The organism is Streptomyces sp. NPDC030183 (assembly GCF_055573455.1).
Genome location: NZ_JBVIBK010000003.1, coordinates 211,044 through 267,774, shown reverse-complemented (window position 1 = coordinate 267,774; position 56,731 = coordinate 211,044). Strand labels below are relative to the sequence as shown.

The window sequence follows — 56,731 nt, the reverse complement described above, 5'->3', positions numbered from 1 at the left end:
CCGAGTTCAGGGGGAAGAGCGGCAGCCGGACGGTGGTCACGAGCCCAGAGCCTAGTCGCCGTCGGGGCGCGCGCGTTCGCTCGTACTGGTTTGTGACCTTGCCGCGGGCCTTCCGGCACGCTTCCCCGACCGTGTCAGCAGCGGCATCGAGGACGCCACCTCCAGCCGTACGCCGTCCCGCAGTTGGAGGAACTGCCCCAGCGGATCACCGGAGACCCGGTCCCACGGGAAGGAGGTGGCGTACGGGCCGATCCGGCGCAGCTGCTCCAGGGCGTCCGGCCAGCGTTCGAGGCGGACGAGGACATAGGCGAGGAGGTTGCGGACCTCGGCGGGCCAGGGGTCGCCGGGCGCGTACGCGGCGGAGAGGGCGATCGCGCGGTCCGCCGCCTCGTCCAGCCGGGCGCGAGCGACCCCGGGGCCGCCGCCGTCGACGAGCTGGGCGAAGGCCGCCCGGACCGGCAGAGCCTGGACCAGGGAGCCGGGCAGGGCGTCCTCGGCGGCCCGTTCGGCGAAGTCGAAGCACTCGCGGTGCGAGCCGTACCAGGCGGCGGAGAGGTACTTCAGGGCCGAGACATGACAGCCGTAGTGGTGCGGGGAGCGGCGGACCGCCTCCGCCCACAGCCGCTCGAAGCCGGTGCGGCCGAGGCCCGTCCCCCGGGCGTGGTCGAGGGCGATCCGCCAGGGCACCGGGTCGCGCGGCTCGCGCTCGGCCGCCGTCGTGATCAACGCGCCCGCCTCGTGCAGCAGTTCCGCCCTGGCGGGGGAGTGCCAGCCGTGGGAGACCGCCAGTTCGGCCCTGATCAGCAGGGCGTCGGGGTCGTGCGGGGCGGCGCGCCGCCAGTCGCGCAGCCACTCGCCCCGCGCGCGGGCGAAGGCGGCGAGCCGCAGCGCGTACCGGTCGCGGTTCTCCCACTCCGCCGCCTCCCGGGTCATCGCGAGAAGCCCGGCGGCGGGGGCGTACGCGCCCCGGCCGGCCGCGACCAGCGCGGGCCCGAGCCGCGCGTCGGGGACGTCGAGCAGCACCTCGTCGTCGGCCGGGAGACCGTCGGCGAGGCCCGAGGTGTGCCGCATCATCCGGGCCGTGCGCACGAGCGCACGCAGCAGGTCCATGTGGCGCGCCCCCTCTGCGCCCGGCCGGTCCGCTCGGCGGGACCGGTGCTCACCATCTCGGTACAACGCCTCGACGGTGGTGTAGTGGTCGGTCGTTCGAGGGGAAGACGGAGCGCGGGCGACTCGGGTTGTGCCCCTTCACAACCTTTTCAGTTCCTGCTCAGCAGCCGTGTGGCGCCCGCGGCGACCGTCGTCGCGAGGATCCAGCCCAGCAGGATCACCACCACCGCGAGCCACTGCCAGCCGCCGCGCAGCTGCCAGTAGCCGACCTGGCCGAGGTCGATCACCGGGAGCAGCAGGTCCAGGGCGAACAGGGACGGGCTCCAGTGCGGGTGCTCGCCGCTCTTGAGCGGCGGATGGTCCGCGTGGGAGAAGGCGTACGAGGCCAGCGCCCACAGCAGCGCCATCCACACGACGGCCCGCCCCGGCCGGTACCCGTACGCCACCGTCCAGTCCTGCGCGTAGCCCCAGAGCTTCGCCGCCAGCGGCAGGTTCTCCCGCCGGTGGCGCTGCTTGGCGAGGAGCACGTCGCGGGCGCCCTCGTCGTCGCCGCTGGCCCGCAGCACCGTCGCGAGCCGCTCGTACGGCTCCGGCTGGTACTCGGGGGTCGCCGCCGCCACCCACTCCAGGCGTCCGGCCAGCGGGAACCGGTCGCGCGGTACGAGGTTCTCGTACTGGAAGCCGCCCATCTGGAGGTTGCCCGGTCCCGGCCAGCTGTCCGCCCGGTCGATGAGGACGCCGACCCGGGCGCCCGACAGCACGACCTTGCCGCGCTCGGGCCGCTCGCCGAGGAAGCGCAGCTCGGGCACCTGCACCCGGCGCAGGGACAGCTCCTGTTCGTCCGTGAAGGTGAACCGGGCCCGCTCCAGGTCGACGGCGTCCCCGAAGCGCCCGTCGTCCAGCCGTATCCCGCCCTGGCACTCGAACCGCTGGACGCGGGTGCCGCGCGCGGGCGTGCTGCCGCTGGTGTAGAGCGGGTTGCCGACGCCGGCGGGGGTCAGATAGAGGGTGCGCTCGACGGTCAGCTGGGGCGCGTTCAGGGCGAGGCGGCCGTAGGGGTTGGCGAGCCGGCTGCCGCGCAGGCTGAGCGAGGCGCCGACGGTCGCGCCGCGCAGACTCAGCTCGCCGTGCGACTCCAGCATCTCCGCCTGTACGTCCTGGGCGACGCTGAGGCCGTCGGCGGACAGGGAGCGGCCGTGCCGGTCGCGGTAGACGACCGCCTGGTTGAGCAGCAGATCGGTGCCGATGTGCGCGTCGGCGAGCCGCACCCCGTTGTGGAAGCGGCAGCGCGGCAGATGCAGGTCGCCCTCGGTGTGCAGCCGGGCCGCCTCCAGCCGCGGCACCGAGCAGTCCACCAGCCGTACGGTGGTGAACCGGGCCTCGGGCAGCAGGATCTCCTTCTCGAACCGGCAGCCCTTCATCTCCACGTACGGCACCACCTGGCCGCCCGCCAGCTCCAGGACGCCCCTGACCTGCACGCCCACCAGCTTGAGCGCGGAGACCCGGCCGGCCAGCGCGGGCGGCCCGTCCAGCAGCAGCCAGGCCACGATCCGCGCCCGTACCGTCCGCTCCGGCCCCCAGGGGTGGCCGCCGTGCGGATCGTCCTCGGCGGTGTCGCCGCTGCGGAGGTCGTAGACGCTGCCGTTGCGGAACGCCTGCCACATACCGGCCTCGGCGGCGGTGAGGTCGTCCGGGATGTCCCCGTCGTCCCGGATGGCGGCACCCTCGCTCACGGCTGATCCTTCCTCCGGCTCCGTCACTCGCGTGTATCGCACAACTGTTCATGCGGGTGATGCCCGCTGAGTGACGCCCCGAACGCTAGACGTGAAGAGGATCTTCCGAGTTCTCGCGCCGACGCGTATCAGCCATTGGAACGTGCGGACAGCCGCCGACCGGGGTCTGAGAGAATTGGGCGTGTGATCTCCCGAATCGATCTGCGCGGCGACGCCCTCCCGAAGGGCCCCGCCCTGCGCGACCTGCTGCCCCGAGCCGACTTCGACGTCTCGGCCGCCCTGGAGAAGGTGCGTCCGATCTGCGAGGCCGTGCATCATCGTGGGGACGCGGCGCTGATCGACTTCGCCGAGAAGTTCGACGGCGTCCGCCTCACCTCCGTGCGGGTCCCGGCCGAGGCCCTCACGGACGCGCTGGACCGGCTCGACCCGGCCGTCCGCGCGGCCCTGGAGGAGTCCGTCCGCCGCGCCCGTCTCGTCCACCGCGAGCAGCGCCGCACCACGCACACCACCCAGGTCGTGCCCGGCGGCACCGTCACCGAGAAGTGGGTGCCGGTCGAGCGCGTCGGCCTCTACGCCCCCGGTGGCCGCTCGGTGTACCCCTCCTCCGTGATCATGAACGTGGTCCCGGCGCAGGAGGCGGGCGTCCCCTCGATCGCGCTGGCCTCCCCGGCGCAGGCGGAGTTCGGCGGCCTGCCGCACCCCACGATCCTCGCCGCGTGCGCCCTGCTCGGCGTCGACGAGGTGTACGCGGCCGGCGGCGCCACCGCCGTCGCGATGTTCGCGTACGGCACCGAGTCCTGCCCGCCGGCCAACATGGTCACCGGGCCGGGCAACATCTGGGTGGCCGCCGCCAAGCGGTACTTCACCGGCGTCATCGGCATCGACTCCGAGGCCGGCCCCACCGAGATCGCGGTCCTCGCCGACGACACCGCCGACCCGGCGCACGTCGCCGCCGACCTGATCAGCCAGGCCGAGCACGACCCGCTCGCCGCCGCCGTGCTCGTCACCGACTCCGTCGCGCTCGCCGACGCCGTCGAGAAGGAGCTGGGCCCGCAGGTCGAGGCCACCAAGCACATCGAGGACCGCATCCGCCCCGCCCTCGCGGGCCGCCAGTCCGCGATCGTCCTGGTCGACGGCGTCGACGAGGGCCTGCGGGTCGTCAACGCCTACGGCGCCGAACACCTGGAGATCCAGACCGCGGACGCCGCGGCGGTCGCCGAGCGCGTCGTCAACGCGGGCGCGATCTTCATCGGACCGTGGGCGCCGGTCTCGCTCGGCGACTACGCGGCGGGCTCCAACCACGTGCTCCCGACCGGCGGCTGCGCCTGCCACTCCTCCGGTCTGTCCGTCCAGTCCTTCCTGCGCGGCATCCACATCGTCGACTACACGCGGGACGCGCTGGCCGAGGTCGCGCACCACGTGGTCACGCTGGCGGAGGCGGAGGACCTGCCCGCGCACGGCGCGGCGATCAAGGCAAGGTTCGGCTGGAAGGTACCTGGTCAGTGAGCTTCGGAATCGACGACCTCCCCGTCCGGGACGAACTGCGCGGCAAGAGCCCCTACGGCGCGCCCCAGCTCGACGTCCCCGTACGGCTGAACACCAACGAGAACCCCTACCCCCTGCCCGAGCCGCTGGTGGAGCGGATCGCCGAGCGCGTGCGCGAGGCGGCGCGGAACCTCAACCGCTACCCCGACCGGGACGCGGTCGAGCTGCGGACCCGGCTCGCGGAGTACCTGACGCGGACCTCCGGGTACGCCGTGGACGTCACCAACGTCTGGGCGGCCAACGGCTCCAACGAGGTCATCCAGCAGCTGTTGCAGACCTTCGGCGGACCCGGCCGCACGGCCATCGGTTTCGAGCCGTCGTACTCGATGCACGGACTCATCGCCCGCGGCACCGGCACCGGCTGGATCTCCGGCCCCCGTCACGACGACTTCACCATCGACCTCGCGGCGGCCGAGCGGGCCGTCGCCGAGCACCGCCCCGACGTCGTCTTCGTCACCACCCCCAACAACCCCACGGGCAACGCGGTCCCCCGCGAGACGGTCCTCGCCCTGTACGAGGCCGCCCAGGCGGCCAAGCCGTCCATGGTCGTCGTCGACGAGGCGTACATCGAGTTCAGCCACGGCGACTCCCTGCTGCCGCTGCTCGAAGGACGGCCGAATCTCGTCGTCTCGCGCACCATGTCCAAGGCGTTCGGCGCCGCCGGACTGCGCCTCGGCTACCTCGCCGCGCACCCGGCGGTCGTGGACGCGGTCCAGCTCGTCCGGCTGCCCTACCACCTGTCCGCCGTCACCCAGGCGACCGCCCTGGCCGCCCTGGAGCACACCGACACCCTCCTCGGCTATGTCGAGCAGCTGAAGGCGGAGCGGGACCGGCTGGTCGCCGAGCTGCGCGCCATCGGCTACGACGTCACCGAGTCCGACGCCAACTTCGTGCAGTTCGGGACGTTCGACGACGCGCACGAGGTGTGGCGGAAGATCCTCGACCGGGGCGTCCTGGTCCGGGACAACGGCGTCCCGGGGTGGCTGCGGGTGACCGCCGGAACCCCCGCCGAGAACGACGCGTTCCTCGACGCGGTACGTGAATTGAAGAAGGAGCAGAGCGCATGAACCGCGTTGGACGCGTGGAGCGGGTCACGAAGGAGACGTCGGTCGTCGTCGAGATCAACCTCGACGGCACCGGCCGAACCGAGATCTCCACCGGGGTCGGCTTCTACGACCACATGCTCGACCAGCTCGGCCGCCACGGACTGTTCGACCTCACCGTGAAGACCGACGGCGACCTGCACATCGACTCCCACCACACCATCGAGGACACCGCCCTCGCGCTGGGCGCCGCCTTCAAGCAGGCCCTCGGCGACAAGGTGGGCATCTACCGCTTCGGCAACTGCACGGTCCCGCTGGACGAGTCCCTCGCCCAGGTCACCGTCGACCTCTCCGGCCGCCCCTACCTCGTGCACACCGAGCCCGAGAAGATGGCGCCGATGATCGGCGAGTACGACACCACGATGACCCGGCACATCCTGGAGTCCTTCGTCGCCCAGGCCCAGATCGCGCTGCACGTGCACGTGCCGTACGGGCGCAACGCCCACCACATCGTCGAGTGCCAGTTCAAGGCGCTGGCCCGCGCCCTGCGCTACGCCTCCGAGCGCGACCCGCGCGCGGCCGGGATCCTGCCCTCCACGAAGGGCGCGCTGTGAACGGCCTCTCGACCCTCCTGATCGTCGTCGGTCTGTTCCTGGTCGGCGGGATCATCTCCTTCGTCAAGCAGCAGATGCCGAAGGGCCTGATCGTGCTGCTCTCCATCGGCGCCGCGATGTGCCTGGTCGCGGGCGTCATGAGGCTGGAGGTGTGGAATTGAGCACCGAGAACGCGGGGGCGAGGACCACCCCCGCCAAGCGGGTCGTCGTCTTCGACTACGGCTTCGGCAACGTCCGCTCCGCCGAGCGCGCCCTCGCGCGTGCGGGAGCCGAGGTCGAGATAACGCGTGACTTCGACAAGGCCATGAACGCGGACGGACTGCTGGTGCCCGGCGTCGGTGCCTTCGCCGCCTGCATGCAGGGGCTGAAGGAGGCGCGCGGCGACTGGATCATCGACCGCAGGCTCGCCGGCGGACGCCCGGTCATGGGCATCTGCGTCGGCATGCAGATCCTGTTCGCGCGCGGCATCGAGCACGGCGTGGAGACCGAGGGCCTCGACGAGTGGCCCGGCGCGGTCGAGCCGCTCCAGGCCGAGATCGTGCCGCACATGGGCTGGAACACCGTCGACGCCCCGGCCGGCTCCGAGCTGTTCGCCGGCCTCGACGCCGACGCCCGCTTCTACTTCGTGCACTCCTACGCCGTCCACGACTGGTCCCTGGAGACGCACAACCCGAACATCACCGCGCCCAAGGTCACGTGGTCGACGCACGGCAAGCCCTTCGTGGCGGCCGTCGAGAACGGCGCCCTGTGGGCCACGCAGTTCCACCCCGAGAAGTCCGGCGACGCCGGAGCCCAGCTGCTGACCAACTGGATCGGAACCCTGTAGACCATGGCGAAGCTCGAACTCCTCCCCGCCGTCGACGTCCGCGACGGCCAGGCCGTCCGCCTCGTGCACGGCGAGTCCGGCACGGAGACCTCCTACGGCTCCCCGCTGGAGGCCGCCCTCTCCTGGCAGCGGGCGGGCGCCGAGTGGCTGCACCTGGTCGACCTGGACGCCGCGTTCGGCACCGGCGACAACCGCGAACTGGTCGCCGAGGTCACCAGGGCCATGGACATCAAGGTCGAACTGTCCGGGGGCATCCGGGACGACGCCTCCCTGGAGAAGGCCCTCGCCACCGGCTGCACCCGCGTCAACCTCGGCACCGCCGCCCTGGAGAGCCCCGAGTGGGTCGCCAAGGTCATCGCCGAGCACGGCGACCGGATCGCGGTCGGCCTCGACGTACGCGGCACGACCCTGAAGGGCCGCGGCTGGACCCGCGACGGCGGCGACCTCTACGAGACACTGGCGCGCCTCGACAAGGAGGGCTGCGCCCGGTACGTCGTCACCGACATCGCCAAGGACGGCACGCTCCAGGGCCCCAACCTGGAACTGCTGCGCAACGTCTGCGCGGTCACCGACCGTCCGGTCGTGGCCTCCGGCGGTGTGTCGTCCCTCGACGACCTGCGCGCCATCGCCGAACTGGTACCCCTCGGTGTCGAGGGCTCCATCGTCGGGAAGGCCCTCTACGCGAAGGCGTTCACCCTGGAAGAGGCCCTGGAGGCTGTGTCGTCATGACGTCCGATGACGTGCGGCGGGTGCGGAGCGGGAGTCCCTGGGAGGAGTCCTTCGGCTCCGCGCGTGCCGTCGCGGCGGGCGACCGCGTGCTGGTGGCGGGCACCACGTCCTTCAAGGGCGATGTCCTGTACGGGGAGGGCGACCCGTACGAGCAGGCCAAGGTGGCCTTCACCAGCGCGATCGAGGCGCTCGGCGAGTTCGGGCTCGGTGCCGAGTCCGTGATCCGGACGAGGATGTACCTGGCGCACCTGCGGGACGTCGACGCGGTCGGGCGGGCCCACCGGGAGCTGTTCGAGCCCGTGCGTCCCGCCGCGACCCTGCTGGTCGTGGACGGTTTCTTCGACCCGCGCATCCTCGTCGAAGTAGAAGTCGAAGCATTCAAGGGCCAGAGGCCCTCCTGAAGGAGCCGTGGATTCATGACCCTGGCGGTCCGAGTCATCCCCTGCCTGGACGTGGACAACGGCCGGGTCGTCAAGGGAGTCAACTTCCAGAACCTGCGTGACGCGGGCGACCCGGTCGAGATGGCCAAGGTGTACGACACCGAGGGCGCCGACGAGCTGACGTTCCTCGACATCACCGCGTCCTCCGGCAACCGCGAGACCACCTACGACGTGGTGCGCCGCACCGCCGAGCAGGTCTTCATCCCGCTGACCGTCGGCGGCGGCGTCCGCACCGCCGAGGACGTCGACAAGCTGCTGCGGGCCGGCGCGGACAAGGTCGGCGTGAACACCGCGGCGATCGCCCGCCCCGACCTGATCCGTGAGATCGCCGAGCGCTTCGGCCGCCAGGTCCTGGTCCTGTCGGTGGACGCCCGGCGCACGGAGTCCGGGTCCTTCGAGGTCACCACCCACGGCGGCCGCAAGGGCACGGGCATCGACGCCGTCGAGTGGGCCCACCGGGCCGCCGAACTGGGCGCCGGCGAGATCCTGCTCAACTCCATGGACGCCGACGGCACGAAGGACGGCTACGACCTGGAGATGATCACCGCCGTCCGCAAGCACGTCACGGTCCCCGTCATCGCCTCCGGCGGCGCGGGCCGGCTCACTGACTTCCCTCCGGCCATCGAGGCCGGCGCCGACGCCGTCCTCGCCGCCTCCGTCTTCCACTTCGGCGACCTCCGCATCGGCGAGGTCAAGAGCGCGCTCCGGGAGGCGGGTCACCCGGTCCGGTGACGCCGACGATTCCCCGGGCAGACCCCGGTCACCAGGTGACCGGGGCTCACGCGTGGGTTCGGGCGCGGGAACCGGCGGGCCGGGGCGGCCGGGGTCAGATGCCCAGTTGCTTCGTCTCGTGGAGTCTGGCGATGGCCTCCTTCTCGCCGTCCAGTTCCACGTCGGCGACCTGCTGGCGGCCGTAGAGGAACAGGAGCAGCTCCGAGGGCTCACCGGTGACCGTGACGACCGGGGTCCCGCGGTGGGCCACCGCCGTCCGGCCGTCCGGGCGGCGCAGCACCAGGCCGGTGGGGGAGCCGCGGCCCATGAGGCGGGCGGTGCGCTCCAGCCGGGACCACAGGGCGTCCTGGAAGACATGGTCGAGTTCGCGCGGCGACCAGTCGGGCTGGGCGCGGCGGATGTCCTCGGTGTGGACGTAGAACTCGATCGTGTTGGACGCCTCGTCGATCTGCTTCAGGGAGAAGGGCGAGAAGCGCGGCGGGCCGGTGCGGACGAGCTGGACCAGCTCCTCGTACGGCTTCGCGGCGAACTCCGCCATCACCCGGTCCAGGCGGGAGGCGAGCTGCTTGATGAGGATGCCCCCGGCGGCGTCGGGGCGACGCTCGCGCACCACCACATGCGCGGCCAGATCCCGGGTCGTCCAGCCCTCGCACAGGGTGGGGGCGTCGGGGCCCGCGGTGTCCAACAGGTCGGCGAAGAGGAGCCGTTCACGCTTGGCATGGGTCGACATGCCGCCAGCCTACGACCGGCGCCCCCGGCCGCCCAGGGCAGGCCCCGCCGACGCGCGGCCCTGGCGGGTTGTTCGTACGACGATACGGTCCGGCCTGTGGACAACGGGCGGGGCGGATCGCCGCGGCGCGGCACAATGGCACGCATGACCAGCACGCCGTCCCCCAGCAGCCCCAGCGGTCCCGGCGCCCCGAGCGGCCCCGGCACGCCCAGCGCGCTGGACCCCGAGATCGCCGCGCGCCTCAAGCGCAGCGCCGACGGGCTCCTGCCCGCCATCGCCCAGCAGTACGACACCGGCGAGGTGCTCATGCTCGGCTGGATGGACGACGAGGCGCTCCACCGCACCCTCACCACCGGACGCTGCACCTACTGGTCGCGCAGCCGCCGCGAGTACTGGGTGAAGGGTGACACCTCCGGCCACTTCCAGTGGGTGAAGTCGGTCGCCCTGGACTGCGACGCCGACACCGTCCTCGTCAAGGTCGACCAGGTCGGCGCCGCCTGCCACACCGGCGCCCGCACCTGCTTCGACGAGGACGTCCTCAAGACCGTCGAGGGCGGCGCCGATTCCGGCGTACCGCCACTGGATCAGTAAGGTCAGCCGCCATGGACCTCGAGACCTTCCGCAAGCTGGCCTCCGACCGCCGGGTCATCCCCGTCAGCCGCAAGCTCCTCGCCGACGGCGACACCCCGGTCGCCCTCTACCGCAAGCTCGCCGCCGAGCGCACCGGCACCTTCCTCCTGGAGTCGGCGGAGAACGGCCGCTCGTGGTCCCGCTACTCCTTCGTCGGCGTCCGCAGCCAGGCCACCCTCACCGCGCGGAACGGCCAGGCGCACTGGCTCGGCACCCCACCAGTCGGCGTCCCGGCCGACGGCGACCCCCTCGCCGCCCTGCGCGCCACCATCGAGGCGCTCCACACCCCGCACCAGGAGGGCATGCCCCCCTTCACCGGCGGCATGGTGGGCTACCTGGGCTACGACATCGTGCGCCGCCTGGAGAAGATCGGCCCCGGCGAGCAGGACGACCTGCGGCTGCCCGAGCTGACCATGCTGCTGACGAGCGACCTGGCGGTCATGGACCACTGGGAGGGTTCGGTCCTGCTGATCGCCAACGCCATCAACCACAACGACCTGGACACGGGCGTCGACGAGGCCTACGCCGACGCGGTCGCCCGCCTCGACGCCATGCAGGCCGACCTCACCCGGCCCGTCGCCCAGCCCCCGGCGGTCCTCCCGCCCTCCGAGCTGCCCGAGTACACCGCGCGCTGGGGCGGCCCCGACTTCCAGGAGGCCGTCGAGGACATCAAGGAGCGCATCCGCGCGGGCGAGGCGTTCCAGGTCGTCCCCTCCCAGCGCTTCGAGACCCCGTGCACGGCGAGCGCGCTCGACGTCTACCGCGTCCTCAGGGCCACCAACCCCTCCCCGTACATGTACCTGTTCCGGTTCGACGGCTTCGACGTCGTCGGCTCCTCGCCCGAGGCCCTGGTCAAGGTCGAGGACGGACAGGCCATGGTCCACCCCATCGCCGGCACCCGGCACCGGGGCGCCACCCCGCAGGAGGACCAGGCCCTCGCCGACGAACTCCTCGCCGACCCCAAGGAACGCGCCGAGCACCTGATGCTCGTGGACCTCGGGCGCAACGACCTGGGCCGGGTCTGCGAACCGGGCTCGGTCGAGGTCGTCGACTTCATGTCCATCGAGCGGTACTCCCACGTCATGCACATCGTGTCCACCGTCACCGGCCGCGTCGCCCCCGGCCGCACCGCGTTCGACGTGCTGACCGCCTGCTTCCCCGCCGGCACCCTCTCCGGCGCGCCCAAGCCGCGCGCCATGCAGATCATCGACGAGCTGGAGCCCTCCCGCCGCGGCCTGTACGGCGGCTGCGTCGGCTATCTCGACTTCGCGGGCGACTCGGACACCGCCATCGCCATCCGCACCGCCCTGCTGCGCGACGGCACGGCGTACGTCCAGGCCGGCGCCGGCATCGTCGCCGACTCCGACCCCGTCGCCGAGGACACCGAGTGCCGCAACAAGGCGGCGGCCGTGCTGCGCGCCGTGCACACGGCGAACCGGCTCGGACAATAGGGCGCTTCTCACGTCAGCCCCGGGTGACGATCCACCCGGGGCTCAGGCGATAGTGGAGTACGTGACCGCAGTACCTCACCCCCGTTCCGAGCCCGCGTCCGTCCGCTCCGGCCGGCGCAGCCTCGCCCTGGCGCTGCTGAGCGGCGCGCTCGGCGCCGCCGTCGCGCTGCTCGCCACCCGCCAGCGCTGGTCCGAGGGCACGGCGTCGGTGGCCGGCGGCGCCTTCCCGCTGACCGCCAAGGGCAGCGACGTCACGGGCGTGCCCGCGGCCCTCGCCATCGTGGGCCTCGCCGCGCTCGTCGCCGTCTTCGCCGTCCGCCGCTCCGGGCGCGTCCTGGTCGCCGTGCTGCTCGCCCTCTCCGGCGCGGGCACCATCGCCGCCGCGCTGTTCGGCGCCCACGACAGCTCGGCGCTCGACGACAAGGCCGCCGAGGCGTCCGGTGACACCTCCGCCACCGTCGACGCGCTCAGCCACACCGGCTGGCCGTACGTCGCGGCGGTCGGCGGCGCCCTGATCCTGCTGGCCGGGCTGCTCGCCCTGCGGTACGGACGGCTGTGGCCCGGGATGTCCGGCCGCTACGAGCGCGACGGCACCCCCCGGCAGCGCAAGGCCAAGCCGGTGGACCCCGAGCGGCCCGAGGACATGTGGAAGGCCCTGGACCGCGGCGAGGACCCGACGGGACGCGACCCCGTCTAGCCGGGCGGGGGCGGACCCCCGCTCAAGGCACTCGGGGGCGTACGGGACAATGGACGACGAGCGTCCGACTCACCACCGGCATCGAGCGACGGGCATCGAGCGACACGCATCAAGCGGCACGCTTCGAGCACTCGCACAGAGCAACTGAGCAACGAGGAGCAAAGTCATGGCGGGCAGCAGCCACGGCCACACCCCGGCCGCCTGGACCGGCGTCACCATCGCCTTCATCGGTTTCTGCGTCTCGGGCGCCTACATGGTGATGGCCGAACCGCTGGGATTCTGGGCGGGCATGGTCATCGTGCTCCTCGGCGGTGTGGTGGGTCTGATCATGAGGGCGATGGGCCTCGGCCAGACCAAGTCGGCGCACGGCGACGACTGGTCGGGCGCGGCGAAGGAAGAGGCCAAGGCCATCGCCGGCGAGCCCGTCCCCGCCAAGAGCTGACGTTCCGCGCCAGGGCGGTCCGGTCGCCGCAGGGCACCCGGCCGCCCTTCCCGCGCGCGTGCGACGCCCGCCGGGCACAATGCGGGGTGTGAACGCCGCCGAGCCCCAGCCAGGCCCGCCCGTCGCGCCTCACCCGCACGCCTCCCAGGCCCCCCGGGCCGTCCCGGCCCCGGGCGGAGCGCTGCGGCGGGTCGGGCTGCCCGCCGTCGCGCTCACGGCCGTCGGCGGGGCCTTCGCGTACGTCGCGGCCGTCGACCCGAACGAACCCGGCCACTACCCCGTCTGCCCGCTCTGGCGCCTCACCGGCCTGTACTGCCCCGGCTGCGGCGGACTGCGCAGCGCCCACGCCTTCGCCCACGGCGACCTCGCCACCGCCCTCACGGACAACGCGCTGGCCGTGGCCGCCTTCCTGGCCTTCGCCGTGCTGTGGACCGTATGGGTGGTCCGGGCGGCACGCGGACAGCCCTTCCGGCTCGAACTGCGGCCCGTGGCCCTGTGGGCGCTCGGCGCGTCGGTGCTGGTCTTCACGGTTGTCCGGAACCTGCCGTTCGGGGGAGGGCTTCATCCTTGATCGGACGGGGAAGGTCCAGGATGGAGGCACCTCCCGCCCGAGCCGGGCGAAGCTGGTCCGACGGTGGGGGAGGGACCGCCGTCAACCGGATGCGAGAGCTGTGCCCCGGTCCGGCTACCATCGCAGTGAACTGCCAGGACCCTGGGAAGCGCTCGACAGCCGGAACGCGACTGTCGAAAGCTGTCACCGAACGCAACCGTCTGAAAGGGGGCCGCTCGCGTGAGTGTGCTCGACGAGATCATCGACGGAGTCCGTGCCGACCTTTCGGAGCGGCAGGCCAGCGTCAGCCTCGAAGAGCTCAAGGAGCGCGCGGCGAAGGCTCCGGCGGCCAAGGACGGCGCGGCCGCCCTGCGCGGTGACGGCGTCAAGGTGATCTGCGAGGTCAAGCGTTCCAGCCCCTCCAAGGGCGCGCTGGCCGCGATCGCCGACCCGGCCGGCCTCGCCGCCGACTACGAGGCGGGCGGCGCGGCGGTCATCTCCGTCCTCACCGAACAGCGCCGCTTCGGCGGTTCGCTGGCCGACCTGGAGGCCGTGCGGGCCCGCGTGGACATCCCCGTCCTGCGCAAGGACTTCATCGTCACCTCCTACCAGCTGTGGGAGGCCCGGGCCTACGGCGCCGATCTGGCCCTGCTGATCGTCGCGGCCCTCGACCAGCCCGCCCTGGAGTCCCTGATCGAGCGGGCCGAGTCCATCGGGCTCACCCCGCTCGTCGAGGTGCACGACGAGGACGAGGTCGAGCGGGCCGTCGACGCGGGTGCCCGGGTGATCGGCGTCAACGCGCGCAACCTCAAGACCCTCGAAGTGGACCGCACCACCTTCGAGCGTGTCGCCCCCGAGATCCCCGACCACATCGTCAAGGTCGCCGAGTCCGGCGTCCGCGGCCCCCACGACCTCATCGCCTACGCCAACGCCGGCGCGGACGCGGTCCTCGTGGGCGAGTCCCTCGTCACCGGCAAGGACCCGAAGACCGCCGTCGCCGACCTCGTCGCCGCCGGCGAGCACCCGGCGCTGCGCCACGGCCGGAGCTGACGGGCGCCATGACCGACCGCACCACCGCCGCCCACCGGACCGGGCACGTCCCGGCCGGGGCGGCGGGGTGCGTACGGGCGGCCACGACGGCCTCGCCCATGACCGGTACGACCGAGCCCGATATCCCTCACACGGGTGAGATCGGGCCGGTAGGCTGTGCCCCGATGTTCTCGCTCACCATGACCGCCAGGGACCCTTACGCCCGCCTCGCGCGCGGGTGCCGTCCCCGTGGCTGCCGGGCGCCAGCGCGCCGGGTCCACGGGCGCCGGGTCCGCTATGTCATCGGTGACGAGCCGGGCCAGGTGAACGGCATGCGATGGCCCCGGCCCGTGTCACCCGCGGTGAGCTGAGCCGGTTTCCGCTCCGCACACCGGGTGACGCCTGTCCACCGGACGACGAGTACGGCTCCGGCCGGTTCCGCGGCACCGCACGAGCGGCCGCCCGCGGACGCCTCGCAACGCCCCCGTCCCCGTCTCCGGTGATGTCCCTCTACGGGCCTCTCATCGTCCGATCGACATCGGGGCTCACGCCCCTGTGAGGTAATCGCATGTCCAGCGAGTTCTTCATCCCCGACCCCGAGGGTCAGGTCCCCAGCGCCGCGGGGTATTTCGGCGCCTACGGCGGCAAGTTCATCCCTGAGGCGCTGGTCGCCGCCGTGGACGAGGTCGCCGTCGAGTACGACAAGGCGAAGGCCGACCCCGAGTTCGCGCGCGAGCTCGACGACCTGCTCGTCCACTACACCGGTCGGCCCAGCGCGCTGACCGAGGTGCCCCGGTTCGCCGAGCACGCCGGTGGCGCCCGGGTGTTCCTCAAGCGTGAGGACCTCAACCACACCGGCTCCCACAAGATCAACAATGTGCTGGGGCAGGCCCTGCTCACCAAGCGCATGGGCAAGACCCGGGTCATCGCCGAGACCGGCGCGGGCCAGCACGGCGTCGCCACCGCCACCGCCTGCGCGCTCTTCGGCCTCGACTGCACCATCTACATGGGCGAGATCGACACCCAGCGCCAGGCCCTGAACGTGGCCCGCATGCGCATGCTGGGCGCCGAGGTCGTCGCCGTGAAGTCCGGTTCCCGCACGCTCAAGGACGCCATCAACGAGGCGTTCCGCGACTGGGTGGCCAACGTCGACCGCACCCACTACCTCTTCGGCACGGTCGCCGGCCCGCACCCCTTCCCCGCCATGGTCCGCGACTTCCACCGGGTCATCGGCGTCGAGGCCCGGCGCCAGCTCCTGGAGCGCGCCGGGCGGCTGCCCGACGCCGCCGTCGCCTGTGTGGGCGGCGGCTCCAACGCCATCGGCCTCTTCCACGCCTTCATCCCGGACGCCTCCGTACGCCTCATCGGCTGCGAGCCCGCGGGCCACGGCGTCGAGACCGGCGAGCACGCGGCGACGCTGACCGCCGGTGAGCCGGGCATCCTGCACGGCTCACGGTCGTACGTCCTCCAGGACGAGGAAGGGCAGATCACCGAGCCGTACTCGATCTCGGCCGGTCTGGACTACCCGGGCATCGGCCCCGAGCACGCGTACCTCAAGGACAGCGGCCGCGGCGAGTACCGCGCGGTCACCGACGACGCGGCGATGCAGGCGCTGCGGCTGCTGTCGCGCACCGAGGGCATCATCCCGGCGATCGAGAGCGCCCACGCGCTCGCCGGTGCCCTGGAGGTCGGCAGGGAGCTGGGTGAGGACGGGCTGATCGTGGTCAACCTGTCCGGGCGCGGCGACAAGGACATGGACACCGCGGCCCGCTACTTCGGTCTCTACGACGAGGGGACCGACGCCGAGGTCGCCGCCAACGCCGCCGACACCGCCGAGATCGAGGGGGACGCCAAGTGAGCGGGAACATCCAGCTGTTGAGTGACACCCTCGCCGCCGCCAAGGCGGAGGGGCGGTCCGCGCTCATCGCCTATCTGCCGGCCGGGTTTCCGACCGTCGACGGCGGTATCGCCGCGATCAAGGCGGTCTTCGAGGGCGGCGCCGACGTCGTCGAGGTCGGTCTGCCGCACAGCGACCCGGTCCTCGACGGCCCGGTCATCCAGACGGCCGACGACATCGCCCTGCGCGGCGGCCTCAAGATCGCGGACGTGATGCGCACGGTGCGGGAGGCGTTCGAGGCCACCGGCAAGCCCGTCCTCGTCATGACGTACTGGAACCCCATCGACCGCTACGGCGTCGAGCGCTTCACCGCCGAGCTCGCGGAGGCCGGCGGGGCGGGCTGCATCCTGCCCGACCTGCCCGTGCAGGAGTCGGCGCTGTGGAGGGAGCACGCCGAGAAGCACGGCCTCGGCACGGTCTTCGTGGTCGCGCCCAGCAGCAAGGACGCCCGCCTCGCCGAGATCACCGCGGCGGGCAGAGGCTTCGTCTACGCCGCCTCGCTGATGGGCGTCACAGGAACCCGGGAGTCGGTCGGCGCGCAGGCGCAGGACCTGGTGCAGCGCACCCGGGCCACGGGCTCCGGCCTGCCGGTCTGCGTCGGCCTCGGCGTCTCCAACGCCGAGCAGGCCGCCGAGGTCGCCGGGTTCGCCGACGGGGTGATCGTCGGCTCCGCGTTCGTGAAGCGGATGCTGGACGCCCCCGACGAGGCGGCCGGCCTGGACGCCGTACGGGAACTGGCCGGGGACCTCGCCAAGGGCGTGCGCCGGAGTGTGTGACGGGCGCGTCCGCCCCGGCGGATGAGGGGCGCGTGACGTTCACCCGTTTGTCGTACGGGGCGGGCCGGACGTAACGGGTCATCCGCTCACTCGAAGGGGTGGAAGTGGGATCGGGGAGGCGCGGTGCGCCTCCCCGGTTCGTTCTGCGGGATGTGAGCGAGAAGAACCGTGAGGGAAAGCGCACCGCCCGTGAGCGGCTGGCGGAGGAGCGCGAGAAGCAGAAGGCCGCCGAGAAGCGCCGGCGGGCGTTGATCGTGGGTGCCTCGGTGGTGTGCGTCCTGGGACTGGCCGCCGTGATCGGCGTCGTCGCGGCGAACGCGGGCAAGGACGACGGCGGCGACGCCGCGGGCCCGGTCGTGGCGCCTTCCGGGGCCAACGGCGAGAACAGCCTCGCGATCCCCGTCGGGGACGCCGGTGCCAGGTCCACCCTCACGGTCTGGGAGGACTTCCGCTGCCCGGCCTGCAAGTCCTTCGAGGACGCGTACCGCTCGACGATCCACGAACTGACCGAGGCCGGTCAGCTGAAGGTGGAGTACCGCCTCGTCACCCTGATCGACGGGAACATGGGCGGCAGCGGCTCCCGCAAGGCCGCCAACGCCGCCGCGTGCGCGCAGAACGCGGGCAAGTTCCCCGCGTACCACGACGTGCTGTACCAGAACCAGCCTCCCGAGACCGACGACGCCTTCTCGCGGAACAGCACGCTGACCGATCTGGCGCAGAAGGTCGACGGCCTCGACACGCCCGCGTTCCGCACCTGCGTCGAGAACGGCACCCACGACGCCTGGGTGGGGAAGTCGAACGAGGCGTTCCAGAAGGGCGGCTTCGGCGGCACCCCGAGTGTCTTCCTCAACGGCACCAACATCTACGCCGACCGGTCGATGACCCCGGCCAAGCTGAAGCAGATGGTGGAGAAGAACGCCCAGGGGTGACACCGCGGCGGCGCCCGGCCCCCAGGAAACCCTGTGGCGTCCGGGAGTTCGCGGTACGGCGTTATGGACCCGTTGCCGGGCCGCCTGCCGTCGGCCGGGCCCGGCAGGGTAGCGTCGACCCTGCCATGGAACTTGCCTACATTCCCAGCCCGTCGCGCGGGGTGCTGTACCTCGGTCCCGTCCCGCTGCGCGGCTACGCCTTCTGCATCATCATCGGTGTCTTCGTAGCCGTCTGGCTCGGCAACAAACGCTGGATCGCCCGGGGCGGGCGCGCCGGTACCGTCGCCGACATCGCGGTCTGGGCCGTTCCCTTCGGTCTGATCGGCGGCCGGCTCTACCACGTGATCACGGACTACGAGCTGTACTTCAGCGAGGGCCGTGACTGGGTGGACGCCTTCAAGGTGTGGGAGGGCGGCCTCGGCATCTGGGGCGCGATCGCCCTCGGTGCCGTGGGCGCGTGGATCGGCTGTCGCCGCCGTGGCATCCCGCTGCCCGCGTACGCCGACGCCGTCGCGCCCGGCATCGCCCTCGCACAGGCCATCGGGCGCTGGGGCAACTGGTTCAACCAGGAGCTGTACGGCAAGCCGACGGACCTGCCGTGGGCCCTGGAGATCACGTCCTCCACGGACGGGCGGATGCCGGGCACCTACCACCCGACGTTCCTGTACGAGTCGCTGTGGTGCATCGGTGTCGCGGTGCTGGTCATCTGGGCCGACCGGCGGTTCAGGCTCGGACACGGGCGGGCGTTCGCGCTGTACGTCGCGTCGTACTGCGCGGGGCGGTTCTGGATCGAGTACATGCGGGTCGACGACGCGCACCACATCCTGGGGCTGCGGCTCAACAACTGGACCGCGCTGTTCGTGTTCGTCCTCGCCGTGATCTACATCGTGCTGTCGGCCCGGAAGCGGCCGGGACGCGAGGAGATCGTCGAGCCGGGCGCCGGTGACGGCGACGACGATTCCGTGGCCCTGAAGAAGGACGCGGACGCGGAGTCGGATGAGACCGCCGAGGCCGCCGACAAGGCGTCCGAGTCCGGGAAGCCCGCGAAGACCACGGAGAAGGCCGCCGACAAGGGAACCGACTCCGGCAAGCCCTCGGACAAGGCTTCCGAGGCGGCCGAGAAGAAGGCCGACGCGAAGACCGACAAGGGCGCGAAGGCCGAGAAGGACGCGAAGGCCGAGAAGGACGCGAAGGTCTCGGACGCCGCGCCGCAGGCCGCCGAGAAGAGCTGAGGCCCCGCTCGCCCCGCCGCGGTCCGCCGCCTCGCGACGGACGTCGTCCCCGCCCACCCGCCGGATCAGGCGGGTGGGCGTTCGGCTTTCCGGACCCGGCGCCGGTCAGGATCTCGTGGCGCGGTGGGCGAGGGTCAGGGTCCGGCGGGCCTGGGCCAGGATCGCCGGGTCGATGAAGTGGCCCGTGGGCAGGGCCTGGGCGCCGGGGTTCGCCGCGGCGGCCTCGACGATGTGCTCGGCGGATTCGATCTCCGCCGGCGTCGGGGCGTAGGCGCGTTCGATGACCGGGAGCTGGCGGGGGTGGATCGCGGCACGGCCGAGGAACCCCAGCGCGCGGCCCTGCGCGCATGAGCGGGCCAGACCGTCGAGGTCCTTGGTGTCCGGGTGGATGGACTGCGCGGGCGAGGGCAGACCCGCGGCGCGGGCGGCGACGACCACCCGGGAGCGGGGCCAGTCGAGCGCCCGGTCGTCGCGGGCGGCCAGATCGGCGCGGAGGTCAGCCTCACCGAGCGCGATGCCCCGGACCGAGGGGTGGGCGGCGGCGATCTCGTACGCCCGTTCCACGGCCAGCGCCGACTCCAGGAGGAGGTGGAGGGGGAGGGCCCCTCCGTCCGCGGGGGCTGCGCGCTCCGCGACGCGGACCACGTCGGCGGCCGCGGAGATCTTCGGCAGACGGAGGGCGCCCAGGCCGGGGAGCCGGGTCAGCGCCTTGAGGTCGTCCTCGCCCCATCCCGTGTCCAAGGGGTTCACCCGGACGTGGACGGGGACCGGCGGCGGCTCGGCGAGCAGCTCGGCGGTGGCGGAGCGCGCGTACTCCTTGCGGTCGGGGGCGACCGCGTCCTCCAGGTCGACGATCACGACGTCCGCGCCGGCGGCCAGCGCCTTGGTCACCACGTCCGGGCGGTCGCCGGGGACGTAGAGCCAGGTCAGCGGGACGGGGGTGGCCGGGCGGGCGGTCACAGGGCGCCCTCCTCGCGGAGCGTCGCGATGTCCGTGCCGGTCAGGCCCAGCTCGGTGAGGATCGCGTCCGTGTCCGCGCCGTGCGGGCGGCCCGCCCAGCGGATGCCGCCCGGGGTCGCGGAGAGTCGGAAGAGGACGTTCTGCATGCGCAGGGGGCCCAGCTCGGGGTCGTCGACGGTCGTGATGGTGTCCAGGGCCCGGTACTGGGGGTCGGTCATCACCTCCCGTACGTCCTGGATGGGGGCGACCGCCGCCTCCGCCTTCTCGAAGCCCTCGATGACCTCCTCCCGGGTGTGGCGGGCGATCCACGCGCCGACCGCCTCGTCCAGGAGGTCCGCGTGGCGGGCCCGCTCCGCGCCCGAGGCGAACCACGGCTCGTCGATCAGCTCCGGACGCCCGACCAGCCGCATCACCCGCTCCGCGACGGACTGGGCGGACGTGGACACGGCCACCCAGGAGCCGTCCGCCGTGCGGTAGGTGTTGCGGGGCGCGTTGTTGGCGGAGCGGTTGCCCGTGCGGGGCTGGACGTGGCCCAGTTGGTCGTACCAGAGGGGTTGGGGGCCGAGGACGGTGAGGATCGGCTCGATGATCGCCATGTCCACCGTCTGCCCCTCGCCCGTACGGTCACGCGCGGCGAGCGCGGTCAGCACCGCGTACGCCGTCGCCAGGCCCGCGATCGAGTCGGCCAGGCCGAACGGCGGGAGCACCGGCGGGGCGTCCGGTTCCCCGGTGATGGCGGCGAAGCCGCTCATCGCCTCGGCGAGCGTGCCGAAGCCGGGGCGGTGCGCGTACGGCCCGAACTGGCCGAAGCCGGTGACCCGGGTGAGGACCAGGCGCGGGTTGGCGGCGGACAGCTCCGGCCAGCCCAGGCCCCACTTCTCCAGGGTGCCGGGGCGGAAGTTCTCGATGATCACGTCGGAGGTGGCGGCGAGCCGGAGGAGGGTGTCCCGGCCGCCCGGCGTCGAGAGGTTCAGTGTGAGGGTGCGCTTGTTGCGGCCGAGGAGCTTCCACCACAGGCCCACGCCGTCCTTCGACGGGCCGTGCCCCCGGGAGGGGTCCGGCTTCGTCGGGTGCTCGACCTTGATGACCTCCGCGCCGAAGTCGCCGAGCATCGTGGCGGCCAGCGGGCCGGCGAAGAGAGTGGCGAGGTCGAGGACGCGCAGATGGCGGAGCGGGGGGTCGTACGCCTGGGTCATGAGGGGCGGATCTCCCGGAGGGTGAGGTGGGCCAGGGCGTCGAAGCCGATGCCGTTGAAGTCGGCGACCGAGGTGGCCAGGCGGTTCTTGAGCGGGGCCGTCCACCGCTCGGGGAGCGCGCGCGGGGAACCGGTCAGGAGGCCCGCGATGCTGCCCGCCGTCGCCCCGTTGCTGTCGGTGTCCCAGCCGCCCGACACCGCACGGCACACGGAGGCGGTGAAGTCGCCGTCCGCGTGGGTGAGGGCGGCGGTCAGCAGCGCCGTGTTGGGGACGGCGTGGACCCAGTGGTGGTCGGCGTAGGTGGCGTGGAGTTCGTCGACGATCCTGTCGAAGTCCCGCTCTCCGGCGGCCAGTCGGAGGGCGTGGCGGATCGCCTTCGCCAGGCGGGCGTGCTCGGGGACGACGGTGAGGCCGGTCCGCAGGCAGTGGTGGATGTCGTGGGCGCCGGTGGCGGCCTCGGCGATGACGGCCGCCACGAACATCGCCGCGTACACCCCGTTGGCGGTGTGGGTGAGGGTGGCGTCGCGGTGGGCCTGTTCGGCGGCGGCCGCCGGGTCGCCGGGGTTGGTCCAGCCATGGACGTCGGCGCGGATCAGGGCCCCGATCCACTCCCGGAACGGATTGCGGTGGCGAGCGGTCCGGGGCGGCTCGATCCCGCTCAGCAGGTTGCGGTAGGCGACGCGTTCGGCGGTGAAGGTGCGGCCCGCGGGGAGTTCGTCGAGCCAGAGGGCCGCCACGTCGGCGGTGGTGAAGCCGGGCCCGTGCCGCTGGAGCAGGAGCAGGTTGAGGAGCGGGTAGTTGAGGTCGTCGTCCTCGGGCATGCCGTCGATGTTCTCGGCGAGGGAGGTCGGCGCCGAGCGGCGGTTCCAGGGGTGGGCCCGCAGCAGGTCGGCGGGGACGCCCCGGGCGGTGAAGTACGTGTTCAGGGGCCAGTTCCCGGCGGCCTGGGCGAGCCGGCGGATGGCGGTGAGGGGCAGCTTCTCGACGGGTTTGCCGAGCAGACAGCCCACGGCCCGGCCCAGCCAGGCGGCCTCCAGGGCCGCCGGGTCCCCGTTCGCCGGACCGGCGGAAGTACCGCGCCGGGTGGGCCAGTCGGGGCACAGGGCCCTGATCTCGTCGAGGTCCGTCGGCTCTTGGTCCGCCGTTTGGCTGGGCAGGTCCGCCAGCTCGTCCAGCAGGTCCTCGGCCAGCAACCGCAGGTAGCGGGAGGCCGGCTGAGGGGAGGCGCCGGCGCGGAGGGGGGCCTGGGGGCCGCCCGCGTTCTTCCAGCGGGTGGCGATGGCGGAGGGCGCGCGGCCGTCCTGGGCCGCCTGGTGCAGTTCGTGGCCGAGGAGGTCCTCGGGCTGGACCCAGGTGAGGCGGAGGGCGGTCACCGGGTGCCCGCCAGGGTGGCGAAGGCAGCCTCGTGGGCGCGGCGGCGGCGTACGTCCCGGGCGTGGATCTCCAGCGCCACCTGCGTCAACGCCGTGGCGGGCGCGTGCAGGTCCAGACGGCTCGCCTCCGCGACCGTCTTCGCCCAGTCCGCCGGTACGTCCGAGCCCAGCGCTCCGGCCAGGGCACCCGCCATCGTGGCGATGGAGTCGCAGTCGCGGCCGTAGTTCACCGAACCCAGCACCGCGTGGCGGTAGTCGCCGCGGGCCACCAGCAACATGCCGAGCGCGATGGGGAGTTCCTCGATGGAGTGGAGGCGGGAGGGGCGGCGGGCGCCGAGGGAGGGGGCGCGGTAGTCGGGGCCGACCGTGTCGAAGGGGGCCACCGCCTCGCGCAGCGGCCTGAGCGCCGACTCGAAGTCCGCGTGCCGGGACGCCACGTCGCACACCGCCTCGATCGCGGCACGCGTGCCGTCCTTCGCCAGCCGTACGCAGGTGTCGACCACGGACCGGGCGGTGGCGCCCGGTGCGCACGCCGCCGCCACGGCCGCCGCGAACACGCCCGCCGCCTCCCGGCCGTACGACGACTGGTGGGCGCCCGCGACGTCGAGGGCCTCGGCGTACGCGCCCCTCGGGTCGGCCGCGTTGACCAGGCCGACCGGCGCCATGTACATCGCGGCACCGCAGTTGACGATGTTCCCCGTGCCGGCCTCGCGGGGGTCGACATGGCCGTAGTGCAGCCGGGCCACCAGCCACTTCTCGGCGAGGAATACCCGTTGCAGGGGGAGGGCCTCCGCCTCCAGCTCCGGGATCCAGCGCGGGGTGGTCATCATGTCGGGGACCAGGTGCTCGGTGATCGCGTACGCGTCGAGGTGGTCGCGGACCCGCTCGTAGACCCGCACCAGCGCGTGGGTCATCAAGGTGTCGTCGGTGACGTGGCCGTCGCCCTTGTGGTACGGGGCGATCGGGCGGGCGGTGCGCCAGTCGTCACCGTTCCAGGGGCCGACGATGCCGTGGACGCGGCCGCCGTGGCGTTCGAGGATCTGCTCCGGGGTGTAACCCTCGACCGGGCCGCCGAGGGCGTCGCCGACGGCGGCGCCGACCAGGGCGCCGGTGATGCGTTCTTCGAGGCCCGCGTCGGTGTGCGGCACGGTGTGGCGATGGGGGTCCAATGAGGGCGTCATGCCCGAATCATCCTCCGGGGGCGGCGAGTTCCGTGGCTGCGAGAAGTTCGGCGAGGTGTACGAGATCCGTACCGGTGAGGCGGGGGAGGGCGCAGCCGGAGAGGGTGCGGCAGGCGTCCCGCCAGGCGTCGGGGATGGCGGCGGCGCCGCCGAGCGCGCCGGTCAGGGCGCCGGCGAGGGCGGGGGCGGAGTCGGCGACACGGGACAGGCAGGCGGCGGCGGGGACGGCCTCGGCGATCCGGCCGCGGGCGGCGGTGGCCAGGGCGAGGGCGACGGGGACCGTCTCGGCGGCGGCGATGCCGTAGCTGTAGACGTGGTCGACGATCTGGTGCTCCAGGAGGGGGACCAGAGCGAAGGTTCCTTCTTCCTTGTGGCGGTGGGCGAGGTCGAGGGCGTGGCGGGCGTTGCGGCCGATCTCCGTCTCGGCGGGGAGTTCGGCGAGGGCCGCCGCCGCGCAGGTGTCGACGTCCGCGCCGGCGAGGGCGAGCGCGAGGGCGGCGGCCATCGCGCGGGCGCCGTGCACGCCGTCGCCGTCCTGGGTGTAGCGGGCGTCGAACTCGGCGAGGTCGGCGGCGCGCCGGGGGTCGCCGGGGTGGGCCACCGCGAGCACGCAGGCGCGGACGCAGGCCGCGTCGTCGAAGTAGTGCGGGTTGTCGTGGCCGGTGGCGGGTGGGCGCAGTCCGGTGGCGAGGTTGCCGAGGCCGGCGCGTACGGAGATGCGGGCGCGCAGGGGGAGGACGGCGGACTCGACCTCGGGGGCGCGTTCCGCCGCCGCGGCGATCTCGCTGGCGACGGTGTTCCAGGAGAGGTCGATGGAGGCGCGGGTACGGCGCTCCAGGCTCAGGTCGCCGAGGGCGGCGGCGTCCCCGGCGCGCAGCAGGGCCTCGGCTGCGAACGCCGCCCATTCCGCGTCGTCGGAGGGGCCCAGCCGGAGGGGCTCGGGAGGCTGGTTGAGGGCGATGGGGACGGGGAGGGTGGTCGTCGCGTTCTGCTCCGCGAAGGTGTCCAGCTCCCGGGTGAGACGGCGGGTCCACTCGGGCATCCGCGCGGCCCGGTGCCGGGCGGCGGGCCAACCGGCGGCGTCACCGGCGGCCAGACCGAGGAGGAGGCCCTCGATTCGGGCGGGGAGCCGGGGGGAGGGGTGGCGCCCGGGCGTCCGGCCCGTCGCGGGTTCGTCGTCGGGTGCGGGTGGCCCCTGGGGTGGTGGTTCCTGCCCGCTGAGGTCGGTGTCGGCGGGCGTCGGGGGGTCTGCGGGGGAGGACTCCGAGGGCTCCGTCGGCGTCGGCGTGGGTGGGGGCTCCGTCGGCGTCGGTGTCGGCGTGGGTGGGGGCAGCGTGAGGGGGGTGCCTGTGGGGCCCTCGTCCCAGGGGCTGGGGGGATTCATGGGTGGGGGGCCTCCTCGGGGGCCAGGGCGTAGGACGGTGCGGTGGGCCGGGTCGGGGGGAGGGGGCCGGTGATCCACTTGGCACAGTCGTCCGGGGTGAGCAGCTCGGCCACGTCCAGGACGTGGTGGCCGGCCATGGAGGGGAGGCAACTGCCTCGTGCGGGACCGATGGGCGTCGTCCACTCCGCCGGGATGGACGAGGCACCGTGGGTGGCGCCGGCCAGGGCGCCCGCCACGGCCGCGGTCGTGTCGGCGTCGCGCCCCATGTTGACCGCGGTCAGGACGGACTCGGTGAAGTCGCCGTCGGCCGCCGCGTACGCCCCGAACGCCAGGGCGACCGCCTCGGGCGCCAGGTCCGTCCACGGGTAGCCGCCGATGACCACGGCGGACCGGACCGCGCGCTCGCCCCGGTGGGCGACCGCCACCGCGCGGCGCAGCGAGCGCGCCGTCCAGGAGTCGTCCGGGACGACGGCCAGGGCGGAGGCCACCACCGAGATGGCCGGCGCGCCCGCCATCGCCGCCGCCACCCCCGCCGCGACCGCCTGACCTCCGTAGATGCCCTCGCCGTCGTGGCTGACCGACCCGTCGATGGCGACCAGACGCGCGGCCTCCGCGGGGCGGCCCGCCGCGAACACCCCGAAAGGCGCCGCCCGCATCGCCAGACCGTCGCTCCAGGCGTGCCGGTGCTGCGCCGAGATCGGGGCGGCGAGACCCCGGCGGAGGTTCTCCAGCGTGCCGCGCTCGCTGAAGCCGGCGCCCCGGAACGGGCCCTCGTCCAGATCCGCGATCCACTGGTGCCAGGCCGTCTCCACATGTGTGACGGTGAGCGCCGAGCCGTGCCGGGCCAGCAGCAGCCCCGAGAAGATGGCGTACTCGGTGTCGTCCGTGCCCGCGGGGTTCTCGGCGACGTACCCCGTGATGCGGCCCCAGCGGGCGCGGATCTCGGAGGGCTTCATGTTCTCCGCGGGCGCCCCCAGCGCGTCCCCGACGGCGAGCCCGAGCATGGCGCCGCGCGCCCGCTCGCGGAGACCGGTGGCGTCCCCCGGCAGCGGGGCCGGGGGGACGCAGGCGATCGAAGGCATAGGACGCCTCTCTGGCCCGCTCTTCGAGGGCCGGTCCAGCGGATCGTGTCCGAGGGAGTCGGGCGACCGCTGTGGGTGGTCGCGTCGCCGGGCGGTACGGCCGCCCGGGTGTGCCGGCGGCTCCGGTGTGCCCGGCCGGCGTGCCCGGCCGGTTGTCCGGGCCGGTGTGTCCGGGCCGGTGTGTCGGCGGCCCCGGTGTGTCCGGTGCGCTGCCCGCGCCGACCTGGTGGTGCCGGTGGCTCCTCGGTGCCCTCTTGCGTGCCGCGACCGGTGGGTCGCGCAGCGGTATGGGCAGTTGATCCGTTCTGAAGATTTCTCTGTGAAGATCTCTGCCACATCGCGTGCCCGACCGGGCCCCGGAACGCTCCGGTATCACCCGGTCGACATCTGTGCGGGGTCTTGTACGAATGAGCGGCTCTCATTCTTCGAACACCCCCGAACTCCCCCTCGAACGCAGGTAAGTACGGCCTTCCTTGCTGGCAGAAGCGATTTTCCGAGCGTACGTTCGACGTATGGCGATCATTGACACCGAAGCAGCGCTGCACGTGGCGCACCGCGACAACCACACCCACCGCGACGTGAACGGCGGCTGGCTGCGCCCCGCCGTGTTCGGCGCGATGGACGGGCTCGTGTCCAATCTGGCGCTGATGACCGGTGTCGCCGGCGGCACGGCCGGCCGGGAGGCGGTCGTCGTCGCCGGGCTCGCGGGACTCGCCGCCGGCGCCTTCTCGATGGCGGCCGGCGAGTACACCTCCGTGGCCTCGCAGCGCGAACTCGTCGAGGCGGAACTCGACGTCGAGCGGCGGGAGTTGCGCAAGCACCCCAAGGACGAGGAGCAGGAGCTGGCCGCCCTCTACGAGGCCCGCGGCGTCCAGCCGGAACTCGCCCGCGAGGTCGCGAGACAGCTTTCGCGCGACCCCGAGCAGGCCCTGGAGATCCACGCCCGCGAGGAGCTGGGCATCGACCCCGGCGACCTCCCCTCGCCCGCCGTCGCCGCCGTGTCGAGCTTCGGCTCCTTCGCGCTCGGCGCCCTGCTGCCCGTGCTGCCCTATCTGCTCGGCGCGAGCGCGCTGTGGCCCGCGGTGCTGGTGGCGTTGCTGGGGCTCTTCGCCTGTGGTGCGCTGGTGGCGAAGGTGACGGCCAGAAGCTGGTGGTTCAGCGGGCTGCGTCAGCTGGCCCTCGGGGGTGCCGCGGCTGGTGTGACGTACGCCCTGGGCACACTGTTCGGTGCGGCCGTATGATGAATCGGCTGGCTACGTATGCGAGGGACTGTATAAGTAGTCGTTACCAGGCGGTTTCGAATGCTTAACCGCTGGGCATGAGCCGTAAGCGCCGCCGGCAATGACGCCTGCACCGCACCTTGCCGCAGGGAGCGACGACGCCCCCCGCACATCGAGTCGAAGGACATGGATCTGTCCGGCTGACTCCCCCTTGCTCCCGCCGCCGTGCGTCGCACCCGCTCAGCGCCGCGGCGTCCGCATGTTGGAACGAACTATCCCGGTTCCCGAGAATCGCTCCATCATGTAACCTGCACGAAATTTTGCACTCCACGCAGAGGGCCAACGTCGTCCCTCGGCAACTGCACATGCCAGATGACGACGACGGGAGAGCCGATGCGTACGCCGCGCCAGCCGTCCCAGCACTCCACGAATGGCCAGAAGTGGTCGTTCATGGATGCTCGCCCTGCTGCGCAGGGTATGTACGACCCCCGCAACGAGCGCGACGCCTGTGGCGTCGGCTTCGTGGCCACCCTCACCGGCGAGGCGAGCCATGCGCTGGTCGAGCAGGCGCTCACCGTTCTGCGCAACCTGGAGCACCGTGGTGCCACCGGCTCCGAGCCGGACTCCGGCGACGGCGCCGGCATCCTCTCCCAGGTGCCCCACGGCTTCTTCCGTGAGGTGGCCGGATTCGAGCTGCCCGAGGCCGGCGCGTACGCGGTCGGCATCGCCTTCCTGCCCGAGGCCGGCGCCGACGACGCGGCCGCCCGCATCGAGGCCATCGCCGCCGAGGAGGGCCTGACCGTCCTCGGCTGGCGCGAGGTGCCCGTCGCGCCCGAACTGCTCGGCGCCACGGCCCGCTCGACGATGCCCGTCTTCCGTCAGATCTTCGTCACCGACGGCGCCGCGGTGCCCGCCACGGACATCGACCTCGACCGCAAGACGTTCGTGCTGCGCAAGCGCGCCGAGCGCGAGGTCGACGTCTACTTCCCCTCGCTGTCCGCGCGGACCATCGTCTACAAGGGCATGCTGACCACCGGCCAGCTGGAGCCCTTCTTCCCGGACCTGTCCGACCGCCGCTTCGCCTCCGCGATCGCGCTCGTGCACTCCCGGTTCTCCACCAACACGTTCCCGTCGTGGCCGCTCGCCCACCCGTACCGCTTCGTCGCGCACAACGGCGAGATCAACACGGTCAAGGGCAACCGCAACTGGATGCGCGCCCGCGAGTCCCAGCTGGTCTCCGACCTGTTCGGGCCGCAGGAGAAGCTGGAGCGGATCTTCCCGATCTGTACGCCGGACGCCTCCGACTCGGCGTCCTTCGACGAGGTGCTCGAACTGCTCCACCTCGGCGGCCGTTCGCTCCCGCACTCCGTGCTGATGATGATCCCGGAGGCGTGGGAGAACCACGACTCCATGGAGCCCGCCCGCCGCGCCTTCTACCAGTACCACTCCACGATGATGGAGCCCTGGGACGGCCCGGCCTGCGTCACCTTCACCGACGGCCGCCAGGTCGGCGCGGTCCTCGACCGCAACGGACTGCGCCCCGGCCGCTACTGGGTCACCGACGACGGCCTCGTCGTCCTCGGCTCCGAGGTCGGCGTCCTCGACATCGACCCCGCCAAGGTCGTCCGCAAGGGCCGCCTCCAGCCGGGCCGCATGTTCCTCGTCGACACCGTCGAGCACCGCATCATCGAGGACGACGAGATCAAGGCCGGCCTCGCCGCCGAGCACCCGTACGCGGAGTGGCTGGAGGCCGGCGAGATCGAGCTGTCCGACCTGCCCGAGCGCGAGCACATCGTGCACACCCACGCCTCGGTCACCCGCCGCCAGCAGACCTTCGGGTACACCGAGGAGGAGCTGCGCGTCATCCTCGCGCCGATGGCCAAGGCCGGCGCCGAGCCGATCGGCTCCATGGGCACCGACTCGCCGATCGCCGCGCTGTCCTCCCGCCCCCGGCTGCTGTTCGACTACTTCACCCAGCTGTTCGCGCAGGTCACCAACCCGCCGCTGGACGCGATCCGCGAGGAGCTGGTCACCTCGCTGCGCTCCTCGCTGGGCCCCGAGGGCAACATCCTGGAGCCGAGCGCCGCGTCGTGCCGCAGCGTCACGCTGCCCTTCCCGGTGATCGACAACGACGAGCTGGCCAAGCTCATCCACATCAACGCCGACGGCGACATGCCCGGCATGAAGGCCGCGACCCTCTCCGGCCTGTACCGGGTCTCCGGCGGCGGTGACGCCCTCGCCGCGCGCATCGAGGAGATCTGCGCCGAGGCCGACGCCGCCATCGAGAACGGCGCCCGGCTGATCGTCCTGTCGGACCGCCACTCCGACGCCGAGCACGCGCCGATCCCGTCGCTGCTGCTCACCGCGGCCGTCCACCACCACCTCATCCGCACCAAGCAGCGCACCCAGGTGGGCCTGCTGGTCGAGGCCGGTGACGTCCGCGAGGTCCACCACGTCGCCCTGCTCATCGGCTACGGCGCCGCCGCCGTCAACCCGTACCTGGCGATGGAGTCCGTCGAGGACCTCGTCCGCGCCGGAACGTTCCTCTCCGGTATCGAGCCCGAGCAGGCCATCCGCAACCTGATCTACGCCCTCGGCAAGGGCGTCCTGAAGGTCATGTCGAAGATGGGCATCTCCACCGTGGCCTCCTACCGCGGCGCCCAGGTCTTCGAGGCCGTCGGCCTCGCCGACGAGTTCGTCGACAAGTACTTCAACGGCACGGCCACCAAGATCGGCGGCGTCGGCATCGACGTCATCGCCAAGGAGGTCGCCGCCCGCCACGCCAAGGCGTACCCCGCCTCCGGCATCGCCCCGGCGCACCGCGCCCTGGAGATCGGCGGCGAGTACCAGTGGCGCCGCGAGGGCGAGCCGCACCTGTTCGACCCGGAGACGGTCTTCCGCCTCCAGCACTCCACGCGCACCGCCCGCTACGACATCTTCAAGAAGTACACCGAGCGGGTGAACGAGCAGTCCGAGCGCCTGATGACGCTGCGCGGCCTGTTCGGCTTCAAGTCGGACCGGCAGCCGATCCCCGTCGAGGAGGTCGAGCCGGTCTCCGAGATCGTCAAGCGCTTCTCGACCGGCGCCATGTCGTACGGCTCCATCTCCAAGGAGGCGCACGAGACCCTCGCCATCGCCATGAACCAGCTGGGCGGCAAGTCCAACACCGGTGAGGGCGGCGAGGACCCCGAGCGCCTGTACGACCCGGCGCGCCGGTCGTCCATCAAGCAGGTCGCGTCCGGCCGCTTCGGTGTGACCTCCGAGTACCTGGTCAACGCGGACGACATCCAGATCAAGATGGCCCAGGGCGCCAAGCCCGGTGAGGGCGGCCAGCTGCCCGGCCACAAGGTCTACCCGTGGGTCGCGAAGACGCGTCACTCGACGCCGGGCGTGGGCCTCATCTCCCCGCCGCCGCACCACGACATCTACTCCATCGAGGACCTGGCGCAGCTGATCCACGACCTCAAGAACGCCAACCCGCAGGCCCGCATCCATGTGAAGCTGGTCTCCGAGGTCGGCGTCGGCACGGTCGCGGCCGGTGTGTCCAAGGCCCACGCGGACGTCGTGCTCATCTCGGGCCACGACGGCGGTACCGGTGCCTCACCGCTCACCTCGCTGAAGCACGCCGGCGGTCCCTGGGAGCTCGGCCTCGCCGAGACCCAGCAGACCCTGCTGCTCAACGGCCTGCGCGACCGCATCGTCGTCCAGACCGACGGCCAGCTGAAGACCGGCCGTGACGTCGTCATCGCCGCGCTGCTCGGCGCCGAGGAGTTCGGTTTCGCGACCGCGCCGCTCGTCGTGTCCGGCTGCGTCATGATGCGCGTCTGCCACCTCGACACCTGCCCCGTCGGCATCGCCACGCAGAACCCGACGCTGCGCGACCGGTTCTCCGGCAAGGCCGAGTACGTCGTGAACTTCTTCCGGTTCATCGCCGAGGAGGTCCGCGAACTGCTGGCCGAGCTGGGCTTCCGCTCCATCGAGGAGGCCGTCGGCCACGCCGAGGTCCTCGACGTGGAACGCGCCGTCGACCACTGGAAGGCGCAGGGCCTGGACCTGGAGCCGCTGTTCCACGTGCCCGAGCTGCCCGAGGGCGCGGTCCGCCACCAGCTGATCGAGCAGGACCACGGTCTGGAGAAGGCGCTCGACAACGAGCTGATCAAGCTCGCCGCGGACGCCCTGGCCGCGTCCGACGCGACCGAGGCCCAGCCCGTGCGGGCCCAGGTCAAGGTCCGCAACATCAACCGCACGGTCGGCACCATGCTCGGCCACGAGGTGACGAAGAAGTTCGGTGGCGCGGGCCTGCCCGACGACACCATCGACATCACCTTCACCGGCTCCGCGGGCCAGTCCTTCGGCGCGTTCCTCCCGCGCGGTGTCACGCTGCGCCTGGAGGGCGACGCCAACGACTACGTCGGCAAGGGCCTCTCCGGCGGCCGTGTGATCGTCCGCCCGGACCGGGGCGCCGACCACCTCGCCGAGTACTCGACGATCGCGGGCAACACCATCGCCTACGGCGCGACCGGCGGCGAGCTGTTCCTGCGCGGCCGCACGGGCGAGCGGTTCTGTGTCCGCAACTCCGGCGCGCTGGTCGTCTCCGAGGGCGTGGGCGACCACGGCTGCGAGTACATGACCGGCGGTCACGCGGTCGTCCTCGGCGAGACGGGCCGCAACTTCGCGGCCGGTATGTCCGGCGGCATCGCGTACGTCATCGACCTCGACCGCGACAACGTCAACGTCGGCAACGTGAACGCCGTCGAGGCGCTCGACGACACCGACAAGCGGTGGCTGCACGACGTGGTGCGCCGCCACGCCGAGGAGACCGGCTCCACGGTCGCCGAGAAGCTGCTCGCGGAGTGGGACGAGGCCGTGACCCGCTTCAGCAAGATCATCCCCAGCACGTACAAGGCAGTGCTCGCCGCCAAGGACGCCGCCGAGCGAGCCGGTCTCTCCGAGACCGAGATCACCGAGAAGATGATGGAGGCGGCGACCAATGGCTGATCCCAAGGGCTTTCTCAACCACGGCCGCGAGGTCGCCAAGTCCCGCCCCGTCGACGTCCGGCTGAAGGACTGGAACGAGGTCTACGTCCCGGGTTCGCTGCTCCCGATCATCTCGAAGCAGGCGTCCCGCTGCATGGACTGCGGCATCCCGTTCTGCCACAACGGCTGTCCGCTCGGGAACCTCATCCCCGAGTGGAACGACTACGCCTACCGCGAGGACTGGGCGGCCGCGAGCGAGCGCCTGCACGCGACCAACAACTTCCCGGAGTTCACCGGCCGTCTGTGCCCGGCCCCGTGCGAGTCGGCGTGTGTGCTCGGCATCAACCAGCCGGCCGTCACCATCAAGAACGTCGAGGTCTCGATCATCGACAAGGCGTGGGACAGCGGCGATGTCGCGCCGCAGATCCCGGAGCGCCTGTCGGGCAAGACGGTCGCGGTCATCGGCTCCGGCCCGGCGGGCCTCGCGGCGGCGCAGCAGCTGACGCGGGCCGGTCACACGGTCGCGGTGTACGAGCGCGCCGACCGCGTCGGTGGTCTGCTCCGCTACGGCATCCCCGAGTTCAAGATGGAGAAGCGGCACATCAACCGCCGCATCGAGCAGATGCGCGCGGAGGGCACCCGCTTCCGCACGGGCATCGAGATCGGTCGCGACCTCAAGGCGACCGACCTGAAGAAGCGGTACGACGCCGTCGTGATCGCCGCCGGTGCCACGACCGCGCGGGACCTGCCGGTGCCCGGCCGTGAACTCAAGGGCATCTACCAGGCCATGGAGTACCTGCCGCTGGCCAACAAGGTGCAGGAGGGCGACTACGTGGTGTCGCCCATCTCGGCCGAGGGCAAGCACGTCGTCGTCATCGGCGGCGGCGACACCGGCGCGGACTGCGTGGGCACGGCCCACCGCCAGGGCGCGGCGTCGGTGACGCAGCTGGAGATCATGCCGAAGCCGGGTGAGGACCGTGCCCCGCACCAGCCGTGGCCGACCTTCCCGATGCTGTACAAGGTCACCTCGGCGCACGAGGAGGGCGGCGAGCGGGTCTACTCCGTCTCCACCACCCACTTCGAGGGCGACGAGGACGGCAACGTCCAGTGGCTGCACCTCGTCGAGGTCGAGTTCGTCGACGGCAAGCTGACGCAGAAGCCGGGTACGGAGCGCAGGATCCCCGCCCAGCTGGTCACCCTCGCGATGGGCTTCACCGGCACCGACCGGGAGAACGGCCTGGTCGAGCAGTTCGGCCTGGAGCTCGACGAGCGCGGCAACATCGCCCGCGACGCCGACTTCCAGACGAACGTGCCGGGTGTCTTCGTCGCCGGCGACGCGGGCCGCGGCCAGTCGCTCATCGTGTGGGCGATCGCGGAGGGCCGCTCGGCCGCCCGCGGCTGCGACCGCTTCCTGACGGGGGCGAGCGAACTGCCGGCCCCGATCAAGCCCACGGACCGCGCGCTGGTGGTCTGACGACCGCCCCGACCGGGTGACCTCGGGTCACCCCGGACACGTCCCGTACAACGGCGTACGGAACACAGACGGCGCCTGCCCCCCGTCCCCGACCGGACGACTGGGCAGGCGCTGTCGCATGCGCGGACGCGGGGGCCTTTGGAGCGCTTACTTGGTGGGGGAGAACCAGGTGATGATCACGGCGGCGGCGACGGCGAGGATGCCGAGGAGTGCGAGCCACCTCGCCCATTCGATCAGTGTCCAGATGATTCCTGGGCGATTGTTCTCGTAGTCGAGCAGCCGCGTCGGCTCCCCGTAGAAGTCCGCGCCGGGACGCCCGTGAGCGGCGAGCACGGTGAGCCAGGAGGCCACGATCAGGGCGGCGAAGCCGCCGACGAGAAGCGAGATCACCGCCAGGCGGGGGCACCCCTGCATCTTGCTCAGGTCCTCCTGGCCCTTGAGCACGAAGACCGCGGTCAACAGGCCGGTGAGCGACGCCACGAAGTTCCGGTAACCCTCGGCTTGTTGCAGGGCGGCCGCCAACTGGCGTTCCGGATGCATCATGTGCTCAAGACGGCGTTCGGCGTCGTCCAGTTCGTCGCGGGCGTACGTCATGGCGTAGCACCGTCCGCCCACGAAGCGATGGTTATCCGCGCGCCGCAGCCGACTTCCACGCCCTGGGGACGGCCCGTGTGCAAGGACGTGCACAGGCAAAGGGTGCTGAACGGCTGGGGGCCCGGGCCTTTACGGCGGCTGAGGAGACCGCCGCCCTTGGCCTGGGCGTACTGACCCGCGGAGTAGCGCCTCGTCATGGTGCAACCGCATTCCGGGCACGTGCCGGTGGCCTCGTACACCTCCTTGCCGCCGAGGTCCCGGCGGATCCATTGGAAGGTGACGGGGGTGGTGTGATGCGGCCTGTCGTTGTACGGGTTGAGGGGGCTCACTTGGCTTCCTGACCGGCTTCGGCGTTGTTTTCCTGGCGCGGGAGTCGAAGATCGAAGAGGGCGGCGTACCGGCTGAGGATCTCGCGGATGTCGTTCTCCGTCAGGTCCGTCTCCTCGGCGCAGAGGGCGATATGGTCCTGGGTGACCTCTCCCGAGACGGCCGGGGCACGGCCGGTGAGCTGCTCGGTGAGGACGATGACGTCGGCCCAGTGCGGGATGATCTCGCCTTCCTTTGGGGTCGGTTCGCGGACGGTGACCTCCAGACCGAGGCAGCGGAAGGGGGAGTAGCGGTCGTAGGTCCGGCTCAGGGTCCAGCCGAAGCGGCCGGCCACCAGCACGAGTTCGAGGGGCCCGAGGGTGCCGGGCCCGAGAAGTCCCGCGCCGAAGGCGGCCAGGTCGAAGCGGGTGGGTACGAAATCGGCGAGGACCTCAGCGTCCGGGCCAGTCAGGTCACCAGGTATGGGCGGGCCGCCGATGGCCGCGTAGGTGGCGAGGTGGTGGGCGGACTCGGCGACGGGCGTACCCAGCAGTTCGGCGTGCTCGAGAAGGCCCCGGATGGTCAGGGTGGGGGTGAACTCCGTGGAGAACCCCTCTGTCGCGACTCGCGTGATCGTCGCTGTGTCGCCCGGCGACACACGGAGTGAACGGACTTCCGGCGGCATCGAGGGAAGAACCAGCGGGAGGTGCTTCACCGTGGTCTCCAGCCGGTCGAGGACATCGCCCAGGGTCTCTCCGGGGCTGGCGAGTCTCAAGCAGTGGGCGGGGGACACCGGTTGTACGTCGAGGGCTGATGCCATGAGACTGCCTCCCGGACTGATCGGGGGCACCTTGATCTGCTCCAGCAACATCGCACGGTCCCAGGACGCGTTCGTCGCGAGGAGTCCGCAGGCATCGAGCATGTCCACAGCCCTCTCGAACTCTCTCATGCTCCCTGAGGACCGGGTGCGAAAGGCATAGAAATAGCAGCCGACCAGTTCCCAAGGACCGAACGTCTCTTTCCGGTCCGCCCAGTACTCCAGGTCCTGGACGAGCCAGTCCGGCGGGACCCAATCGGCAGCCTGCGGCGGGACGGCGGGGCCGTGTACCCCCGTCAGGGAAGAGGACTCGTCGAGCAGCCGAGCTACCTCCCCCAGCGGCAACTCCAGTGTCGAAGAGGCGCGCAACAACTGCAGCAGGCTGGGACGACCGCTCCGCCAGGGGCTTTCCCCCACCCCCATGGTGTGGACCCGCAGAAGGAGGCGCTCGGCGGCGGTCAGGGTGCTCGTCTGGGGGCCGCATGACGTCTCGGGTACCTCCACAACGGAGAAGCCGAGGGCGGTTAGGCGGCGAAGACGGGACAGCAACTTCACGGCGTCCAGTTGCGCGCCGTTCGCCGCGGTGCGCTGCTTGAGATGGGAGAGCGACACTTCCCCTGGACGCCACGACCTGACCGAGGACCATCCGGGCCCGATCTCGGCGGCCAGTACCTGCGCCTCATGGGTCGTGAAGCGCTCTCCGGCCAGCGCTTCGTCCAGTTCCGGCACCGGGGGGAGGGTGGGGTCCAGTTCGCGCAACTGCCGCAGAACGGAGGCGCACTCACCCAGGGGCAGCTTGTGCACACTGGATATCAAAACCATCGGAGCGTGCGCCGCAGGGCTGCGCGTCGAGCCCTCCGGCATCGAGGCGTAGGCGGCGTAGAGCCGGGCAGCGGCCTGCGCAGGCCGCACGGCTAGTTGTGACCGGATGTCCTCGACAGCGGGGACCACGACACCAGTGATGGCGTAACGGCGCAGTGCCTTCACCGCGGCTCTGAGTGGAATTCCCGCCAGCGTCGCGGCTCTGAGTGCCTGCTTCCAAGTCCGGTCGTCCGTCAGAGTCTCCGGGAAGAGGAGCGCGTCCAGGCCGACCGCTGCGGGATATCCCTCAGGGGCGAACTGCTGCTCCGCGACGGACGGACGTTCGAGAAGCGATGCCCGCCACCAGCGGAACACACGCGACTCATGGGAACGACCAGCGCCCAGCTGCATCACCCCCACTCGGCTCGTGAGGAAACTCCTGTCCATCGGGAGACAGCCAGCGGACTTCAGGGGCAGTCGCTCACGCAGGAGACGAGTGTCACGGCTATGCGGTTCCAGAACGGCCGTCACGTCCTTTGACAGGGCGTTGAGTACGGTGACGGCGAGCGTCGGCTCGCGGTCGGCCAGCGTCCATAGCCATCGCAACGACACCTCGCCCCATTGCGCCACTGCCCGGGGAGCTGTCTCGCGCACTTCGGCCAACACCCGTTCGGCATCGTGCGACAGGAGGTTGTTGCGGTCCACACTCGGCACCGGACGATGCCGCTCCCGCAGGTTGGCGATGTACCCGTAGACGGTGGGCGCGTCCCGCACCACAACGCCGTCGAGCAGCAGTTGGCCCTCCCCCTGCACCAGCCACACATCCGTACCCGGCGTGTGCGCCGCCGGGAGGCTCCACTGCCGCGCTGCCTCCAGCTTCCCCGGGCCCCAACTCCCGCTGCGCACCTCACGCTCCGGGTCCTCCCGCGCGTACTCCACCGCCCGTACCGTGTAGTCGCTCACCCACAGGACCGACTGCAGTGTCTCCACCAGCGAGGGCGGACGCTCGTCCTTCCCCAGCGCCAGGTACAGACGGACGCGGGTGCCGCCCTTGGTCGGGGCGCCTTTGCCAGCGGTGATCCGCAGTAGCCCGGAGCCGGACTGGATCTCGGCGCGCGAGGCACGGTCGAGGGACTCGCGTTGCCCGTAGCGGTTGACCGGGGCGGTGGTGACGACGACCTCCTCGGCGAGCATGAAGTAGCTGAAGACTCCGATGCCGAACCGGGAGTTGAGGGCCAGGGGGGTGAGTTCGGCCCGGCGCCACTCGCGGCGCTCCTGCATGAACTCGGGGTCCTGTTCGTACCGCTTGCCGGCGCGGGCGAACATCGAGGTCAGTTTGGCACGGCTCATGCCCGTACCGTTGTCCTCACACTCGATGTAGAGCCGCCCCTCTTCGTCCCAGCCTTGGGTGAAGGTGATCTGCCCGGTCCAGCCCTCCTCGGTCTCGCCCTGTTTCCGGCCGTACTGGTCCCGCATGTCTCGCAGCCGACAGGCGTCCAGCGCGTTCTGATACAGCTCCCGCACGGCGAGCATCTTGTCGCCGTAGAGCTGGGCGCCCATGAGCAGAGGGCGGATCTCGTCCTCGGCGAGGCGGAATCGTTCCAGGGGCGCGGTGTACTGTCCCGGTTCAGGGACCAGCCGACGGCACGTGACGCGTTCGGGCAGACCGCGCAGGAGAGACGGCAGGCTGGAGCGGTTTTCCAGCCAGCGTCCCCGGATCGCCGAAATGGAGGCGTCGGCCCGGGCCGCGAGTTCCTCGACGGCGGCGTGGAGCGCGGGGTGCGGGCAGGGGAAGCGCACGTCCAGGCCGTAAGCGCCCGCTGTGAGGTCACCCACAGCGGCGAGGTCGAACTCCTCGGACAACGCGCGCACCACGGTCGCCGGGACCAGCGGTTCGTGGGCGCCGAGGTGGTCGACGAGCGCACTGGACATCCGGCGTGGGTCGGCGGAGAGCAGCCCCGCGGTCCACAGCAGCTGGGCGAGCTGCGGGGCGCGCCACTTACCGCCGGGTACGGGATCGAATGTGTCCCAGTCGTCGTCGTCGGAGTCGTTGATGCGGGGCCGTTCCCCCGGTTCCACTGTCAGATGACCCAGTACTTGCCGGATCTGGCCGTTGATGCGGTGCAGCGATCGTTCGGACGGTCCGCCGGGCGGCAGGTTCTCGGCGGAGTCGGCGATGACTCGGGACAGCTGGCACAGCAGCAGGTCCACGCCAGGGTAGTCGCCGGTGCGCTCCCACAGGGGATCCCAGTCCGCGATGAAGCGGTGGCGCAGCCAGTGCTCGGCGGCCCTCGCCTCGGCGGCCAGACCCCGCCCGCGCAGCGTTTCGAGGGTGCTCTGGACCTGTTTGTGGGCCCGGCGTACGTCATCGACGGCGGCGAGGACCAGCGTGGCGTGCGGGTCCGGCTCGGCGTCGGCCGGGTGCTCGCGGTCGAGTACGTGCCGCAGGCTCTCCAGCGCCACGGCGGTGATGTCCTCGTGCACGAGGGGAGCGGCGAGCAGGACGGCGGTCTCGGCCGGGGACAGGAACACCTTTGGTTCGCTGTGCTGGGCGCGCTTGATCAGTCCCACGAGCCGGCGCTCGAAGCGAGCCGGGTAGGTCGACTCGGGGCCCCACCAGGGGTCGTCCCAGTGGGCTCCCGCGCTCCTCACGTTGCGTCCGACCTGCTCAGCCAGCTCCGCCAGGCCGGTCTTCACCCGGTTGTGGACCGACTCGCTGCCCGAGGTGTGCTCCCACAACGCGGACTTCGTGACCAACTCCGCCCAGGGAAGTGGCTCCTTGTATCCCTTGCACAGTTCGAGCGTGTCCACGGGCTGCCCGAACGGGGCGAGGTGTTTGACCGTCGGAGGGTCGACCGGCTCGTCACCGGCCAGGCGGCGCATCTCCTGCTCGGTGTACCGCATGATCTCGCCGAACGTGGTCGGCGGGGTGTCGGGAGCCAGTGCCCCGGCCAGTGCCCGGCCGAACCAGCTGCCGTGCTCCGGATCGGCGTACGAGCGCTGGCCCTCACCGCAGCTGTAGAGCCACACCACGTCCTGGGCGGGCACCCATACCCCGGTTGTGTCGTCGCGTTGCGTCGGGTCCGCCTCCCGGCAGGCGTCCAGGCAGATGACCGTGGTCACGCCCTTCTGCAACGCGTTCAATTGGAGCCCGGCCGGATCGGCTCCCAGCAGGGAACTGCGCATGAGGGTCGGAGTGCCGTCGGAACGCGGCTCGTCCGGCTGCGCGTCGGCCGCCAGCAGGAAGTCGTGGTCGCCGAGTGTCACACCGTGAGAGGAGATGTAGACGAAGGCGGTGTCGCCCGGTTCGCAGGAGGAGAAAAAGTGGCGCAGCGCACGCTGGAGACCGCTCCTGCCCAGCTTGAAATCAGGGACAAGCCCTGAGTGATGCCTGGTGACGCCGTAGCCAGACTTCTCCAGCGCCTCCGCCACGAGTGAGACGTCCTTCTCGGCACACGTCAGCGGCGGGAACCGTGCGTTGAGTTCCGGCTCCTCAGCTAGGGCCGGTGTCGCCGTCACTCCGATCAGCAGTGCCCGCCGTCGCCCTTGGAGCTCACCCTGCGCCATTCCCGCCGACCCCACCCAGAACTCCTCCGCCGACCGCGCCGATCAGCGACATGATTCCAGAAGTGCCCAGAATGTGCGCCGGGTTGGGGCAGCCGGACGGCAGCAGCGGAGCGAGGACGCGGTGGGGCCGCGTCCCCGCTCGTGTTCGTGTTCAGCCCGTCATCGTCGCGGCCTTGCCCACCGCCAGGACGAGCAGGAGGGCGAGGAGCGCCGCGCAGGCGCCGGCCTGGATGAGGACGCGGCGGCGGTCGCGTGGGGCGTAGGCGTAGGCGAGGGCGATGAGGCCGCCGGTGAGGAGGCCGCCGAGGTGGCCCTGCCAGGAGGTGACGACCGCCGAGATGACCAGCCAGATCAGCAGTCCCGCCATGAAGCGGTTGATGCCGCCGGGGTCGGCGCCGAGGCGGCGGGCGAGGACGTAGTACGCGGTGCAGACGCCGAAGATCGCGCCGGAGGCGCCGACCGTGGCGGCGTCGGGGGCGAGGAGCAGGACGAGCACCGAACCGCCGAGGGCGGACAGGAGATAGAGGGCGAGATAGCGGGCGCGGCCGAGCTGGGCCTCCACGATCCGGCCGACGTTCCACAGCGTGACCATGTTCATCACGATGTGGAGGATGCCGAACGTGCCCTCGGTCGGCGGGAGATGGAGGAACGCCCCGGTCAGCAGGCGGTACCACTCGCCGTCGATGACGCCCTCGGGATGGAAGTCGGCCGGGTAGACGCTCTGCCAGACGTAGTGGAGGCCGTCCGGGCCCGCGAGGCCCCGGCCCAGCATCGAGAAGTCGTCCACGACCGAGGGGCGGACCAGTTCGGCCACGTAGGCCAGGACGTTGAGGCCGATGAGGACGTACGTCACCAGCGGCACCGCCGAGATCCGGCCGCCGAAGGCCGTGCGGGCCGGGCGGACCGTGCGGGCGCCCTCCTTCACGCACTCCGGGCACTGGTGGCCCACGGCCGCCTCGCGCATGCAGTCCGGGCAGATGAAACGGTCGCAGCGGGTGCAGCGGACGTACGACTCCACCTTCGGGTGCCGGTAGCAGGTGGTGACGGCGGGCCCCGACGGCGAGGCGGAGTCGGGGGACCCCGGTGGCTGTGCGGGCTGGGGCGGCTGGGAGGGCTCCGGCGACTTGGCGGACTCGGGCGGCTGGGGTTCCACGGCCGGCTCCTTGCTGGTGCGGACTGATGACGAGCCGGTGAGGGCGGCGGCGAACAAAATAGCGAACTCTCAGGGGCGGGAGGGGAGGGGGAGGCGCAAAGGGGTGCGGGCGGGGGCGTCGGGGGCATCGCGGTCGGCCTCAGCGGGGTACGGGAGGCGCCGGTCGGGGTGCCGGCCCGGCGCGGCCGCACACCGGCCCCGGAGGAGTACCGGCAGCTCACCGGCGGCGACCACCGCCGTTGAGCACCGTCTCCCGGCAGGCGTCCGGCGAACCCCATGCCGAGCGCAGCGCACGGGCCTTGGTCAGCCACAGCGACAGGTCGTACTCCGCGGTGTAGCCGATCGCGCCGTGCGACTGGAGCGCCGTGCGGGCCGCTCGGTACGCCGCCTCGCAGGCCATGACCTTGGCGGCGGCCACGTCCGCCGGATCCAGGGTGACTGCCGCGCCGAACACCAGCGGGCGCGCGAACTCCAGGGCCACCTTCGTGTCGGCCAGCCGGTGCTTCACCGCCTGGAACGAGCCGACGGGCACCCCGAACTGGGTGCGCCGTCCGACGTACTCCACCGTCCGGTCCAGGAGCGCGAGCCCGACGCCGAGGGCCTGCGCGGCGACCGCGAGGCGGGCCCACAGGACCGCTCGGGCGACGGGCGGGCCGGTGGCGAGGAGGTCACCGCCGGGGGAGAGGGGCGTCAGGCGGCGGGCCGGGTCCAGGGACGGGCGGACGCTGCCATGGCCCGGGGGCAGCCGCAGTTCGGTGCCGCTCAGGGACAGCCGGGTTTCCGCCGCGTCCCCGTCCAGCGCGTACGACGACCCCGGCGACGCGAGCGTGGCCATCGCCTCCCCGGACACCAGCGCCGGGAGCAGTCGCCTCGCCGGGCCCGGATCGTCCAGCCCCGCGAGGAGCACCGTGGCCGCCACCGTCTCCACCAGCGGGCCCGGTACCGCGTGCCGACCCAGCTCCACGAAGGCGACGGCCAGTTCGACGGGTAGGGGGCCCAGCCCCTCGTACGCCTCCGGCGCGGCAAGCGCGAACACGCCGGCTCGCGCGACCCGCCCCCACAGCGCCCGCCCGGCCGCGTGCTCCCCACGGCTCCAGGCCCGCGCGACCGCCGGTGTGTCCGCGGCCGTCAGCATCGCGTCCAGCGATGCGGCGAACGCCCGCTGCTCGGCGTCGAGGAGGAGACGCATCAGCGGGACTCCTCCTTCATGCCCGGCGTTCCCTCGGCCTTCATGCCCGACGCCCCCTCGGCAGCCCCAGCAGGCGTTCGGCGATGATGTCCCGCTGGATCTCGTTGGTGCCGGCGTAGATCGGGCCGGCGAGGGAGAAGACATAGCCCTCGGACCAGTCGGTGTCCGCCAACTCGCCCTCCTCGCCGAGGAGTTCCAGCGCCGTCTCGTGCAGGGCGATGTCGTACTCCGACCAGAACACCTTGTTCAGGCTGGACCCGGGGCCGAGCGGCTCGCCGTCGAGGAAGCGGGAGGCGCTCGCCCAGGTGAACAGTTCGTAGGCGCGGGCGCCGATCAGGGCGTCGGCCACGCGGCCGCGGGTGGCCGAGGGGCGGCCCCGGGCGTCCCACAGGTCGCGCAACCGGTCGGCGGAGGCGAGGAAGCGGCCGGGTGAGCGCAGCGTCAGCCCGCGTTCGTTGTCGGCCGTCGACATCGCGATCCGCCAGCCCTGCCCCGGCTCGCCGATCACGTCCTCGTCCGGCACGAACACGTCGTCCAGGAACAGTTCCGCGAAGGCCGGCTTCCCGTCGAGGCGGCCGATCGGGCGGACCGTCACCCCGGGCGCGCGCAGGTCGAACATGAGGTACGTCAGCCCCTGATGCGGCTTCGGCGTGCCCGGCTCGCTGCGGAACAGACCGAACGCGCGGTCCGCGAACGCCGCGCGCGACGACCACGTCTTCTGGCCCCTGAGTAGCCATCCGCCGCCCGTACGCACCGCCCGGGAGGTCAGCGAGGCCAGGTCCGAACCGGCCTCCGGCTCCGACCACGCCTGCGCCCACACCACCTCACCCGAGGCCATCGGCGGCAGCACCCGGGCCCGCTGCTCCTCCGTGCCGTGCTCGAACAGGGTCGGCGCGAGCAGGTTGACGCCGTTCTGGCCGACCCGGCCGGGGGCGCCCGCCGCGTAGTACTCCTCCTCGAAGATCAGCCAACGGGTCAGAGTCGCGTCCCGGCCCCCGTACGCGGCCGGCCAGTTCACCACCGACCAGCGGTCGGCGGCCAGTTCGGCCTCCCAGGCGCGGTGGGCGGCGAAGCCCTCCTCGGTTTCCAGGGACGGCAGCGGCACGGACGGCACATGCGCGCGCAGCCAGGCGCGGGCCTCCTCGCGGAACGCCTCGTCGGCCGGGGAATGGGCGAGGTCCACGGGGGGTCACCTCTTTCCGGGCAAGCGCCCAACCTTCCCTAACAAGTGTTTGGTAGGTTAGCGTGCCCTCATGACGAACGTCGAGCCTCCGGCCTACGTCCCCGCCCACGGCCTCCTCCGGGGCCGTACCGCCGTCCTCACCGCGGCGGCCGGCGCGGGCATCGGCGGGGCGACCGCGCGACGCTTCCTGGAGGAGGGCGCGCGGGTGCTCATCAGCGACGCGCACACCCGCCGGCTCAAGGAGCACGAGGCCGCGCTGGCCGGGGAGTTCGGCGCGGACGCGGTCGCGGCGACGGTGTGCGACGTGACCGACGAGGACCAGGTGCGCGCCCTGTTCGACACGGCCGTCCACCTGCACGGACGGCTCGACGTCGTCGTCAACAACGCAGGGCTCGGCGGCACGTCGGACCTTGTGGACATGACCGACGAGCAGTGGTCGAAGGTGCTCGACGTGACCCTGAACGGCACCTTCCGCTGCACCCGGGCCGCCCTGCGGCACATGCGGGAGGCCGGCGCCGGGGTGATCGTCAACAACGCCTCCGTCGTCGGCTGGCGCGCCCAGGCCGGACAGGCGCACTACGCGGCGGCGAAGGCGGGCGTGATGGCGCTCACCCGCTGCGCCGCGGTCGAGGCCGCCGCGTACGGGGTGCGGGTCAACGCCGTGTCACCCAGCCTCGCCATGCATCCGCACCTCGCGAAGGTGACCACGCCCGAGCTGCTGGCGGAGCTCACCGAACGCGAGGCCCTCGGGCGGTACGCCGAACCCTGGGAGGTGGCCAACGTGATCGTGTTCCTCGCGTCCGGCTACTCCTCGTACCTGACGGGCGAGGTCGTGTCCGTCAGCAACCAGCACCCTTGAGGACAATGAACAGCGTGCCGACCAAGAAGAAGCCCCAGGTGACCGCCGCCCCCGCCCGCCGTCGTGAACTCCTCGACCGGGCGGCCGAGGTCTTCGCCGAACAGGGGTACAACGCCACCACCGTCCGCAGGATCGCGGACGACGCGGGCATGCTCGCGGGCAGCCTCTACTACTACTTCGACTCCAAGGACGCGATGCTCGAGGAGATCCTGCGGACCTTCCTCGACGAGCTCTGGGAGCAGTACGACAGCGTCCTGGCCGCCGGGCTGGGGCCCAGCGAGACCTTCCGGTCCCTGGTCACCGAGTCGTTCCTGGCCATCGACCGGCACCGCGCCGCCGTCGAGATCTACCAGAACGAGGCCAAGCAACTGATCGCGCAGGAACGCCGGTTCGGGTTCCTGGAGGTGTCACAGCGCAAGTTCGAGCAGACCTGGCTGTCCACGCTGGAGCGCGGGGTCGCCGAGGGGGAGTTCCGGGCCGACCTCGACACGAAGGTCACCTACCGGTTCGTGCGCGACACCGTGTGGGTCGCCGCCTCCTGGTACCGGCCCGGCGGGCAGTACAGCCCGGAGCAGATCGCCCGGCAGTACCTGTCGATGGTGCTGGACGGGATCGCCGTACGTACCTGACCAACCAACTCAGCGAAGAGTCCGGGGAGTCGACATGGCCGAGGCATACATCGTCGAAGCGGTCCGTACGCCCGTCGGGCGGCGCGGGGGAGGGCTCGGCGGGGTGCACCCGGCCGACCTCGGCGCGCATGTGCTGACGGCGCTCGTCGAGCGGGCGGGCGTGGACCCCGCCGCCGTGGAGGACGTCGTCTTCGGCTGCCTGGACACCGTGGGGCCGCAGGCCGGTGACATCGCCCGCACCAGCTGGCTGGCGGCCGGGCTGCCCGAGGAGGTGCCCGGCACCACCGTCGACCGGCAGTGCGGCTCCTCGCAGCAGGCCGTGCACTTCGCCGCCCAGGCCGTCCTGTCCGGCACCCAGGACCTCGTCGTGGCCGGCGGTGTCCAGAACATGACGATGGTCCCCATCGCCTTCGCCTCCCGCCAGGCGGCCGTCCCCCTCGGACTCACCGAGGGCCCGTTCGCCGGCAGCGAGGGCTGGCGCGCCCGGTACGGGGACCGGCCCGTCAACCAGTTCGCCGGCGCCGAGATGATCGCCGCGAAGTGGGGCATCAGCCGCCGCGACCAGGAGGAGTACGCGCTGCGCTCGCACCGGCGGGCGGTGCGGGCCGTCGACGAGGGCCGCTTCGACCGCGAGACGGTGCCGTACGGGGACGTGACCTGCGACGAGGGGCCGCGCCGGGACACCTCCCTGGAGAAGATGGCCGCGCTGAAGCCCGTCATCGACGGGGGCACGGTCACCGCCGCCTGCTCTTCCCAGGTCTCCGACGGCGCCGCCGCGCTGCTGATCGCCTCCGAGCGGGCCGTCGAGGAGCACGGGCTCACCCCGCGCGCCCGCGTGCACCACCTCTCCGTACGCGGTGAGGACCCCATCCGGATGCTCACCGCGCCGATCCCGGCGACCGCGTACGCCCTGAAGAAGGCCGGTCTCTCCCTCGGCGCCATCGACCTCGTCGAGATCAACGAGGCGTTCGCCCCGGTCGTCCTCGCCTGGCTCAAGGAGACGGGCGCCGACCCGGAGAAGGTCAACGTCAACGGCGGCGCCATCGCCCTCGGCCACCCCCTGGGCGCGACGGGCGCCAAACTGATGACCACCCTCCTGCACGAACTCGAACGCACAGGCGGCCGCTACGGCCTCCAGACCATGTGCGAGGGCGGCGGCCAGGCGAACGTGACGATCATCGAGAGGGTGTGAGGCGCGCGGCGGCGCGGTTGCCGGTCGGCGGCCGGGGGCTGCTCCCGGCCGCCGGGCAGCGGGCGCGGCGCGGGTGGTTCCGGGGCGTTGTCAGTCCTCGGGGTCGAGTCGGCTCAGAGTCGTCAGGGTTTCGGCCGCCTCCTTCATGATCCGGTCCACCAGGTCCGCGCACGACGGGAGGTCGTCGATGAGTCCGGCGACCTGGCCGGAGGCCATGACGCCGAGGTCCGTGCGGCCGTCCACCATCGCCGATCGCAGCAGCATCGGGGTGTTGGCGGCGAGGAGGACCTGGCTCCAGGTGAGGTCCTTGCCGTGCCTCATCGCGAGCCCGTCGCGGATCATGCCGCGCCAGGTGAGCCCCGAGATCCGGCGGAAGCCGGCGGCGTGGCGCACCGCGTGCAGCAGGGCGCGGGCGCGGCCCGACCTCTCCAGCGCGTCCACGAACTCCGTGCGGAGCATGCGGTGCGGGAGCCCGTCCACGGCCCGCGTGACGGTGACGTCCTTGACCGTCGCCGCCAGATAGCGGGCCTTGACCGCGTCCGGCACCGTCGAGTCCGACGTGAGCAGGAACCGCGTGCCCATCGCGACGCCGGCCGCCCCGTACGCCAGCGCGGCGACCAGCCCCCGCCCGTCGTGGAAGCCGCCCGCGGCGACGACGGGAATGCCCACCGCGTCCACGACCTGCGGCAGGAGCACCGTCGTCGCCACGTCACCGGTGTGCCCGCCGCCCTCCCCGCCCTGCACGACCACCGCGTCCGCACCCCACGCCGCCACCTTCTCGGCATGCCGCCGGGCCCCCACGGACGGGATGACGACGACCCCCGCGTCCTTCAGCTCGGCGATCAGCTCCCTGGACGGCGCGAGCGCGAACGACGCCACCCGGACGCCCTCCTCGACGATGATCCGCACCCGCTCCCGGGCGTCCCCGGCGTCGGCCCGCAGATTCACCCCGAACGGCGCGTCCGTACGTGACCTCACCTCCCGTACGGCGTCCCGGAGTCGCTGCGGGCTCATCGTCGCGGACGCCAGGACACCGAGGGCACCCGCCTCGGCCGAGGCGGACACCAGGCGGGGGCCGGCGACCCAGCCCATCCCGGTCTGCACGATCGGATGGCGGACGCCCACGAGCCGGGTGAGGGCGGTGTCCATCACCCCCGCACCTCCCGTGCGCGGAGGTCCTCCGGGTCGAGCACCTCACGGATCAGCCGCAGCTCCTCGGCCGACGGCTCCCGCGTGTACGGCACCTCCTCCGGTACGGCCAGCGCGAACCCGGTGGCCTCCGCGACCTGCTCGACCGTGACCCCCGGGTGCAGCGAGGCCAGCCGCATCGAGCGGTCCGGGGTCGCGAAGTCGAACACCCCGAGGTCGGACACGACCCGGGGGAGCCGGTGGAAACGGGCGGTCACCGGATGGGCGGCGGCGCGGTCGTACCCCACCCCGCACACCATGTCGACCTTCTCCACGAAGACCCGCCGGGAGTGCCGGGGTACCCAGTAACTGGTCGCGTGGTTGAGTGAGTTGACCGGCGCTCCCCGTACCCCGAGGAGCTGGCGCCGCGGCCGGGCCCAGTCGCCGACGCAGGAGATGTTCTGGTTGCCGTACCGGTCGATCTGGCTCGCGCCCATCATCACGTGCCGTCGGCCGCCGGTGACCAGCGCCAGGTGCTGCCGGTACGGCAGCCATCCCTCGACGGTGCCGTCCGGGCCGACGAGCAGCGCCTCCCCGTCGGTGAGCAGCAGGTCCGGCGCGAACGTCCGCCTGGCCAGGCGCGCGCCCAGCGACGGGATCAGACCCATGGGGCTGGCGAGCACCTCCCCGGCCCCGCGCCATGCCTCCGCGCACGCGATCACGCAGTACTCGGCGCGACTCGCTCCGTCACCGCCCCCACCGGTCGGTTCCTCTCCGCCCCCACCGGTCGGGCCCTCTCCGCTCACGCCCCCTCCTGTCATGCCTCCTCCTCGCGCCAGGCCCGCACGGCCTCCTGGTAGGCGTGTTCGTCGCCGGTGAGGAACCGCTCGGCGAACTCCGGCCACGCGGTGCCCGCGTACCGCTTCTGGAAGGGCTCGTCCCGCCCGTAGTCCGGCGCGCAGGACGTGAAGTGCGCCCCGTTCGGCGCCTCCACCACACCCGTCACCACATGGCGCTTGATCAGCAGCGACTGCGGTGGCGCCTCCTTGGCCAGCTCCGCCGTGTCCACGATCCGCTCGCAGGAGACGTACGCGGTGTCGGCCGCCTCGCAGAACAGGTCGTCGAAGTAGGGGTCGGGCCCGAGGTACTGGCCGTTGCCGAGCCGGTCGGCCCGGTTGACGTGCACGAACGCGGCGTCCATGCGCAGGGCGGGCATCGCGACGAAGGTCTCCCCGTCGCCGTAGGGCGAGGTGACGGTCCGCAGGGAGGGATTGACCCGCATCACGTCCGAGCCGATGCCCGCCCGCACCGGCAGGAAGGGCAGCCGGTTGGCGGCGGCGTGCAGCCCCCACATGAACATCGCCTCGTCGACCTCCATCAGCTCGAACGCCCCGCGTTCGCGCGCCGCGCGGAAATGCGGCTCCAGGGGGATCGAGTCGAGGGTGGCGAACGCGGCGATCAGTTTCCGGATCCGTCCGGCGGCGGCGAGCATCCCCACGTCCGGGCCGCCGTACGAGACCACGGTGAGATCAGTGATCTCCGTGCGGAGCAGTGCTCGCACCAAGGCCATCGGCTTGCGCCGGGACCCCCAGCCGCCGATGCCCAGGGTCATCCCGCTCTCCAGCCGCGCCACGGCCTCCTCGGTGGTCATGGTCTTGTCACTCACCCGCACCCTCCTCCTCGGCCGCGCCGAACGTGCCGCGGACCTCGTCGGCCACCCCGCTGAGGTTCGCCTCGAAGGTGAAGCCCTGCTCGAAGCGGTAACTGCGCCGCACGTCGACGGGATCGATGCCGTTGATGGCGGCCTTGGCCAGCCGGATCAGCCGCGTATCCTTCGCGGCGATCTCCGCCGCCAACTCCAGCGCGGCCGAGCGCAGTTCGCCCCGCCGCACCACCCGCCACACCGAGCCGTGCGCCCGCAGTTCGGCCGCGGTCGCCGTACGCGAGGTGTAGTACAGCGCCCGCATCAGGTGCTGCGGCACCAGCCGCGCCAGATGCGTCGCCGCCCCGAGCGCCCCCCGGTCCAGTTCGGGCAGCCCGAACGTCGCGTCCTCGCTCGCCACGATCGCGTCCGCGTTGCCGACCAGACCGATCCCGCCGCCCAGACAGAAGCCCTGCACGGCCGCCACCACGGGCACCTCGCACTCGTACACCGCCGCGAAGGCGTCCGCGCAGCCCTGGTTGGCGCCGAGCAGCGCGCTCCGTCCCGCCGCCTGGATCTCCTTGATGTCGACGCCCGCGTTGAACCCGCGCCCCTCCGCCGCGAGCACCACACACCCGACCGCCGGATCACGCCCGGCCGCGCGCACCGCGTCGGCCAGCTCGAACCACCCCCGCACCGGCAGGGCGTTCACCGGCGGGAAATCGACCGTGACGAGAACCGTCCCCTTTTCCGGGGACGAGGTGGAGACACCCATGGGAGCATCAGCTACCTTCCACCTAACGTTTGTTTGGTGGAAGGTAGCAGCGGATGGAGCTCAACGGGAAGCTCGCCGTCGTCACCGGCGGCACACGCGGCGTCGGCGCCGGCATCGCCCACGCCTTCGCCGCGGCGGGCGCCGACGTCGTGATCTGCGCCCGCCGCCCGCCCGAAACGCCGCTCAAGGGGGCCGAGTTCATGCCCCTCGACGTACGGGACCCGGACGCCGTCCAGGCCCTCCTGGACGTACTGCCCCGCCTCGACGTCCTCGTCAACAACGCGGGCGGCACGCCCTACCGGCCGCTCACCGCCACCGACGCCCGCCGCCACGCCCGCGTCATCGACCTCAACCTCACCGCGCCGCTGACCGTGTCCCTCGCCGCCCACGCGCACCTGCGGCGGTCGCGGGGCTCGATCCTGATGATCGGCAGCGTGAGCGGCAGCCGCCCCTCGCCCGGCTCCGCCGCGTACGGAGCCGCCAAGGCCGGTCTGGAACACCTCGCCCGGTCCATGGCCGTGGAGTGGGCCCCCGACGTCCGCGTCAACACCCTCGTCCTCGGCATGGTCCGCACGGAGCTGTCCCACCTCCACTACGGCGACGAGCACGGCGTCGCGGCCGTCGCCCGCACGGTCCCCCTCGGCCGCCTGGCCGAACCCTCCGACGTCGGCGAGGCGGCCGTCTTCCTCGCGTCCGACGCGGCGGCGTACATCACCGGGGCGTCCCTGCTGGTCCACGGCGGCGGAGAACGCCCCGCGTTCCTCGAAGCGGCGACGACGAACCGGCCCATCGACGACGAGACCGGCCCAGGCGGCGCCGACGTCCCCGACCGGGACACGACGTGCGGGCGCGGCACCCACCACGCCAGCGACAAAACCCCAGGAGGCGGACGATGAGCGGACGGCGACTCTGCGAGGGGCGCGTGGTGATCGTGACCGGCGCGGGACGCGGACTGGGCCGCGCACACGCCCTCGCGTACGCCGCCGAGGGCGCCCGTGTCGTGGTCAACGACCTGGGCGTGGGACTGGACGGCACCCCGGACCCCGACAGCCCGGCCGCCCGGGTCGTCGACGAGATCCGCGCCGCCGGAGGTGAGGCGATCGCCCACGGCGGGGACGTCGCCACGACCGACGGCGCCGCGTCCCTCGTCCGCGCCGCGCTCGACGCGTACGGCCGCCTCGACACCCTGGTCAACAACGCAGGCTTCCTGCGCGACCGCATGCTCGTGAACCTCGACGAGGACGACTGGGACGCCGTCCTCCGGGTGCACCTCAAGGGCCACTTCCTGCCCCTGAGGCACGCCGCCCTGCACTGGCGCGCCGAGGCCAAGGCGGGACGCCCGCCCGAGGCTCGCGTCATCAACACCAGCAGCGGAGCCGGCCTGCTGGGCTCCGTCGGCCAGGGCAACTACAGCGCCGCCAAGGCGGGCGTCATCGGCCTCACCCTGGTCGCGGCGGCGGAACTGGGCCGCTACGGCGTCCTCGTCAACGCCATCGCCCCCGCGGCCCGCACGAGGATGACCGAGCGGGTCTTCGCCGAGACGATGACCGCCCCCGGCACCGGCTTCGACGCGATGGCCCCGGAGAACGTCTCCCCGCTGGTGGTGTGGCTGGGCTCCGCCGCGTGCACCGGAGTCACCGGCCGCGTCCTCGAGACGGAGGGCGGCCGGATCACGGTCATGGAGGGCTGGCACCCAGGCCCCACAGCCACCCGCCCCTCCCGCTGGACCCCGAGGGAAGCAGGCGAGACAACCCTGAAACTCCTGGCAGAAGCGAGAAGCCCGTCCCGCGCCTACGGCACATGACCCCACCCCCACCAGGGGCGCGGGGACCTGCGCGCCCAACCCCCACCGGCCCGCACCCGCCAACACACCCCCGCCCCCCCACCCCCTCCCGCGCCCGGCCCGGCCCGGCCCGGCCCGAAAACCTACGTGTCGCACTCCAGCACCGTCCGGCACAACCCGCACCGAGCCCGCACCCGCCCCCGTACCGGCACCCTGATGCGCTGATGACACGTCGGACAGGGAAACGACACCCGCAACCCCCCACCCCCAGCCGCACTCCCACCCGCACCCTCACCCGACGCCTTTTCCGCAGAGAACACGTACGGCACCTCCCGCTCCACCCCACCCGCCCGCGGCTCCCGCGCCCGCCGCCGGTCCCGCGCGTACCGTCGGCGGCCCGCCCACCCCGCCGCGGTCAACGGCGGCTGCTCCTCGTCCCGCCGCGCCCGCTCCCGGCCCTCCGTGTACGCCGCGTACGCCTGCGCGCTGGTGAACCACACCGACGGGTCCTCACCGAAGACCCGGGCCCGTTTGGCCAGCACGTACCCGAACTCCTCCGGCGTCAGATACCCCAGCTTCTGCGACGACGCCCCGTGCTCCCGGAACGCGTCCAGCAGCAGCCACCCCGCCCCCAGGTACGTCGCCGCCGTGTCCGTGAGGATCTCGTTCTCGCGGACACCGGGGAACGACAGCCCCAGCCGGTGCAGATAGACATGCGCCACCTCGTGCGCGAGGGCCGCGCCGATGTCCCGCCGATGCGTGCGGAACCGGTCGTTCAGCTCGACGAAGTACTCGGGCCCGGCGGCCAGTTCGACGTTCGCCGCATGAGTCATCTCCCGGAAGCCGACGATCAGCCGCGCGTCCGGCAGCCGATAGTGCCGCACCAGCTCACGGGCGACCCGCTGGGCGCCCAGATGGAGGTCGTCGGTGTCGCAGAACGCCACGTCGACGGGGAGGACACTCGTGTCGAACGCGTGGACGGTGTCGTACGACAGCCGCTTGTACAGCGCGGTGATCGACGCCCGCACGATCTCCAGGTGCGGGTAGCCGTGCTCGACCGGTCCGCTGTCCGCCACGTCCGTACCCCCAAAGACGCCTCGACCCGTCCACTCTAAGCCGATGCGGGAGGCCGCCGGGAGCGGCGTGGGACGGCGGGCCGGGCCGACGTAGGGTGACGACCATGACGACGAGCGACACCAGCGGCATCAGCGACACCAGCGGCATCGGCGAATCCAGCGGCACCGACGAGGCGAACGGCGGCGCGGCGGCCGGCGGGGTCGACGCCGAGGTGCGGGCGGAGCTGACCCGGCTGCGGGACAGCATCGACAACATCGACGCCGCCGTCGTCCACATGCTCGCCGAACGCTTCAAGTGCACCCAGCGGGTCGGCCACCTCAAGGCCGCCCACCAGCTGCCCGCCGCCGACCCGGCCCGCGAGGCCCAGCAGATCAACCGGCTGCGCGGGCTCGCCGAAAGTGCGAAGCTGGACCCGGCGTTCGCGGAGAAGCTCCTGAACTTCATCATCGCCGAGGTCATCCGGCACCACGAACGCATCGCGGACGACGCACTGAACGGCACGACCGGCACGACCAGCGCCAACGGCACCACCTGAACCAACGGCACGACCGGCACCACCAGCGCCAACGGCACCACCTGAACCAACGGCACCACCGGAACGACCGGCGGGGAGTGACATCCCCGCCTCCAGCGGGCATCCTGCGTGGGCACTCTTCGTCAGACAGCGACTACACGCGGTGAGAAACTCGGATCACGGCGCCGCCGACCGCGTGCCGCCGACCCGAGCGAGGGGACACGGGCCATGCCGTCGGAAGCCAAGATCCTCATCGTGGACGACCACGAGGACACGCTCTACGCCCTGGAGAGCGCCCTGGCCCCGCTGGGCTACCACCTGAGCCGCGCCACCAGCGGCGACGCGGCGCTCAAGGAGGTCCTGCGCGGCCCGGTCGGCCTGCTCCTCCTCGACGTGCGCATGCCCGGCGTCAGCGGCCTCGACGTCGTCCGCTACATGCGCGGCGTCGAACAGACCCAGCACATCCCCGTCATCCTCCTCACCGGCTTCGGCCCCGACGCCGAGCTGACCGCCGCCGCGTTCCGCCTCGGCGTCGCCGACCTCGTCATGAAGCCCATCGACCCCTGGGCGCTGCGCACCAAGGTCCGCTACCTCTTCGACGCCCACGCACGCTCCCACGCCCTGGAACGCGAGGTCCGCGACCTACGCGCCCGCCTCAAGGACCACCAGGACCTGAAGGACCACCACGACCACCAGGACCCCGAGGGCCACGAGGACCGCAGGCACGACGACACCGGCGGCCGCGTCCCCGCCCAACGGGAGCGCGCGGACGACGACGCGCGGGACGGCGCGACCGACCGGGCGTAGGCCTCATACGACCGGGCGCGCGGCGCATACGACCGGACATAGGTGGCGTACCCGGCCCGCCCCTGTCCCGTGCCCGGGGCATCAGGCAGCATGTCCCTCATGTCCGTACTGACGCGCGACGAAGCGCAAGCCCGTGCCCGGCTCCTCGACGTCCACCGCTACGAGATCACCCTCGACCTCACGCGCGGCGACGAGACCTTCGACTCCCGTACCGTCATCCGCTTCACCGTACGGGGAAAGAAAAAGGCCGCGGACACCTTCGTCGAGTTGAAGCCGGCCGACCTGCGCTCCGTCACCCTCGACGGCAAGCCCCTCGACCCCGAGACCCTCGACGGCAACCGCCTGCCGCTCAGCGGCCTCACCCCGGGCGAGCACGAACTGCGCGTCGACGCCGCCATGCGCTACTCCCGCACCGGCGAGGGCATGCACCGCTTCACCGACCCCGCCGACGGCGAGACATACGTCTACTCCAACCTCTTCCTCGACGACGTCCAACGCGTCTTCGCCGCGTTCGACCAACCCGACCTCAAGGCCGTCTTCGACCTGACCGTCGCCGCCCCCGAGGGCTGGACCGTCCTCGCCAACGGCATCACCGCGCAGCAGGGCGACGGCACCTGGCGCGCCGCCACCACCCCCCTCATCTCCACCTATCTCGTCGCCGTCGCCGCCGGCCCCTGGCACTCCGTGCGCACCGAACACCGCGGCCTGCCCTTCGGCATCCACTGCCGCCGCTCCCTGGCCCCCTACCTCGACACCGACGCCGACGAGATCCTCGACGTCACCCGCGCCTGCTTCGACCGCTACCACGAGAAGTTCGAGGAGCCGTACCCCTTCGACTCCTACGACCAGGCGTTCGTCCCCGAGTTCAACGCGGGCGCCATGGAGAACCCCGGACTCGTCACCTTCCGCGACGAGTTCGTCTACCGCTCCGCCGTCACCGACACCGAACGCCAGACCCGCGCCATGGTCATCGCCCACGAGATGGCCCACATGTGGTTCGGCGACCTCGTCACCCTCCGGTGGTGGGACGACATCTGGCTCAACGAGTCCTTCGCCGAGTACATGGGCTACCAGACCCTCACCGAGGCCACCCGCTTCACGGACACCTGGGTCGACTTCGGCGTCGCCCGCAAGGCGTGGGGCTACGACGCCGACCAGCGCCCCTCCACCCACCCCGTCGCCCCCGAGAACGTCGACGACACCGCCGCCGCCCTCCTCAACTTCGACGGCATCTCCTACGCCAAGGGCGCCTCCGCGCTGCGCCAGCTCGTCGCCTGGCTCGGCGAGAAGGACTTCCTCGCCGGCATCAACGCCCACTTCACCCGCCACCGCTTCGGCAACGCCACCCTCGCCGACTTCATCGACAACCTGGCCGGCGCCACCGAACGCGACGTCCACGCCTGGGCCGACGCCTGGCTGCGCACCACCGGCGTCGACACCCTCACCCCCAAGGTCACCCGCGGCGCCGACAGCACCTGCGCCCTCACCGTCGACCACGCCGGCAGCCGCCCCCACCACATCACCGTCGGCGTCTACGACCAGGACCCCGGCGACGACCAGGGCCACCTCACGCTCCGCGAGAGCCTCGCGCTCGACATCCCGCAGACCGGCGAACAGCCCATCGGCAAACGCCCCGCCCTGCTCCTCCTCAACGACGGCGACCTCACCTACGCCAAGGTCCGCTTCGACCCCGACTCCTCCGCCACCGTCACCGGCCACCTCAGCGGACTCCCCGACCCGCTCACCCGCGCCGTCGTCTGGAACGCCCTGCGCGACGCCGTACGCGACGCCGAACTCCCGCCCACCGCCTACCTGGACGCAGCCCGCACCCACCTGCCCCGCGAGACCGACCTCGCCATCGTCCAGGGCGTGCTCACCTTCGCCACCACCCAGGTCGCCGACCGCTTCCTCACCCCCGAGGAGCGCCCCGCCGGCCTGACCACCCTCGCCTCCCTGTGCCGCGACCTCATCCGCCGCACCGAGGACGGCGACCACCCCGGTCTGCGCCTGATTGCCGTACGCCACTTCATCGACGTCGCCGCCCACCCCGACACCATCGCCGCCTGGCTCGCCGACGGCACCGTCCCGGGCGGGCCCGAACTCGACCCCGAGCTGCGCTGGCGGGTCCTCGGCCGGCTCGCCGTCCTCGGCGCGGTCGACGCCGACGCGATCGACGGGGAACTGGCACGCGACCCCAGCGCCACCGGTCGGGAAGGCGCCGCCCGCTGCCGGGCCGCCCTCCCCGACCCGGAGGCCAAGCAGTCCGCCTGGGACGCCATGTTCACCACCGACGACCTCTCCAACTACCTCTTCACCGCCACCGCCCAGGGCTTCTGGCAGCCGGAACAGTCGGAACTCCTCCAGGAGTACGTCGACCGCTACTGGGCCGACGCGGTCGCCCTGGCCGCCCGCCGGGGACCGGCCATCGCGGAAGCCGCCGGACGCTGGGCGTTCCCCGTCCACGCGGTGGACACGGCGACACTCGGCCTGGGCGAACGCTGCCTCACCGAGGCCGACCCCATCCCGGCCCTGCGGCGAAAGCTGACCGACCAACTCGACGACCTCCAGCGCGCCCTGAAGGTGAGGGGCGGGTAACCACCACCCTCCCAGCCGGGCCTGGGCGGGCGTGGCCTCGGCCACGTCCGGCCACCGCCGGGGTGCCCTCCCCCCCCGGCGACAGGGCGGCGTACATTTTTTTTGTGTTCTTTGGGGGGGTTTTTTGGTGTGAGCGAC

The 56,731-nt window shown here is 72.2% G+C and carries 50 protein-coding genes (1 of these 50 running past the window's edge); 30 read left to right on the top strand and 20 right to left on the bottom strand.

The features are described 5' to 3' along the window. The 3 genes from ACZ4Z2_RS05900 to ACZ4Z2_RS05890 form a co-directional block, all read right to left on the bottom strand. A protein-coding gene (locus ACZ4Z2_RS05900) for an LON peptidase substrate-binding domain-containing protein (RefSeq protein WP_468072762.1) crosses the window boundary here: on the bottom strand, positions 1–40 show its beginning. Its footprint begins 701 nt before the window's first position; only the first 40 of its 741 coding nucleotides appear in the window; the start codon lies at positions 38–40; its stop codon lies off the left edge, out of view. An 11-nt stretch (positions 41–51) separates the two neighbouring features. Further along, positions 52–1,110: a hypothetical protein gene (locus ACZ4Z2_RS05895; RefSeq protein WP_468072760.1), complete on the bottom strand. Its 1,059-nt coding sequence runs from the start codon at positions 1,108–1,110 to the stop codon at positions 52–54. Positions 1,111–1,259: 149 nt separating this feature from the next. After that, the gene (locus ACZ4Z2_RS05890) at positions 1,260–2,843 is read right to left on the bottom strand and encodes an oxidoreductase (RefSeq protein ID WP_468072758.1); all 1,584 of its coding nucleotides are present in this window, start codon (positions 2,841–2,843) and stop codon (positions 1,260–1,262) included. Positions 2,844–3,026: 183 nt separating this feature from the next. Here ACZ4Z2_RS05890 and hisD point away from each other — a divergent pair, with 183 nt between their 5' ends. Genes hisD through hisF form a run of 8 tightly spaced genes read left to right on the top strand, consistent with a single transcriptional unit; the run spans position 3,027 to position 8,772 of the window. Continuing rightward, positions 3,027–4,349, top strand: coding sequence for a histidinol dehydrogenase (hisD, locus tag ACZ4Z2_RS05885; protein WP_468072756.1), 1,323 nt, complete (start codon positions 3,027–3,029; stop codon positions 4,347–4,349). Next, a complete protein-coding gene (locus ACZ4Z2_RS05880; RefSeq protein WP_468072754.1) occupies positions 4,346–5,455 on the top strand; it encodes a histidinol-phosphate transaminase in 1,110 nt (369 codons plus the stop codon). The genes hisD and ACZ4Z2_RS05880 overlap by 4 nt, the downstream gene beginning before the upstream one ends. Further along, the gene (hisB, locus tag ACZ4Z2_RS05875; protein ID WP_055512118.1) at positions 5,452–6,045 is read left to right on the top strand and encodes an imidazoleglycerol-phosphate dehydratase HisB; all 594 of its coding nucleotides are present in this window, start codon (positions 5,452–5,454) and stop codon (positions 6,043–6,045) included. Before ACZ4Z2_RS05880 ends, hisB begins: the two co-directional genes overlap by 4 nt. Further along, entirely contained in the window at positions 6,042–6,206 is a 165-nt protein-coding gene (locus ACZ4Z2_RS05870) for a hypothetical protein (protein ID WP_468072752.1), read from the top strand. Before hisB ends, ACZ4Z2_RS05870 begins: the two co-directional genes overlap by 4 nt. Then, positions 6,203–6,871: an imidazole glycerol phosphate synthase subunit HisH gene (gene hisH / locus ACZ4Z2_RS05865; protein WP_468072750.1), complete on the top strand. Its 669-nt coding sequence runs from the start codon at positions 6,203–6,205 to the stop codon at positions 6,869–6,871. Before ACZ4Z2_RS05870 ends, hisH begins: the two co-directional genes overlap by 4 nt. 3 nt (positions 6,872–6,874) lie before the next feature. Further along, the gene (gene priA / locus ACZ4Z2_RS05860) at positions 6,875–7,600 is read left to right on the top strand and encodes a bifunctional 1-(5-phosphoribosyl)-5-((5-phosphoribosylamino)methylideneamino)imidazole-4-carboxamide isomerase/phosphoribosylanthranilate isomerase PriA (protein ID WP_055512123.1); all 726 of its coding nucleotides are present in this window, start codon (positions 6,875–6,877) and stop codon (positions 7,598–7,600) included. Continuing rightward, positions 7,597–8,001, top strand: coding sequence for a RidA family protein (locus ACZ4Z2_RS05855; RefSeq protein WP_468072748.1), 405 nt, complete (start codon positions 7,597–7,599; stop codon positions 7,999–8,001). The genes priA and ACZ4Z2_RS05855 overlap by 4 nt, the downstream gene beginning before the upstream one ends. A gap of 15 nt (positions 8,002–8,016) precedes the next feature. Further along, positions 8,017–8,772, top strand: coding sequence for an imidazole glycerol phosphate synthase subunit HisF (hisF, locus tag ACZ4Z2_RS05850; protein ID WP_468072746.1), 756 nt, complete (start codon positions 8,017–8,019; stop codon positions 8,770–8,772). A 94-nt stretch (positions 8,773–8,866) separates the two neighbouring features. Here hisF and ACZ4Z2_RS05845 read toward each other — a convergent pair whose 3' ends face one another. Further along, complete coding sequence (locus tag ACZ4Z2_RS05845) at positions 8,867–9,502, bottom strand: TIGR03085 family metal-binding protein (protein WP_468072745.1); 636 nt, start codon at positions 9,500–9,502, stop codon at positions 8,867–8,869. Positions 9,503–9,646: 144 nt separating this feature from the next. Here ACZ4Z2_RS05845 and hisI point away from each other — a divergent pair, with 144 nt between their 5' ends. From hisI to lgt, 11 genes are all read left to right on the top strand, one after another. Then, positions 9,647–10,093: a phosphoribosyl-AMP cyclohydrolase gene (hisI, locus tag ACZ4Z2_RS05840; RefSeq protein ID WP_468072743.1), complete on the top strand. Its 447-nt coding sequence runs from the start codon at positions 9,647–9,649 to the stop codon at positions 10,091–10,093. A gap of 11 nt (positions 10,094–10,104) precedes the next feature. After that, a complete protein-coding gene (locus tag ACZ4Z2_RS05835) occupies positions 10,105–11,583 on the top strand; it encodes an anthranilate synthase component I (RefSeq protein WP_468072741.1) in 1,479 nt (492 codons plus the stop codon). Between the two features lie 52 nt (positions 11,584–11,635). Further along, complete coding sequence (locus tag ACZ4Z2_RS05830; RefSeq protein WP_468072739.1) at positions 11,636–12,280, top strand: TIGR02234 family membrane protein; 645 nt, start codon at positions 11,636–11,638, stop codon at positions 12,278–12,280. 166 nt (positions 12,281–12,446) lie between these two features. Beyond that, positions 12,447–12,722 carry an HGxxPAAW family protein gene (locus ACZ4Z2_RS05825; protein WP_468072737.1) on the top strand — a complete coding sequence of 92 codons (276 nt, stop codon included), beginning with the start codon at positions 12,447–12,449 and terminating at the stop codon, positions 12,720–12,722. A gap of 79 nt (positions 12,723–12,801) precedes the next feature. Then, the gene (locus ACZ4Z2_RS05820) at positions 12,802–13,293 is read left to right on the top strand and encodes a DUF2752 domain-containing protein (RefSeq protein WP_468072735.1); all 492 of its coding nucleotides are present in this window, start codon (positions 12,802–12,804) and stop codon (positions 13,291–13,293) included. Positions 13,294–13,512: 219 nt separating this feature from the next. Continuing rightward, positions 13,513–14,322 (top strand): indole-3-glycerol phosphate synthase TrpC, encoded by an 810-nt coding sequence (gene trpC, locus ACZ4Z2_RS05815; RefSeq protein WP_468072734.1) that lies wholly within the window; start codon positions 13,513–13,515, stop codon positions 14,320–14,322. 8 nt (positions 14,323–14,330) lie between these two features. Continuing rightward, entirely contained in the window at positions 14,331–14,672 is a 342-nt protein-coding gene (gene trpM / locus ACZ4Z2_RS05810) for a tryptophan biosynthesis modulator TrpM (RefSeq protein WP_468072732.1), read from the top strand. A 197-nt stretch (positions 14,673–14,869) separates the two neighbouring features. After that, positions 14,870–16,159 carry a tryptophan synthase subunit beta gene (gene trpB, locus ACZ4Z2_RS05805; protein ID WP_468072730.1) on the top strand — a complete coding sequence of 430 codons (1,290 nt, stop codon included), beginning with the start codon at positions 14,870–14,872 and terminating at the stop codon, positions 16,157–16,159. Further along, positions 16,156–16,974 (top strand): tryptophan synthase subunit alpha, encoded by an 819-nt coding sequence (gene trpA, locus ACZ4Z2_RS05800; RefSeq protein WP_468072728.1) that lies wholly within the window; start codon positions 16,156–16,158, stop codon positions 16,972–16,974. The genes trpB and trpA overlap by 4 nt, the downstream gene beginning before the upstream one ends. A 152-nt stretch (positions 16,975–17,126) precedes the next feature. Next, a complete protein-coding gene (locus tag ACZ4Z2_RS05795) occupies positions 17,127–17,903 on the top strand; it encodes a thioredoxin domain-containing protein (protein WP_468072727.1) in 777 nt (258 codons plus the stop codon). 125 nt (positions 17,904–18,028) lie between these two features. After that, entirely contained in the window at positions 18,029–19,135 is a 1,107-nt protein-coding gene (lgt, locus tag ACZ4Z2_RS05790; RefSeq protein WP_468072725.1) for a prolipoprotein diacylglyceryl transferase, read from the top strand. A 105-nt stretch (positions 19,136–19,240) separates the two neighbouring features. Here the strand turns inward: lgt and ACZ4Z2_RS05785 are convergent, their stop codons facing one another. Genes ACZ4Z2_RS05785 through ACZ4Z2_RS05760 form a run of 6 tightly spaced genes read right to left on the bottom strand, consistent with a single transcriptional unit; the run spans position 19,241 to position 26,311 of the window. Continuing rightward, on the bottom strand, positions 19,241–20,095 hold the full coding sequence (locus ACZ4Z2_RS05785) for an HpcH/HpaI aldolase/citrate lyase family protein (protein WP_468072723.1): 855 nt from the start codon (positions 20,093–20,095) through the stop codon (positions 19,241–19,243). Next, positions 20,092–21,291 carry a CaiB/BaiF CoA transferase family protein gene (locus ACZ4Z2_RS05780; RefSeq protein WP_468072721.1) on the bottom strand — a complete coding sequence of 400 codons (1,200 nt, stop codon included), beginning with the start codon at positions 21,289–21,291 and terminating at the stop codon, positions 20,092–20,094. The genes ACZ4Z2_RS05785 and ACZ4Z2_RS05780 overlap by 4 nt, the downstream gene beginning before the upstream one ends. Then, positions 21,288–22,664: an ADP-ribosylglycohydrolase family protein gene (locus tag ACZ4Z2_RS05775; protein ID WP_468072719.1), complete on the bottom strand. Its 1,377-nt coding sequence runs from the start codon at positions 22,662–22,664 to the stop codon at positions 21,288–21,290. The genes ACZ4Z2_RS05780 and ACZ4Z2_RS05775 overlap by 4 nt, the downstream gene beginning before the upstream one ends. Continuing rightward, positions 22,661–23,845 (bottom strand): ADP-ribosylglycohydrolase family protein, encoded by a 1,185-nt coding sequence (locus tag ACZ4Z2_RS05770; protein ID WP_468072717.1) that lies wholly within the window; start codon positions 23,843–23,845, stop codon positions 22,661–22,663. The genes ACZ4Z2_RS05775 and ACZ4Z2_RS05770 overlap by 4 nt, the downstream gene beginning before the upstream one ends. 7 nt (positions 23,846–23,852) lie before the next feature. Further along, the gene (locus ACZ4Z2_RS05765) at positions 23,853–25,229 is read right to left on the bottom strand and encodes an ADP-ribosylglycohydrolase family protein (protein WP_468072715.1); all 1,377 of its coding nucleotides are present in this window, start codon (positions 25,227–25,229) and stop codon (positions 23,853–23,855) included. Continuing rightward, a complete protein-coding gene (locus ACZ4Z2_RS05760; protein ID WP_468072713.1) occupies positions 25,226–26,311 on the bottom strand; it encodes an ADP-ribosylglycohydrolase family protein in 1,086 nt (361 codons plus the stop codon). The genes ACZ4Z2_RS05765 and ACZ4Z2_RS05760 overlap by 4 nt, the downstream gene beginning before the upstream one ends. A gap of 512 nt (positions 26,312–26,823) precedes the next feature. Between ACZ4Z2_RS05760 and ACZ4Z2_RS05755 the strand changes: the two genes are divergently transcribed. From ACZ4Z2_RS05755 to ACZ4Z2_RS05745, 3 genes are all read left to right on the top strand, one after another. Continuing rightward, positions 26,824–27,552, top strand: a complete 729-nt coding sequence (locus ACZ4Z2_RS05755) for a VIT1/CCC1 transporter family protein (RefSeq protein WP_468072711.1) — start codon at positions 26,824–26,826, stop codon at positions 27,550–27,552. Between the two features lie 372 nt (positions 27,553–27,924). Continuing rightward, entirely contained in the window at positions 27,925–32,529 is a 4,605-nt protein-coding gene (gltB, locus tag ACZ4Z2_RS05750; protein ID WP_468072710.1) for a glutamate synthase large subunit, read from the top strand. Next, positions 32,522–33,982, top strand: coding sequence for a glutamate synthase subunit beta (locus tag ACZ4Z2_RS05745; RefSeq protein ID WP_468072708.1), 1,461 nt, complete (start codon positions 32,522–32,524; stop codon positions 33,980–33,982). Before gltB ends, ACZ4Z2_RS05745 begins: the two co-directional genes overlap by 8 nt. A 147-nt stretch (positions 33,983–34,129) precedes the next feature. On the opposite strand, the gene ACZ4Z2_RS05740 is transcribed toward ACZ4Z2_RS05745, so the two are convergent. From ACZ4Z2_RS05740 to ACZ4Z2_RS05720, 5 genes are all read right to left on the bottom strand, one after another. Beyond that, positions 34,130–34,597: a hypothetical protein gene (locus tag ACZ4Z2_RS05740; protein WP_468072706.1), complete on the bottom strand. Its 468-nt coding sequence runs from the start codon at positions 34,595–34,597 to the stop codon at positions 34,130–34,132. A gap of 304 nt (positions 34,598–34,901) precedes the next feature. Next, the gene (locus ACZ4Z2_RS05735; protein WP_468072704.1) at positions 34,902–40,082 is read right to left on the bottom strand and encodes an HD domain-containing protein; all 5,181 of its coding nucleotides are present in this window, start codon (positions 40,080–40,082) and stop codon (positions 34,902–34,904) included. A 136-nt stretch (positions 40,083–40,218) separates the two neighbouring features. Further along, positions 40,219–41,085, bottom strand: a complete 867-nt coding sequence (locus tag ACZ4Z2_RS05730) for a rhomboid family intramembrane serine protease (protein WP_468072892.1) — start codon at positions 41,083–41,085, stop codon at positions 40,219–40,221. A 352-nt stretch (positions 41,086–41,437) separates the two neighbouring features. Further along, entirely contained in the window at positions 41,438–42,409 is a 972-nt protein-coding gene (locus tag ACZ4Z2_RS05725) for an acyl-CoA dehydrogenase family protein (RefSeq protein ID WP_468072702.1), read from the bottom strand. A gap of 40 nt (positions 42,410–42,449) precedes the next feature. Continuing rightward, positions 42,450–43,592 carry an acyl-CoA dehydrogenase family protein gene (locus ACZ4Z2_RS05720; protein ID WP_468072700.1) on the bottom strand — a complete coding sequence of 381 codons (1,143 nt, stop codon included), beginning with the start codon at positions 43,590–43,592 and terminating at the stop codon, positions 42,450–42,452. 70 nt (positions 43,593–43,662) lie between these two features. Between ACZ4Z2_RS05720 and ACZ4Z2_RS05715 the strand changes: the two genes are divergently transcribed. Genes ACZ4Z2_RS05715 through ACZ4Z2_RS05705 form a run of 3 tightly spaced genes read left to right on the top strand, consistent with a single transcriptional unit; the run spans position 43,663 to position 46,272 of the window. After that, positions 43,663–44,451 carry an SDR family oxidoreductase gene (locus ACZ4Z2_RS05715; RefSeq protein ID WP_468072698.1) on the top strand — a complete coding sequence of 263 codons (789 nt, stop codon included), beginning with the start codon at positions 43,663–43,665 and terminating at the stop codon, positions 44,449–44,451. Between the two features lie 14 nt (positions 44,452–44,465). Next, complete coding sequence (locus tag ACZ4Z2_RS05710) at positions 44,466–45,080, top strand: TetR/AcrR family transcriptional regulator (RefSeq protein ID WP_468072696.1); 615 nt, start codon at positions 44,466–44,468, stop codon at positions 45,078–45,080. Between the two features lie 34 nt (positions 45,081–45,114). Continuing rightward, positions 45,115–46,272: an acetyl-CoA C-acetyltransferase gene (locus tag ACZ4Z2_RS05705; RefSeq protein WP_468072695.1), complete on the top strand. Its 1,158-nt coding sequence runs from the start codon at positions 45,115–45,117 to the stop codon at positions 46,270–46,272. A gap of 90 nt (positions 46,273–46,362) precedes the next feature. Here the strand turns inward: ACZ4Z2_RS05705 and ACZ4Z2_RS05700 are convergent, their stop codons facing one another. The 4 genes from ACZ4Z2_RS05700 to ACZ4Z2_RS05685 are packed head-to-tail and all read right to left on the bottom strand — an operon-like array spanning position 46,363 to position 49,817. Further along, a complete protein-coding gene (locus ACZ4Z2_RS05700; RefSeq protein ID WP_468072693.1) occupies positions 46,363–47,421 on the bottom strand; it encodes an NAD(P)H-dependent flavin oxidoreductase in 1,059 nt (352 codons plus the stop codon). Beyond that, positions 47,421–48,221, bottom strand: coding sequence for a CoA-transferase subunit beta (locus ACZ4Z2_RS05695; protein WP_468072691.1), 801 nt, complete (start codon positions 48,219–48,221; stop codon positions 47,421–47,423). Before ACZ4Z2_RS05695 ends, ACZ4Z2_RS05700 begins: the two co-directional genes overlap by 1 nt. Continuing rightward, entirely contained in the window at positions 48,218–49,066 is an 849-nt protein-coding gene (locus ACZ4Z2_RS05690; RefSeq protein WP_468072689.1) for a CoA transferase subunit A, read from the bottom strand. Before ACZ4Z2_RS05690 ends, ACZ4Z2_RS05695 begins: the two co-directional genes overlap by 4 nt. Next, positions 49,059–49,817: an enoyl-CoA hydratase family protein gene (locus tag ACZ4Z2_RS05685; protein ID WP_468072687.1), complete on the bottom strand. Its 759-nt coding sequence runs from the start codon at positions 49,815–49,817 to the stop codon at positions 49,059–49,061. The genes ACZ4Z2_RS05690 and ACZ4Z2_RS05685 overlap by 8 nt, the downstream gene beginning before the upstream one ends. Positions 49,818–49,870: 53 nt before the next feature. Here ACZ4Z2_RS05685 and ACZ4Z2_RS05680 point away from each other — a divergent pair, with 53 nt between their 5' ends. Together ACZ4Z2_RS05680 and ACZ4Z2_RS05675 are read left to right on the top strand one after the other, a co-directional pair. Further along, positions 49,871–50,713 carry an SDR family oxidoreductase gene (locus ACZ4Z2_RS05680; RefSeq protein ID WP_468072685.1) on the top strand — a complete coding sequence of 281 codons (843 nt, stop codon included), beginning with the start codon at positions 49,871–49,873 and terminating at the stop codon, positions 50,711–50,713. Beyond that, positions 50,710–51,621: an SDR family oxidoreductase gene (locus tag ACZ4Z2_RS05675; RefSeq protein ID WP_468072683.1), complete on the top strand. Its 912-nt coding sequence runs from the start codon at positions 50,710–50,712 to the stop codon at positions 51,619–51,621. The genes ACZ4Z2_RS05680 and ACZ4Z2_RS05675 overlap by 4 nt, the downstream gene beginning before the upstream one ends. A gap of 122 nt (positions 51,622–51,743) precedes the next feature. Here the strand turns inward: ACZ4Z2_RS05675 and ACZ4Z2_RS05670 are convergent, their stop codons facing one another. Continuing rightward, complete coding sequence (locus tag ACZ4Z2_RS05670; RefSeq protein ID WP_468072681.1) at positions 51,744–52,676, bottom strand: hypothetical protein; 933 nt, start codon at positions 52,674–52,676, stop codon at positions 51,744–51,746. 104 nt (positions 52,677–52,780) lie between these two features. On the opposite strand from ACZ4Z2_RS05670, the gene ACZ4Z2_RS05665 reads away from it, so the two are divergent. The 3 genes from ACZ4Z2_RS05665 to pepN all read left to right on the top strand — a co-directional run bounded on the left by ACZ4Z2_RS05665 (position 52,781) and on the right by pepN (position 56,593). Beyond that, on the top strand, positions 52,781–53,212 hold the full coding sequence (locus ACZ4Z2_RS05665) for a chorismate mutase (protein WP_468072679.1): 432 nt from the start codon (positions 52,781–52,783) through the stop codon (positions 53,210–53,212). Positions 53,213–53,419: 207 nt separating this feature from the next. Then, positions 53,420–53,998 (top strand): response regulator, encoded by a 579-nt coding sequence (locus tag ACZ4Z2_RS05660; RefSeq protein WP_468072677.1) that lies wholly within the window; start codon positions 53,420–53,422, stop codon positions 53,996–53,998. A 90-nt stretch (positions 53,999–54,088) separates the two neighbouring features. Continuing rightward, positions 54,089–56,593: an aminopeptidase N gene (gene pepN, locus ACZ4Z2_RS05655; RefSeq protein ID WP_468072675.1), complete on the top strand. Its 2,505-nt coding sequence runs from the start codon at positions 54,089–54,091 to the stop codon at positions 56,591–56,593. Positions 56,594–56,731: the final 138 nt, after the last annotated feature.

Excerpts from the sequence above, each read along its gene's own strand:
- ACZ4Z2_RS05895 (WP_468072760.1), bottom strand. The coding sequence starts at position 1,110 with ATGGACCTGCTGCGTGCGCTCGTGCGCACGGCCCGGATGATGCGGCAC.
- hisB (WP_055512118.1), top strand. The coding sequence starts at position 5,452 with ATGAACCGCGTTGGACGCGTGGAGCGGGTCACGAAGGAGACGTCGGTC.
- priA (WP_055512123.1), top strand. The coding sequence starts at position 6,875 with ATGGCGAAGCTCGAACTCCTCCCCGCCGTCGACGTCCGCGACGGCCAG.
- ACZ4Z2_RS05855 (WP_468072748.1), top strand. The coding sequence starts at position 7,597 with ATGACGTCCGATGACGTGCGGCGGGTGCGGAGCGGGAGTCCCTGGGAG.
- hisF (WP_468072746.1), top strand. The coding sequence starts at position 8,017 with ATGACCCTGGCGGTCCGAGTCATCCCCTGCCTGGACGTGGACAACGGC.
- ACZ4Z2_RS05845 (WP_468072745.1), bottom strand. The coding sequence starts at position 9,502 with ATGTCGACCCATGCCAAGCGTGAACGGCTCCTCTTCGCCGACCTGTTG.
- hisI (WP_468072743.1), top strand. The coding sequence starts at position 9,647 with ATGACCAGCACGCCGTCCCCCAGCAGCCCCAGCGGTCCCGGCGCCCCG.
- ACZ4Z2_RS05835 (WP_468072741.1), top strand. The coding sequence starts at position 10,105 with ATGGACCTCGAGACCTTCCGCAAGCTGGCCTCCGACCGCCGGGTCATC.
- ACZ4Z2_RS05825 (WP_468072737.1), top strand. The coding sequence starts at position 12,447 with ATGGCGGGCAGCAGCCACGGCCACACCCCGGCCGCCTGGACCGGCGTC.
- ACZ4Z2_RS05820 (WP_468072735.1), top strand. The coding sequence starts at position 12,802 with ATGCGGGGTGTGAACGCCGCCGAGCCCCAGCCAGGCCCGCCCGTCGCG.
- trpM (WP_468072732.1), top strand. The coding sequence starts at position 14,331 with ATGACCGACCGCACCACCGCCGCCCACCGGACCGGGCACGTCCCGGCC.
- trpB (WP_468072730.1), top strand. The coding sequence starts at position 14,870 with ATGTCCAGCGAGTTCTTCATCCCCGACCCCGAGGGTCAGGTCCCCAGC.
- lgt (WP_468072725.1), top strand. The coding sequence starts at position 18,029 with ATGGAACTTGCCTACATTCCCAGCCCGTCGCGCGGGGTGCTGTACCTC.
- ACZ4Z2_RS05780 (WP_468072721.1), bottom strand. The coding sequence starts at position 21,291 with ATGACCCAGGCGTACGACCCCCCGCTCCGCCATCTGCGCGTCCTCGAC.
- ACZ4Z2_RS05770 (WP_468072717.1), bottom strand. The coding sequence starts at position 23,845 with ATGACGCCCTCATTGGACCCCCATCGCCACACCGTGCCGCACACCGAC.
- ACZ4Z2_RS05765 (WP_468072715.1), bottom strand. The coding sequence starts at position 25,229 with ATGAATCCCCCCAGCCCCTGGGACGAGGGCCCCACAGGCACCCCCCTC.
- ACZ4Z2_RS05760 (WP_468072713.1), bottom strand. The coding sequence starts at position 26,311 with ATGCCTTCGATCGCCTGCGTCCCCCCGGCCCCGCTGCCGGGGGACGCC.
- ACZ4Z2_RS05755 (WP_468072711.1), top strand. The coding sequence starts at position 26,824 with ATGGCGATCATTGACACCGAAGCAGCGCTGCACGTGGCGCACCGCGAC.
- gltB (WP_468072710.1), top strand. The coding sequence starts at position 27,925 with ATGCGTACGCCGCGCCAGCCGTCCCAGCACTCCACGAATGGCCAGAAG.
- ACZ4Z2_RS05745 (WP_468072708.1), top strand. The coding sequence starts at position 32,522 with ATGGCTGATCCCAAGGGCTTTCTCAACCACGGCCGCGAGGTCGCCAAG.
- ACZ4Z2_RS05725 (WP_468072702.1), bottom strand. The coding sequence starts at position 42,409 with ATGCGTCTCCTCCTCGACGCCGAGCAGCGGGCGTTCGCCGCATCGCTG.
- ACZ4Z2_RS05715 (WP_468072698.1), top strand. The coding sequence starts at position 43,663 with ATGACGAACGTCGAGCCTCCGGCCTACGTCCCCGCCCACGGCCTCCTC.
- ACZ4Z2_RS05705 (WP_468072695.1), top strand. The coding sequence starts at position 45,115 with ATGGCCGAGGCATACATCGTCGAAGCGGTCCGTACGCCCGTCGGGCGG.
- ACZ4Z2_RS05700 (WP_468072693.1), bottom strand. The coding sequence starts at position 47,421 with ATGGACACCGCCCTCACCCGGCTCGTGGGCGTCCGCCATCCGATCGTG.
- ACZ4Z2_RS05695 (WP_468072691.1), bottom strand. The coding sequence starts at position 48,221 with ATGACAGGAGGGGGCGTGAGCGGAGAGGGCCCGACCGGTGGGGGCGGA.
- ACZ4Z2_RS05685 (WP_468072687.1), bottom strand. The coding sequence starts at position 49,817 with ATGGGTGTCTCCACCTCGTCCCCGGAAAAGGGGACGGTTCTCGTCACG.
- ACZ4Z2_RS05680 (WP_468072685.1), top strand. The coding sequence starts at position 49,871 with ATGGAGCTCAACGGGAAGCTCGCCGTCGTCACCGGCGGCACACGCGGC.
- ACZ4Z2_RS05675 (WP_468072683.1), top strand. The coding sequence starts at position 50,710 with ATGAGCGGACGGCGACTCTGCGAGGGGCGCGTGGTGATCGTGACCGGC.
- ACZ4Z2_RS05665 (WP_468072679.1), top strand. The coding sequence starts at position 52,781 with ATGACGACGAGCGACACCAGCGGCATCAGCGACACCAGCGGCATCGGC.
- ACZ4Z2_RS05660 (WP_468072677.1), top strand. The coding sequence starts at position 53,420 with ATGCCGTCGGAAGCCAAGATCCTCATCGTGGACGACCACGAGGACACG.
- pepN (WP_468072675.1), top strand. The coding sequence starts at position 54,089 with ATGTCCCTCATGTCCGTACTGACGCGCGACGAAGCGCAAGCCCGTGCC.